This window comes from Candidatus Sysuiplasma acidicola (genome assembly GCA_019721035.1).
GTDB lineage: Archaea > Thermoplasmatota > Thermoplasmata > Sysuiplasmatales > Sysuiplasmataceae > Sysuiplasma > Sysuiplasma acidicola.
In genome coordinates, this window is the sequence record JAHEAA010000004.1 from 57,672 (window position 1) to 114,054 (window position 56,383).

The 56,383-nt window shown below is 52.3% G+C and carries 64 protein-coding genes, 1 tRNA gene and 1 riboswitch (2 of these 66 only partly in view); of the genes, 23 read left to right on the plus strand and 42 right to left on the minus strand.

Features of this window, described 5'->3' with window-relative positions:
• The 6 genes from KIS30_02755 to KIS30_02780 form a co-directional block, all read right to left on the minus strand.
• Positions 1-693: the 5' portion of an elongation factor EF-2 gene (locus KIS30_02755; protein MBX8645663.1), read on the minus strand. The gene continues 2,355 nt to the left of window position 1, outside the view; 693 of the gene's 3,048 nt are visible here — the first part of the coding sequence; its start codon is at positions 691-693; its stop codon lies beyond the left edge, outside the window.
• Between the two features lie 131 nt (positions 694-824).
• Positions 825-1,475, minus strand: a complete 651-nt coding sequence (locus KIS30_02760; GenBank protein ID MBX8645664.1) for a 30S ribosomal protein S7 — start codon at positions 1,473-1,475, stop codon at positions 825-827.
• A gap of 4 nt (positions 1,476-1,479) precedes the next feature.
• Positions 1,480-1,908 carry a 30S ribosomal protein S12 gene (locus tag KIS30_02765; GenBank protein MBX8645665.1) on the minus strand — a complete coding sequence of 143 codons (429 nt, stop codon included), beginning with the start codon at positions 1,906-1,908 and terminating at the stop codon, positions 1,480-1,482.
• A gap of 366 nt (positions 1,909-2,274) precedes the next feature.
• A complete protein-coding gene (locus KIS30_02770) occupies positions 2,275-3,510 on the minus strand; it encodes an MFS transporter (protein MBX8645666.1) in 1,236 nt (411 codons plus the stop codon).
• A gap of 69 nt (positions 3,511-3,579) precedes the next feature.
• Positions 3,580-3,684, minus strand: a riboswitch (TPP riboswitch).
• 205 nt (positions 3,685-3,889) lie between these two features.
• Positions 3,890-4,252: a hypothetical protein gene (locus KIS30_02775; protein MBX8645667.1), complete on the minus strand. Its 363-nt coding sequence runs from the start codon at positions 4,250-4,252 to the stop codon at positions 3,890-3,892.
• A 56-nt stretch (positions 4,253-4,308) separates the two neighbouring features.
• Positions 4,309-4,713 (minus strand): ArsR family transcriptional regulator, encoded by a 405-nt coding sequence (locus tag KIS30_02780; protein ID MBX8645668.1) that lies wholly within the window; start codon positions 4,711-4,713, stop codon positions 4,309-4,311.
• 362 nt (positions 4,714-5,075) lie between these two features.
• Here KIS30_02780 and KIS30_02785 point away from each other — a divergent pair, with 362 nt between their 5' ends.
• Positions 5,076-6,257 (plus strand): S53 family peptidase, encoded by a 1,182-nt coding sequence (locus KIS30_02785; protein MBX8645669.1) that lies wholly within the window; start codon positions 5,076-5,078, stop codon positions 6,255-6,257.
• Positions 6,258-6,373: 116 nt separating this feature from the next.
• On the opposite strand, the gene KIS30_02790 is transcribed toward KIS30_02785, so the two are convergent.
• A tRNA-Leu gene (locus KIS30_02790) sits at positions 6,374-6,472 on the minus strand.
• Positions 6,473-6,597: 125 nt separating this feature from the next.
• Here KIS30_02790 and KIS30_02795 point away from each other — a divergent pair.
• The gene (locus tag KIS30_02795; protein ID MBX8645670.1) at positions 6,598-8,109 is read left to right on the plus strand and encodes an aldehyde dehydrogenase family protein; all 1,512 of its coding nucleotides are present in this window, start codon (positions 6,598-6,600) and stop codon (positions 8,107-8,109) included.
• Positions 8,110-8,111: 2 nt separating this feature from the next.
• Here the strand turns inward: KIS30_02795 and KIS30_02800 are convergent, their stop codons facing one another.
• The 3 genes from KIS30_02800 to KIS30_02810 are packed head-to-tail and all read right to left on the minus strand — an operon-like array spanning position 8,112 to position 9,391.
• On the minus strand, positions 8,112-8,684 hold the full coding sequence (locus tag KIS30_02800; GenBank protein ID MBX8645671.1) for a DUF99 family protein: 573 nt from the start codon (positions 8,682-8,684) through the stop codon (positions 8,112-8,114).
• 7 nt (positions 8,685-8,691) lie between these two features.
• Positions 8,692-9,060: a peptidyl-tRNA hydrolase Pth2 gene (gene pth2, locus KIS30_02805; protein MBX8645672.1), complete on the minus strand. Its 369-nt coding sequence runs from the start codon at positions 9,058-9,060 to the stop codon at positions 8,692-8,694.
• Complete coding sequence (locus KIS30_02810) at positions 9,047-9,391, minus strand: hypothetical protein (GenBank protein MBX8645673.1); 345 nt, start codon at positions 9,389-9,391, stop codon at positions 9,047-9,049. The genes pth2 and KIS30_02810 overlap by 14 nt, the downstream gene beginning before the upstream one ends.
• Before the next feature lie 51 nt (positions 9,392-9,442).
• Between KIS30_02810 and tgtA the strand changes: the two genes are divergently transcribed.
• Positions 9,443-11,356 carry a tRNA guanosine(15) transglycosylase TgtA gene (gene tgtA, locus KIS30_02815; GenBank protein MBX8645674.1) on the plus strand — a complete coding sequence of 638 codons (1,914 nt, stop codon included), beginning with the start codon at positions 9,443-9,445 and terminating at the stop codon, positions 11,354-11,356.
• Here the strand turns inward: tgtA and KIS30_02820 are convergent.
• From KIS30_02820 to KIS30_02830, 3 genes are read right to left on the minus strand one after another with little or no spacing between them, the layout of a single operon-like run.
• Entirely contained in the window at positions 11,331-11,561 is a 231-nt protein-coding gene (locus tag KIS30_02820; GenBank protein ID MBX8645675.1) for a hypothetical protein, read from the minus strand. The two genes, tgtA and KIS30_02820, sit on opposite strands and share 26 nt — an antisense overlap.
• A gap of 18 nt (positions 11,562-11,579) precedes the next feature.
• On the minus strand, positions 11,580-11,861 hold the full coding sequence (locus tag KIS30_02825; GenBank protein ID MBX8645676.1) for a hypothetical protein: 282 nt from the start codon (positions 11,859-11,861) through the stop codon (positions 11,580-11,582).
• The gene (locus tag KIS30_02830; protein MBX8645677.1) at positions 11,854-12,483 is read right to left on the minus strand and encodes a hypothetical protein; all 630 of its coding nucleotides are present in this window, start codon (positions 12,481-12,483) and stop codon (positions 11,854-11,856) included. Before KIS30_02830 ends, KIS30_02825 begins: the two co-directional genes overlap by 8 nt.
• A 116-nt stretch (positions 12,484-12,599) precedes the next feature.
• Here KIS30_02830 and KIS30_02835 point away from each other — a divergent pair, with 116 nt between their 5' ends.
• Positions 12,600-13,046, plus strand: coding sequence for a hypothetical protein (locus KIS30_02835; protein ID MBX8645678.1), 447 nt, complete (start codon positions 12,600-12,602; stop codon positions 13,044-13,046).
• A 250-nt stretch (positions 13,047-13,296) separates the two neighbouring features.
• On the opposite strand, the gene KIS30_02840 is transcribed toward KIS30_02835, so the two are convergent.
• Positions 13,297-13,623 (minus strand): hypothetical protein, encoded by a 327-nt coding sequence (locus tag KIS30_02840; protein ID MBX8645679.1) that lies wholly within the window; start codon positions 13,621-13,623, stop codon positions 13,297-13,299.
• Between the two features lie 32 nt (positions 13,624-13,655).
• On the opposite strand from KIS30_02840, the gene KIS30_02845 reads away from it, so the two are divergent.
• Complete coding sequence (locus KIS30_02845) at positions 13,656-14,129, plus strand: redoxin domain-containing protein (protein MBX8645680.1); 474 nt, start codon at positions 13,656-13,658, stop codon at positions 14,127-14,129.
• A gap of 44 nt (positions 14,130-14,173) precedes the next feature.
• On the opposite strand, the gene KIS30_02850 is transcribed toward KIS30_02845, so the two are convergent.
• Complete coding sequence (locus KIS30_02850; protein ID MBX8645681.1) at positions 14,174-14,776, minus strand: RlmE family RNA methyltransferase; 603 nt, start codon at positions 14,774-14,776, stop codon at positions 14,174-14,176.
• A gap of 132 nt (positions 14,777-14,908) precedes the next feature.
• On the opposite strand from KIS30_02850, the gene purM reads away from it, so the two are divergent.
• The 7 genes from purM to KIS30_02885 all read left to right on the plus strand — a co-directional run bounded on the left by purM (position 14,909) and on the right by KIS30_02885 (position 23,941).
• Positions 14,909-15,937 carry a phosphoribosylformylglycinamidine cyclo-ligase gene (gene purM, locus KIS30_02855; GenBank protein ID MBX8645682.1) on the plus strand — a complete coding sequence of 343 codons (1,029 nt, stop codon included), beginning with the start codon at positions 14,909-14,911 and terminating at the stop codon, positions 15,935-15,937.
• Positions 15,915-17,546 carry an amidohydrolase gene (locus KIS30_02860; protein MBX8645683.1) on the plus strand — a complete coding sequence of 544 codons (1,632 nt, stop codon included), beginning with the start codon at positions 15,915-15,917 and terminating at the stop codon, positions 17,544-17,546. The genes purM and KIS30_02860 overlap by 23 nt, the downstream gene beginning before the upstream one ends.
• Positions 17,547-17,687: 141 nt before the next feature.
• Complete coding sequence (locus KIS30_02865) at positions 17,688-18,515, plus strand: hypothetical protein (GenBank protein MBX8645684.1); 828 nt, start codon at positions 17,688-17,690, stop codon at positions 18,513-18,515.
• A 226-nt stretch (positions 18,516-18,741) separates the two neighbouring features.
• The gene (locus KIS30_02870) at positions 18,742-19,239 is read left to right on the plus strand and encodes an acyl-CoA thioesterase (protein MBX8645685.1); all 498 of its coding nucleotides are present in this window, start codon (positions 18,742-18,744) and stop codon (positions 19,237-19,239) included.
• 34 nt (positions 19,240-19,273) lie between these two features.
• The gene (locus tag KIS30_02875; protein MBX8645686.1) at positions 19,274-20,617 is read left to right on the plus strand and encodes a hypothetical protein; all 1,344 of its coding nucleotides are present in this window, start codon (positions 19,274-19,276) and stop codon (positions 20,615-20,617) included.
• Between the two features lie 435 nt (positions 20,618-21,052).
• Positions 21,053-23,197, plus strand: a complete 2,145-nt coding sequence (locus KIS30_02880) for a thioredoxin domain-containing protein (GenBank protein MBX8645687.1) — start codon at positions 21,053-21,055, stop codon at positions 23,195-23,197.
• A gap of 210 nt (positions 23,198-23,407) precedes the next feature.
• The gene (locus tag KIS30_02885; GenBank protein MBX8645688.1) at positions 23,408-23,941 is read left to right on the plus strand and encodes a DinB family protein; all 534 of its coding nucleotides are present in this window, start codon (positions 23,408-23,410) and stop codon (positions 23,939-23,941) included.
• Between the two features lie 133 nt (positions 23,942-24,074).
• On the opposite strand, the gene KIS30_02890 is transcribed toward KIS30_02885, so the two are convergent.
• The 5 genes from KIS30_02890 to thrC all read right to left on the minus strand — a co-directional run bounded on the left by KIS30_02890 (position 24,075) and on the right by thrC (position 26,956).
• Complete coding sequence (locus KIS30_02890; GenBank protein MBX8645689.1) at positions 24,075-24,602, minus strand: DUF664 domain-containing protein; 528 nt, start codon at positions 24,600-24,602, stop codon at positions 24,075-24,077.
• A gap of 29 nt (positions 24,603-24,631) precedes the next feature.
• Positions 24,632-25,024 (minus strand): VOC family protein, encoded by a 393-nt coding sequence (locus tag KIS30_02895; GenBank protein ID MBX8645690.1) that lies wholly within the window; start codon positions 25,022-25,024, stop codon positions 24,632-24,634.
• Between the two features lie 157 nt (positions 25,025-25,181).
• On the minus strand, positions 25,182-25,325 hold the full coding sequence (locus KIS30_02900; GenBank protein ID MBX8645691.1) for a hypothetical protein: 144 nt from the start codon (positions 25,323-25,325) through the stop codon (positions 25,182-25,184).
• 64 nt (positions 25,326-25,389) lie between these two features.
• Positions 25,390-25,668 carry a MoaD/ThiS family protein gene (locus KIS30_02905; protein MBX8645692.1) on the minus strand — a complete coding sequence of 93 codons (279 nt, stop codon included), beginning with the start codon at positions 25,666-25,668 and terminating at the stop codon, positions 25,390-25,392.
• A 4-nt stretch (positions 25,669-25,672) separates the two neighbouring features.
• Positions 25,673-26,956 carry a threonine synthase gene (gene thrC / locus KIS30_02910; GenBank protein ID MBX8645693.1) on the minus strand — a complete coding sequence of 428 codons (1,284 nt, stop codon included), beginning with the start codon at positions 26,954-26,956 and terminating at the stop codon, positions 25,673-25,675.
• Between the two features lie 229 nt (positions 26,957-27,185).
• Between thrC and KIS30_02915 the strand changes: the two genes are divergently transcribed.
• Positions 27,186-27,749 carry a CBS domain-containing protein gene (locus tag KIS30_02915; protein ID MBX8645694.1) on the plus strand — a complete coding sequence of 188 codons (564 nt, stop codon included), beginning with the start codon at positions 27,186-27,188 and terminating at the stop codon, positions 27,747-27,749.
• Positions 27,750-27,809: 60 nt separating this feature from the next.
• Here KIS30_02915 and KIS30_02920 read toward each other — a convergent pair whose 3' ends face one another.
• Positions 27,810-29,063 (minus strand): Glu/Leu/Phe/Val dehydrogenase, encoded by a 1,254-nt coding sequence (locus KIS30_02920; GenBank protein MBX8645695.1) that lies wholly within the window; start codon positions 29,061-29,063, stop codon positions 27,810-27,812.
• Positions 29,064-29,305: 242 nt separating this feature from the next.
• Entirely contained in the window at positions 29,306-29,935 is a 630-nt protein-coding gene (locus tag KIS30_02925; GenBank protein MBX8645696.1) for a hypothetical protein, read from the minus strand.
• A 231-nt stretch (positions 29,936-30,166) separates the two neighbouring features.
• Between KIS30_02925 and KIS30_02930 the strand changes: the two genes are divergently transcribed.
• From KIS30_02930 to KIS30_02940, 3 genes are read left to right on the plus strand one after another with little or no spacing between them, the layout of a single operon-like run.
• On the plus strand, positions 30,167-30,943 hold the full coding sequence (locus KIS30_02930) for an RAD55 family ATPase (GenBank protein ID MBX8645697.1): 777 nt from the start codon (positions 30,167-30,169) through the stop codon (positions 30,941-30,943).
• Between the two features lie 29 nt (positions 30,944-30,972).
• A complete protein-coding gene (locus KIS30_02935) occupies positions 30,973-31,506 on the plus strand; it encodes a hypothetical protein (protein MBX8645698.1) in 534 nt (177 codons plus the stop codon).
• Positions 31,503-32,228 (plus strand): RAD55 family ATPase, encoded by a 726-nt coding sequence (locus KIS30_02940; GenBank protein ID MBX8645699.1) that lies wholly within the window; start codon positions 31,503-31,505, stop codon positions 32,226-32,228. Before KIS30_02935 ends, KIS30_02940 begins: the two co-directional genes overlap by 4 nt.
• Positions 32,229-32,231: 3 nt before the next feature.
• On the opposite strand, the gene KIS30_02945 is transcribed toward KIS30_02940, so the two are convergent.
• On the minus strand, positions 32,232-32,735 hold the full coding sequence (locus KIS30_02945) for an RDD family protein (GenBank protein MBX8645700.1): 504 nt from the start codon (positions 32,733-32,735) through the stop codon (positions 32,232-32,234).
• A gap of 219 nt (positions 32,736-32,954) precedes the next feature.
• On the opposite strand from KIS30_02945, the gene KIS30_02950 reads away from it, so the two are divergent.
• Positions 32,955-33,431 carry a GNAT family N-acetyltransferase gene (locus KIS30_02950; protein ID MBX8645701.1) on the plus strand — a complete coding sequence of 159 codons (477 nt, stop codon included), beginning with the start codon at positions 32,955-32,957 and terminating at the stop codon, positions 33,429-33,431.
• Positions 33,432-33,532: 101 nt separating this feature from the next.
• Here KIS30_02950 and KIS30_02955 read toward each other — a convergent pair whose 3' ends face one another.
• A complete protein-coding gene (locus tag KIS30_02955; protein ID MBX8645702.1) occupies positions 33,533-36,370 on the minus strand; it encodes an FtsX-like permease family protein in 2,838 nt (945 codons plus the stop codon).
• Positions 36,371-36,476: 106 nt separating this feature from the next.
• Positions 36,477-37,181, minus strand: coding sequence for an ABC transporter ATP-binding protein (locus tag KIS30_02960; protein MBX8645703.1), 705 nt, complete (start codon positions 37,179-37,181; stop codon positions 36,477-36,479).
• A gap of 320 nt (positions 37,182-37,501) precedes the next feature.
• Between KIS30_02960 and KIS30_02965 the strand changes: the two genes are divergently transcribed.
• A complete protein-coding gene (locus KIS30_02965) occupies positions 37,502-37,684 on the plus strand; it encodes a methytransferase partner Trm112 (protein ID MBX8645704.1) in 183 nt (60 codons plus the stop codon).
• A gap of 11 nt (positions 37,685-37,695) precedes the next feature.
• On the opposite strand, the gene KIS30_02970 is transcribed toward KIS30_02965, so the two are convergent.
• Positions 37,696-38,850: a pyridoxal phosphate-dependent aminotransferase gene (locus KIS30_02970; protein MBX8645705.1), complete on the minus strand. Its 1,155-nt coding sequence runs from the start codon at positions 38,848-38,850 to the stop codon at positions 37,696-37,698.
• Positions 38,851-39,185: 335 nt separating this feature from the next.
• Between KIS30_02970 and pdxS the strand changes: the two genes are divergently transcribed.
• Positions 39,186-40,094: a pyridoxal 5'-phosphate synthase lyase subunit PdxS gene (gene pdxS, locus KIS30_02975; protein MBX8645706.1), complete on the plus strand. Its 909-nt coding sequence runs from the start codon at positions 39,186-39,188 to the stop codon at positions 40,092-40,094.
• A 14-nt stretch (positions 40,095-40,108) separates the two neighbouring features.
• Here pdxS and KIS30_02980 read toward each other — a convergent pair whose 3' ends face one another.
• The gene (locus KIS30_02980) at positions 40,109-40,690 is read right to left on the minus strand and encodes a hypothetical protein (protein MBX8645707.1); all 582 of its coding nucleotides are present in this window, start codon (positions 40,688-40,690) and stop codon (positions 40,109-40,111) included.
• 623 nt (positions 40,691-41,313) lie between these two features.
• Between KIS30_02980 and KIS30_02985 the strand changes: the two genes are divergently transcribed.
• The 3 genes from KIS30_02985 to KIS30_02995 all read left to right on the plus strand — a co-directional run bounded on the left by KIS30_02985 (position 41,314) and on the right by KIS30_02995 (position 43,514).
• On the plus strand, positions 41,314-41,919 hold the full coding sequence (locus tag KIS30_02985; protein MBX8645708.1) for a hypothetical protein: 606 nt from the start codon (positions 41,314-41,316) through the stop codon (positions 41,917-41,919).
• Between the two features lie 229 nt (positions 41,920-42,148).
• Positions 42,149-43,087, plus strand: coding sequence for an SPFH/Band 7/PHB domain protein (locus KIS30_02990; GenBank protein ID MBX8645709.1), 939 nt, complete (start codon positions 42,149-42,151; stop codon positions 43,085-43,087).
• Positions 43,080-43,514, plus strand: a complete 435-nt coding sequence (locus KIS30_02995; GenBank protein ID MBX8645710.1) for a hypothetical protein — start codon at positions 43,080-43,082, stop codon at positions 43,512-43,514. The genes KIS30_02990 and KIS30_02995 overlap by 8 nt, the downstream gene beginning before the upstream one ends.
• 51 nt (positions 43,515-43,565) lie before the next feature.
• On the opposite strand, the gene KIS30_03000 is transcribed toward KIS30_02995, so the two are convergent.
• A complete protein-coding gene (locus KIS30_03000) occupies positions 43,566-44,882 on the minus strand; it encodes an ATP-dependent Clp protease proteolytic subunit (protein MBX8645711.1) in 1,317 nt (438 codons plus the stop codon).
• A gap of 133 nt (positions 44,883-45,015) precedes the next feature.
• Here KIS30_03000 and KIS30_03005 point away from each other — a divergent pair, with 133 nt between their 5' ends.
• Positions 45,016-45,729, plus strand: coding sequence for a winged helix-turn-helix transcriptional regulator (locus tag KIS30_03005; protein MBX8645712.1), 714 nt, complete (start codon positions 45,016-45,018; stop codon positions 45,727-45,729).
• 41 nt (positions 45,730-45,770) lie between these two features.
• On the opposite strand, the gene KIS30_03010 is transcribed toward KIS30_03005, so the two are convergent.
• The 14 genes from KIS30_03010 to KIS30_03075 all read right to left on the minus strand — a co-directional run.
• A complete protein-coding gene (locus KIS30_03010; GenBank protein ID MBX8645713.1) occupies positions 45,771-48,455 on the minus strand; it encodes a phosphoenolpyruvate carboxylase in 2,685 nt (894 codons plus the stop codon).
• Between the two features lie 86 nt (positions 48,456-48,541).
• The gene (locus KIS30_03015) at positions 48,542-48,826 is read right to left on the minus strand and encodes a hypothetical protein (GenBank protein ID MBX8645714.1); all 285 of its coding nucleotides are present in this window, start codon (positions 48,824-48,826) and stop codon (positions 48,542-48,544) included.
• The gene (locus KIS30_03020; protein ID MBX8645715.1) at positions 48,826-49,161 is read right to left on the minus strand and encodes a DsrE family protein; all 336 of its coding nucleotides are present in this window, start codon (positions 49,159-49,161) and stop codon (positions 48,826-48,828) included. The genes KIS30_03015 and KIS30_03020 overlap by 1 nt, the downstream gene beginning before the upstream one ends.
• The gene (locus KIS30_03025; GenBank protein MBX8645716.1) at positions 49,158-49,502 is read right to left on the minus strand and encodes a DsrE family protein; all 345 of its coding nucleotides are present in this window, start codon (positions 49,500-49,502) and stop codon (positions 49,158-49,160) included. Before KIS30_03025 ends, KIS30_03020 begins: the two co-directional genes overlap by 4 nt.
• 4 nt (positions 49,503-49,506) lie before the next feature.
• Positions 49,507-49,704 carry a hypothetical protein gene (locus KIS30_03030; GenBank protein MBX8645717.1) on the minus strand — a complete coding sequence of 66 codons (198 nt, stop codon included), beginning with the start codon at positions 49,702-49,704 and terminating at the stop codon, positions 49,507-49,509.
• Complete coding sequence (locus tag KIS30_03035; GenBank protein ID MBX8645718.1) at positions 49,705-50,793, minus strand: ATP-binding protein; 1,089 nt, start codon at positions 50,791-50,793, stop codon at positions 49,705-49,707.
• 6 nt (positions 50,794-50,799) lie between these two features.
• Positions 50,800-51,924, minus strand: coding sequence for a lipoate--protein ligase family protein (locus KIS30_03040; GenBank protein MBX8645719.1), 1,125 nt, complete (start codon positions 51,922-51,924; stop codon positions 50,800-50,802).
• A gap of 8 nt (positions 51,925-51,932) precedes the next feature.
• Positions 51,933-52,316, minus strand: a complete 384-nt coding sequence (locus tag KIS30_03045; GenBank protein ID MBX8645720.1) for a DsrE family protein — start codon at positions 52,314-52,316, stop codon at positions 51,933-51,935.
• A gap of 4 nt (positions 52,317-52,320) precedes the next feature.
• Positions 52,321-52,770 (minus strand): glycine cleavage system protein H, encoded by a 450-nt coding sequence (locus KIS30_03050; protein MBX8645721.1) that lies wholly within the window; start codon positions 52,768-52,770, stop codon positions 52,321-52,323.
• An 18-nt stretch (positions 52,771-52,788) separates the two neighbouring features.
• The gene (locus tag KIS30_03055; protein MBX8645722.1) at positions 52,789-53,700 is read right to left on the minus strand and encodes a CoB--CoM heterodisulfide reductase iron-sulfur subunit B family protein; all 912 of its coding nucleotides are present in this window, start codon (positions 53,698-53,700) and stop codon (positions 52,789-52,791) included.
• Positions 53,687-54,388 (minus strand): 4Fe-4S dicluster domain-containing protein, encoded by a 702-nt coding sequence (locus tag KIS30_03060; protein MBX8645723.1) that lies wholly within the window; start codon positions 54,386-54,388, stop codon positions 53,687-53,689. Before KIS30_03060 ends, KIS30_03055 begins: the two co-directional genes overlap by 14 nt.
• Positions 54,375-55,085 (minus strand): hypothetical protein, encoded by a 711-nt coding sequence (locus tag KIS30_03065; GenBank protein MBX8645724.1) that lies wholly within the window; start codon positions 55,083-55,085, stop codon positions 54,375-54,377. The genes KIS30_03060 and KIS30_03065 overlap by 14 nt, the downstream gene beginning before the upstream one ends.
• Positions 55,078-56,184 (minus strand): FAD-dependent oxidoreductase, encoded by a 1,107-nt coding sequence (locus KIS30_03070; GenBank protein MBX8645725.1) that lies wholly within the window; start codon positions 56,182-56,184, stop codon positions 55,078-55,080. Before KIS30_03070 ends, KIS30_03065 begins: the two co-directional genes overlap by 8 nt.
• An 8-nt stretch (positions 56,185-56,192) precedes the next feature.
• Positions 56,193-56,383 carry the 3' end of a heterodisulfide reductase subunit B gene (locus tag KIS30_03075; protein ID MBX8645726.1) on the minus strand. 1,075 nt of this gene lie beyond the right edge of the window, so only the last 191 of its 1,266 coding nucleotides appear in the window; the start codon falls outside the window, past its right edge; its stop codon occupies positions 56,193-56,195.

Sequence of the window (56,383 nt, forward strand, 5' to 3'; positions counted from 1 at the left end):
AGGATCTGACGGCTCCAGCGAGAAGCGGTAACCGTACCTGAGCATTGAAAGTGCAATGGCCCTGAGTGCTTTCCTCTGCGCTTCCCCGTGCCCGTCACCGTCCAACATATCGAGCATCGCCGACGACAGCGCGAAAAGCGTGCCCGTTTCCAGTTTCGGGAATATCCCCGCCTGGCTGCCTTTTCCGAACAGCACGTTTACGAGTTCATCTCCGGTATCATCCAGGACATCGGTTATAATCGCAGATGCCGTCTCCTTCAGCGCGTCAGGAGCTGTGCTCTTTCCAGTGAGTCTGGTGAATTCGTCGGCGCCGACGACGGACGTTTCCACATCGACTGCAGACGGCACTATGAGTTTGTCCCCGATGACAAGTTCCGAAGATCGGAGTTCATGAACAACTCCCTTTCTGTATGCGATGAATTTGTGTTCAGGCGTGACTGTCACTGGTCTGCCAGACTGCGGCCTGACCCTGATCAGCGGTTCGTCGTTCCTGATCTTCCAGACGTGCGTGATTCTCCTCTTTTCCAGTTTCATTTCGTTTGTGTTAAGCGATATTGTGTACTCGTCGCCGTCTGATAAGTATACCGTCTGGTCCGCGTCCGAGAAAACGGGCTGCCCGGTCGCATACTTCGAGTACAGCGCCATTGCCTCAATCCATGTTCCGTTCGTGAACACCATTGCGTCGCCAGTCATGCACTTTCCGTGATCGATGTGCGCCGCTGTTCCGATGTTTCGTATGAATCTCGGATCCTTCATTATAGCCTGAGCTTTGGCAATATTGTCTTCCTTTCTTCCCAAATCAATCGCCCTTTCCTGAAACAGGGTTAACGTGCCGACATGGCAACTCTTTCAATTTCATCTCTCTTGGAAACGGCCGAGCTCGTCATATCGCCGTTGGCCGCCAGAATAATCTCATCTGCAAGACACTGAGCGATGGGTTTTGTCGAGCCGTGAGAGGCGGCAACAGCGCCAAGGCAGATGTACCTGAGTGACAGGTCAAGCCTCCTTGAAGAGGATACGTCTACAGCCTTTGGAACTGAAATGCCTCCGAACTGGAGTCTTGTTATTTCCTCCCTCGGTGCGGCATGTTCAATGGCATTGACGAGAAGCTGTACCGGATTCTTTCCGGTCTTCGAATGCATGATCGTGAACGCCTGCTCTATGACCTTCAATGACTTGCTCTTTTTGCCTGTGTATCTTTCAGTTCTCATCATCTGATTCGCGAGTCGTTCGACGATGTTAAGGCGGCTCTTGGCAAAATTCTTGTTTGCGTGTTTGCCGGCCGTGTGAGGTACATATATCGGTGTCAGGTTGATGTATTTCGCAAGTCCGCGATCAGAAACAGCGACCTCTGCCAGACTGTACTTTCCGAAAAGAGGGGCGTCGTAGAGGAGGACGTGTTCCTGCTCCTTTTCCTCCGCCTCATCCACAGGCTGCTCTTCAGCAGCATCATTTTCAATATCTTCTTCAGGCATAGCTTCACCTGACCGGCTTTTCTTTTCTTCCTCTGACCATTTCATTCAACGACACGTTGTTCACCTTGATTACTTTGTATCTGACGCCGGGAATATCACCATATGACCTGCCCATCCTGCCGCCTATTCCCTCCACCAGCACCTCATCATGCTCGTCTATGAAATTTATGGCGCCGTCACCGACCGCAAAAGCAGTGACCTGCCTGCCGTTCTTTATCAGCTGCACCTTGACACATTTGCGGATCGCTGAATTGGGCTGTTTTGCCTCTATGCCGACCTTTTCAAGCACGATGCCGCGTGCCTGAGGAGCGCCCTCCAGCGGATCTGACTTCTCCTTGAGCTTGAGAATCCTCTTCTTGTAGGCTCTCTCACTCCACCTGAATTTCTTCCTGTTATTCTTGAGCTTCCTTGCTGTGTTCATTCCTCTGGCCATTATATCTCCTCAGATCAAACGTGACGCTAGCGCCCTGTCCTGAATTGCATTTGGGACAATGGCATGCCTGCAGCTTAGTTTGGATTAATAGCAAAATGACTCTCAATATATACGTTTCTACGATCGGTTCAGCTTAAATCCGGCACCGATTCACTGTTTTCGGGGTGTGGTCGTCCTCTCTCACACTTTCATCAGTTTCCAGAGCCGCCTGGCTGCCTTTTCCGGATTGGCCGAGCGGAAGACAGCCCTGATACCCGCCGTGATTCTCCGTTTTTGTGTTCGAATACAACGGCGGAAACACCGTTTGGGCATTCAGAAGGGCCGCGCACCGGGGCGATAAAGTCGTTACTCAGTACTGCTGCAGTTTCAGGCATTGTCAGTCACCTTGAAATCCGGGCTGATATTGCTCGTTTCGACACCACGCATATACCAGTAAACCGCGGCTGCAAGACCGGCTCCCCACAGTATCACGTTTATGAGCACGAATTCGAAAAGTCCGGCACTGCTCAGAAGGATGATGCTCGCTATATACGCTATAATCGGGAACATCCTGACAAGGCCGATGCCGGTGCCGCGCATGGCAGTGGGGAACAGCTCCGGCTCCAGTGTCGTCCGTGCGGCCCATGCAAACTCGCTGAATGCCATGTTGAGGAAAAGAAGCGGCAGAAATACATACTCGTTTGAAAGGCTGCTGAAGGCAATCAGTATCGCAACAATCGTGACAAATCCGCCACCGAATGAAAGGAGCGTGTACTGTTTCCTTCCCCTGGATACTAGCGGTGCGGCTATGAAACCGCTGATGGAAGCGCCGGCGAGCGCAACGAAAATTATCAGGGCTGTCTGGGATGGAAATTCGTCCGGGCCGAGAACGAAAGCCATCAGGCCGAATGTCAGGAACTGGGAAACGCCGAGTACGCTGAGAAGTATGTAGCTCTTCCAGAGCGGCGGAAGGCTCACAGCCTCTCCCTCGGAACCTATGTTCAGATGACTCTTCTCTTCCCTTGCTTCCCCGTCCCTGCCCCTGGAATGCAGCCACCTGAACGATTCAGGCATTGTCAATCTCGTGAACACAAGAAGTGCTATGATTGCAAGCGACGATGCCATGAGATATATCCGTTCTATAAATATGGAGCCGGAAACGGAGAATAGGAAAAAGGCTGCCGCGAACGCGCTGCCTATGTTGTTGAAGTTTGGAATGAGCGTCAGCAGTCTTCCCCGCTGTCTTACCGGCACGTCTTCGGCAATCAGCGCGAGCGACGGTGCCTCCTCGCCTCCCACGCCGAACGAAGATACTACCACGCCTGCAAGCAGCAGCGGGAACGTCGTTGCTACGGAAATGAACACGATGCCGAGGCTGTACATTGCCATCGTCAGCATGAATATTTTTCTTCTGCCGACGACATCCGACAACATACCCATTATCACATTTCCGGCAAGCAGTCCTACGGGTCCCGCGGAGAGGACAAGCATCCTTACAAGCGGGTCATTACCGTTGACGAACGGCCAGGACAGAGAAAGCGGGGCCATCGATGCCACAATGCCCCATATGAAGAAACCGCCCGAGGATGAAATCAGGAGCGAGCGCTGCCTGGAAGTCAGCATGGAGACAGCCCCCTGGAAACTCTGGAAAAAGCAGAATGCGTTCTCTCTTCAGGCTCCCTTACAGAACGTTGTGCAGACACTTTCTTTCCCTCCGCCAGCATTACCTGGATCAGGTTCAAAGGGTCGACCGCAAAGGTCCTCTCAGCCTCTTCAGAAGCTCCCCTTCGTCAGTGTACCCCAGCATCAGCTTCTATTTCAACTTTGTTTCAGGTCACAACGGATACAGAAAAATAGTATAATCAATGCCTCATGGTCACCGCGCGAATAGAGATGGATTTTTGATGTGGTTAAACGGGTTTTGCGCGGTTAAATGCATCGCTCACATGCCTCTTTTCCGTCTGCTCAATGGATGGGGCTGTGTTCCGGAATATAATCGTGTTTAACTGTAGCGCCGTCCGGCATATTCGGCAAGTTCGTTCACTCTCTTCTGTATATCATCCCTTATCCTTCGTATTTCAGCCATCGATTTTCCCTTCGGATCTTCAAGCTCCCAGTCGATTAGCTTTTTGTTCATTTCTGCAAGCATCGGCTTCGGACAGGCCCGGTCGACCGAACATCCCATTGTGACCACGATATCGGCATCGTTGATCATCTGCAGGGTGAGCATGGCAGGAACGTGGGACGATATGTCAATGCCGGCCTCAGACATGGCATTAACCACCAATGGGTTTGCATGAGATGATGGCTGCGTCCCAGCACTTGAGGCATTCAGGCCGAGCCTTTTCGCAAACGCTTCCGCCATGAGGCTTCGACCCGCATTTTCTACGCATACGAAGAGTACTTTAGTTGCCAGATGAATCACCCGCTTCCAACGGAGATTGTTTTGCTGCGCACATTCGTCCGCTCGTGACTACTTCCCCTTTCCGCAGTGCCTGAAGGTTTTGTTTCACTGCCTATTGATGATGCAAGGAGAAGCACATCATTCACCCTCTCCCCGGTGATGCCGAAGAAGGTCCACTTGCCTTTCGGCCTGCGGTAAATGGCACCTGCCCTTTCCAATAACTTCAAGTGGTGCGTTATGGTCGGCTGTTTCAGGTGCAGCGCTGAGGCAATTTCGCACGTGCAGATTTCTCCGTATGCTGTCATCAACCTGATTATCTGCAGCCTGACAGGCTCAGATAATGCCCCGAATATTCCTGCGAGTCTTGAAAGCTCCTCGCCGTCACTACGCACAGTAATTGTTCTTGGAAAACAGGTTTCCATGCACGATAAATGTAAGATATCAAATTTAAGCATATCTATTTAGATAGCATCAGAAGGGAAGTAAGTCACACTATTGATGTGTCATTTTCAATTCAACATATCGTGTATGTGCTGGAGTGAAAGGGAATTAATACTCTTGTTAAATAGATTAATATGAATGTAGGTCGTCTTATCCAGATATTAGTCGTTTCCAGATATGCCGGTTGATTTGAACTCGGGAGCAATATCCGGTATAAGTGGCGGTACAGATCAACAGGCGTTGCTGATTAAATAGTCCTTCAAACATTTACTGTCGGGGAAAAGTGATGAAGCAAAAATTAAGCTCGGCGCTGATAGTGATAATTTTTGTGATTGTGGCCGCAATGCCTGCTCTTGCAGTGCAGCAGAACACGGCAGCGGCAGGAACGCCATTTATGCACACCTTCATAACAAGTGTGCGGGCAGGAAACGGGAAGGGTCCAAGCGGAGGTTCCAGCTCCTCGGGACCTACTTCATATCCCGCATACACACCCGGCCAGATATTCCACGCTTATAACTACAGTGCGAATTACAATGGGACTGGGGAGACAATTGCAATCATAGATGCATATGGGAGTCCGTCAATTCAGAATGATGTGAAAGTTTTCGACTCCCAGTTCAATCTTCCACCGATTAAACTCACTGTACTTTCTCCCTTTGGCAAGGTGGGAAGAAACGCAGGATGGGCGCTCGAAACATCGCTTGATGTGGAGTGGTCCCATGCAATGGCACCGAATGCCAGTATTTTGCTGATAGAGGCACCCTCAGCCTCAACAACCTATCTCATAACCGACTCCATCAACTACATTGTGAATAACACGCATGCGAATGTCGTTTCCATGTCCTGGGGGGCAGCAGAGAGCGGACTCACTGCTTCTGAACTGTCACAGTATTCATCCACCTTTGCTTATGCGGCAAGTCACGGAGTCATAATGGTCGCCGCCTCAGGAGACAGCGGGGCCAATGACAGCACGTCTTCCCCAACTGTGAATTATCCTGCTTCCGATCCAAGCGTTGTGGGGGCAGGCGGAACCACTCTGCAACTCGCCAATATTACTTCCACAAGCGCCAATTATTCCTACGAATATGCCTGGAATTCCTCAGGAGGAGGCATAAGCACCTACTTCCCTGAGCCAAAGTACCAGTCAGGTGCCGGCATCACCGCTTCCGGAAGAGCCGTTCCGGATGTTTCATACGACGCAAACCCGAACACAGGTTTCTGGATTTACGACAGCACAACCTACGAAGGACTGAAGGGCTGGATACAGGTGGGAGGGACAAGTGCATCATCACCGCAGTGGGCCGCAATCTTCACGGAAGTGCAGCAATACAAGGGTTCTACAACTTTCAACGGGACAAATGTACTCTCGTCTCTCTATTCTGTTTACAGCAGCAGTACAGAGTATGCAAGTGCATTCCATGACATTACTATTGGATACAACGGGTATTACTATGCCGGGACAGGATACGACGAAGTCACAGGAATAGGCTCACCCAACGTGAGTGCACTTATAGAATATTTGTGAGTGGTTTTGCTGCCAAACATTTTAAAAACCTCTTCCCGCCGTTTTTGATCGGCTCATATGGGTGTTGATTTTGCCCTTCCAGTATCAGTGGCCACGCATCCATTCAATCTATTGCATGCGGGAGGAGGGATTTGAACCCACGGACCCCTGCGGGACAGAATTTCCCAAGTTCATTCTTAAGTCCTGCGCTGTTGGCCAAGCTTAGCTACTCCCGCTTTGTGCGTGAGATAAGCAGAGTGGAATAATTTGATTTCCACGTCATGAGAATTTGCGGTGGTGGACAGCAAAGCGTTAATCTATTACCTGCTGACTCAAAGCCTGGCAGTCAGGTTGTGTTACAATGGTCAAGGAATACGGAATCTTCTTGAATGGTGACTGGACAGAAAGCTCAGGAAATGAATTTTTCGAAACACTGAATCCTGCGACGGGTGAAGTGCTTGCCCGCTTTGCAAAGGGCACACCGAAGGATGTGGACAACGCCGTGCGTTCGGCCGAAAGGGGTTTCAGACTGTGGAAAGAGGTCCCTGCACCGATGAGGGGCGAAATACTGTTTGAAGCGGCGCTGAATATAGCCAGGCATAAAGAGGAACTCAGCCGCCTCGTAACGGCGGAAATGGGCAAGGTGCTCAGCGAAGGCAGAGGAGAAGTCCAGGAGGCCATCGACTTTTTCAAATACATAGCAGGAGAGGGAAGAAGAATGTTCGGCGAAACCACGCCGTCCGAACTTCCTGACAAGTTCAACATGACGGTGCGCCTTCCCAAGGGTCCTGTGGGACTAATAACGCCGTGGAACTTTCCCGTCTCCATACCGTCATGGAAGATGGGCGCTGCACTGATTTCAGGCTGCTCAATTGTACTTAAGCCGGCAACGGACACGCCTCTGTGCGCCGCCAGATTCATAGAACTCGTCAATGAGGCAGGCATGCCGCCGGGCGTCATAAATCTGGTCGCTGGAAGCGGAGCGGAAGCCGGAAATGCGCTCATTCGTCACGAAGGCATCAGGGCACTGTCCTTTACGGGGGGCGTGAATACTGGCAGGGAAGTGTACACAGAGGGTGCACGCAGACTCATACAGGTGCATCTGGAGCTCGGAGGCAAGAATCCGGTCATAGTCATGGATGACGCCAATCTTGATATTGTTCTGGACGGCGTTCTCTTCGGAGCGTTCGGAACATCCGGTCAGAGATGCACTGCGACAAGCAGACTGATACTACACCAGGCAGTCTACGACGAGCTTATGGGAAGGCTTGTTGACAGGGTGGAAAAGCTGAAGATCGGTAATCCTGCCGAAGATCTTACAGACATGGGCCCAGTTATCAACAGAAAGGCAAAGGAGAGCATAATGGGATATATCGACGTCGGCAAAAAGGAGGGCGGAAAGATCGCCACCGGCGGCAATGCACTCGAAGGCGGAATATATTCCAGGGGAAATTACATACAGCCCACTATTATAGAAACGAGACACGGCACAAGGGTCAGCACCGAGGAAATATTCGGTCCTGTGCTTTCCGTCATTAAAGTCTCATCCTTTGGCGAAGCGGTCGAAGTTGCAAACGGTGTCCAGTACGGCCTGAGTTCATCTATATACACCAGGAACGTGAATCTTGCGTTCAGGGCAATACAACAGCTCGACGCCGGCATCACGTACGTGAATGCGCCGACCATAGGTGCGGAGATACATCTGCCCTTCGGCGGAGTCAAGAACACGGGAACCGGAGGGAGGGAAGCTGGATCGGTCGCGATCGAGGAGTTCACCGAACTCAAGAGTGTTTTCATCGACTACAGCGACATGCTGCAGAAGGCACAGATCGACACGGAGCACAGGTTGAAGGAAAAGCTCCACTCGAAATGAGTTCAGGGCTTTCCCCTGGATTCTCCCATGGTCAACGCGCCGGCAAATATGTGTGCCAGCCTGAGAGGTTCAGGATAGTTGCCTCTCACGATGGCAGCGTCCAGCAGTTGCACTGCCTGCTCAATGTCGATGCCGGCACAGCTTACGCTCAGTTTCCACTTTTCAGTCTCCACTCTGACGGTTTCGTGCATCCTGATGAGCTCGCACCTCTCTTTCCAGTCCTGAAAATATTTACGGAGTGCGCTATCCATTGATTCGAAATCTGGATGTCTTCTTGTTACGGTGAGAACGGGAAGAGCGGTCGCATCATGTATGTAATCCAGGTCAAAGATGTTGAAGCCGCCGCATGCAATGCCGTCAAGCAATATTGCCCTCATCTGCTCCTTCAGCCTGGATCTGTTCACGGCGTCGCTTATTGCTGCTGAAGCATCTCTTCCATCCACAGTGCAGCTTGTTACGATGGCCCCTTCGACATAGGATGGCAGTCTGGCCACGATACCCACGAGCGGCACCGTTCCCTGCCTGAATTCGAATCTTCCGTCATCAAACGCGACAATCCTTGTCTGTCCTTTCATATAGCGCTCACAGGAGCTGCAGACTCCCAGTAACAGGATCTATCTCGCCGTTCTCAGCGGGCCCTATTCCCAGGCATGTCACGGTGCCCGGCGGAACTTCAGTCAGGCCGGCATCTGCAACCAGACTTGTAACGAGCCCCCTCCCCCTGGCATTTTCCCTGACCATGTGAAGTTCACTCAGCGACTTTATCCTGACGACGACTTTTCTCTGTCCCTCTTTCAGCCATGCATCGAAGGTCTTCCTGTTCCCCTCCCTGCACTGCAGCGCGCATCCGACTGCCGCATGTGCCACCTGCACCGCCATCTTTCCGGGAGAAAGTTTCAGGTCGGATCTGACCACTACTACCAGCTTATACTGAAATTTATCTTCCTGCATTTTTTCCTTCCCCTCCTGCACGCTTTCTGTAACTGAGCTTCCTCCCTCGTCCGGACGCCGCAATGACGAGGAATACGGCTGCAATGGCAACAAGCACTGCTATGAAAACGGTGAAGTTCAGCGGCTTACCGTAGATGCCGGACAGAAACGTGAGCAGGAATAGGAGAATGATGGAAATTGCGACGCTAATTCCAACCGAGGCGGCAATGAGCTCTGTTATGTCGTTCCTCCACTTGCTCCCTCTCTCTGCGAAAGCAAGCACTGCCGACAGGCCCGGCAGAAAGAACATCAGCGCAACGGCTGCAACCAGTTCCGGAATTGAAGCAGGCATCTGCCTTGAAATGTAATTTAGTTATAATAACAGGTGCTGACTCCCGTCTGGATGCCAGCGGATTTCGAACTGATTGAAAGAGACGGCATGGGCAGGATTTGCACATTGCGCACGCCACACGGCACTGTGGAGACTCCAACCGTGCTGCCCGTGATCAATCCGAACAGGAACCTGATCACGGCGCGGGAAATGAGGGATGACTTCGGTGCGCAGATGGTGATTACCAATTCCTATATTATCGCCAGGGAACCGGAGCTGCGAGAAACGGCACTCTCTTCTGGCGTGCATGGCCTTCTCCACTTCGACGGACCGGTGATGACTGACAGCGGCACATTTCAGGGTCACGTGTACGGTGATCTGGGCATTGATGCCGATGAGATTATGGAGCTGCAGCGCGCATTCGGAAGCGACGTTTCCACTGTCCTCGACGTCTTTTCCGAACCTGAATTTTCAAGGGAGAGGGCGGCAGAAGCTGTGAAGATCACGACAGAGCGTGCCTCGAGGTCCATCATGCTTGACGGCGGGAAGAGCATTATAGCATGCACAGTGCAGGGCTCCCTTTACGCCGATTTGCGGGAGCATGCGGCGAAAGAGCTCTCTGCACTTGGCGCAGGCTACGCGGCCGTGGGAGGCATAGTGCCGCTGATGGAAAGGGGCATGTACACAGATCTGGTAAATGTTGTGATAGCCTCAAAGAAGGGATTGCATCCGTCGCTCCCCGTACACCTGTTCGGCGCAGGGCATCCGCTGATTTTTCCGATTGCAGCGCTCATGGGATGCGACATATTCGATTCCGCTTCGTACGCGAAATATGCCCAGGACGATAGAATGATTTTTCCCGATCGCACCGTCCATCTGTCGGAGCTGGAGTACAATCCCTGCGTCTGTCCGGTATGCAGCACACATACGCTGAAGGAGATAAAGTCCGCCGAAGGCCCGGGGCGTGTGGACATGCTCGCACGACACAATCTGCACATCATTTTTTCCGAAATCAGGCTCGTGAAGCAGGCGATTCGCGAGCAGCGGCTCTGGGAGCTGGCGGAGAACAGGGCGCGTTCGAACCCGTCGCTGTTCGATTCGTATCTTTCCCTGCTTGACCAGTATGCTTTCCTGGAGCGATACGAACCGCTTTCCAGGGAATCGGGCATGTCTGCTGTCGACAGTGTATCGCTCTCAAGGCCCTCCGTGGTAAGGTTTGCATCGAGGCTGAATGAATTGAGGGCCGGAGATGGGAGGAGGCTGCTCCTGCTCAAAGGAACGAAACCATATTTCTCACATCTCGATTTCTCGTTGAAGTCGGAGGATGAGGACATCGTCGTGGAGACGCCGTTCGGCCTGATGCCGATCACGCTGACCGAAACATACCCGTTTGCGCAATCCTCCTTTTCCGTAGGCTCATCACCAGAGCAGCACATGCTGGAGTACATGAGCAGATTTCAGTACAGCCATTTCAGGAGTGCGGAAGGAAAGTGGAGGCGAAGGGGCAACACTGTTCCGGATTCCGCATACTTCGAGCTGATAAGGAAGGTGTGCGAGTATCAGTTCGGAACAAGACGTTCCGATGCGCTGCTCTCGGGAAAAATAGAGTTCGTTCGCTCATCCAACACGGGAAAACTGCGCTCTGTCATCAGGAACGGCAAACAGATACTCTTCTTCAGAACCGGCGACGGCCTGTTTTCACTGAAAATCGAAGGTGCGAAGATCATTCACTCCCGCACGCAGGCTCCAGGGATGAGGGTCATATGCATGGAGGATGCAGCCGGTTTTGTCTCTGCTGGAAAGAGCCTCTTCTGCAAGTTTGTGAAGGAAGCGGATGCCGATATCCGGCCGGGCGACGAATGTATCGTGGTGGATGAGAAGGACAGGCTTCTCGCATGCGGCAGGACGATGATGAACAGGGAGGAAATGCTTTCATTCAGACGCGGCGTCGCGGTGGATGTCAGGGATTATCCTTCCTCAGCATAGCGGCAACTGCGACCTCCAGCCCGGCTATGAAATCATCCGCAGTCCGCAGCAGACTCATCAGCGATGCCGAAGAGGCTCGTGCGACGATTGTTCCGCCACTGGCAGAGGACGACAGAAAATCACCGTTATCTATCTCAACCGCTTTCTGCACGTCCTCGGCGATTTCACCAAGTGTGAGGCTCATTTCAATGCTGTATGCCTGCAAATGCACCGTCTCCGCATTTCACAATTTAAGACCGAAAGTCACTGTGAACTCCTCGACCTTTCTGAATTCCTTCAGGAAATACCGTCCCTTGTCAGTAATGCTGTACACCGATTTATCTCCCTCGTCTCTCCTGTTCACAAACCCCACGTTTTCCATCTGGCCAAGATATTTCAGTAACCTGTCGTACGAAAGATTGGCCCTGTACAGGATGTGCGTCGGCCTGGCATCCCCTTCATCGGCTATCGCACTGAGTATATCGGCAAGGATTCTCGGTTTGGATCTGTAGCTGCTTTCACTCAATACTCTTTCTCTCCTTGTGCTCAGTGCCGTAGTGTTTCGGCCCTATTGCCATATACAGCAGACCAAACGCGAGAAGCTGGAATATGCTGTAATACAGGTATCCGGCGGTCTCAATTCTTGGTGAAAACACCAGCAATGCGCTGACGAGGTGCAGAATGAAGAGGAGAGAGAAGCTCGAGAGGACCAGCGCTGTGCCCGCCGTCGGTCTTCTGCTGTAGCTATTCCACACGCTGAACACGATTACCCCAAGCAGTATCGCTATCAGGATCTGGAATGTGAAGGGGATGAAGAGGAGAGCAATGATCGGCAGCAGATTCTCCGCCTTGGGCTTAATGAGGTATGCGAGCATGATGAGCGTGTAGGCGAATACCTCTACCATTGTTACGGTGTAGTAGAAAAGAAAGGTTATGCCCGCTCCGGCAGTATGGCGCAGGCCCGCGATTGCACCCACCGTCTCCAGTGCGAAAACAAGTGTGACAAGGGCGAAACCGGCCGCGAGAATCAGCAGATTCAGATTCTGAGCGATCCTGTATCCCCTGTACGCCCTGTACGAAACAAGAAGAGCAACAAGCAGTGTAATCGCAGATGCAACCGCCTCAAAGACATGATAGACTTCAACCATAACACAATCTGCCCGGCATCAGTGGTGCATCTGGTCAAACTTCTTAACGATTCGTACGTATGATCCATTCCTTTACAATATAACTGTGGCGGCAAATCAGCCGTGCGGTGATATGAATGGCCAATAAACTGACAGGTGGAATGTCCAAGAGGGCGAAGTATCTCGCTGTGTCTCTGGCAGCGCTCATCGCCGTAGGCGGGTTCGCTGCCGTCAGCATGGCAAATGCTTCCAGCCAGCTCAGTGCCAGCGGCAGCGCCGGAACGCAAAACATGTACAACGGAGAGTACCTGGAAGTCGTTGCCTGGACCTGGTCGGGCGGTCACAGGGTGCCGGTTGCAGATGCAAACGTCACTGTGTACACCATTTCGCACAGTGTTGCCGCAAACGGGACGATCACGATAACCCTCACGCCCTTCGAGACAAACACGACAAATGCTCATGGTGCAGCGTACTTCAATCTTCCAGACGGCAAGTATGCCATAGCAGTGCACTTTGACGGCGCACGGGGGTTCGCTCTTCTGGATCTGCGCTTTTACAGGACCGTCTTTGTAGAACTCAAGTGATGCTCGCGGGCGCACAAACCATTTAACGGGATTTGGTCAACGGTACAGTATCCTGTAATCCATATCCCGTATTGTTTTATCCGCTATTTCCTGTATGTCAACGTTGAGCACGGACTTCAGCAGATATCTGACTCTTGCCTTTTCGTCAACTGTCAGTTTATCACTGCATTAACGTCTGTTACACAGTATAAAAAACACGCTGCCTGATTATCCTGCAATGCAAGCCGACGGCCATGGCGCAGGACAACGCCTATCTTCTGACTGGTCTTCCCCTGTTCCTCTGGTCCCTGTCCCTGAAATCGCCATGATCTGCTTCGATTCTCTCCCTCTCGGTGTTGAGTGTGCCAAGCCAGTACATTCTGGCATTTTCCTTGTTCATCAGCGCACCCTTCTGCACAAGTGCCATCTTCATCTTCTGTCTGAATTGAAGCGCCTTTGCTTCGTTCTTGCCGGATGGAGTGTCACCCTCCCAGAGCTTTTCAAACTGTGCTTCCTTCTCGGTCGGCAAATGCTGCACCTTCGACTCGATGACGCGCTCAACCTCTTTAAAGTTTGCATTTCTCCGGGCCGAATCCAAAAACTTATTTCCTTTCTTTCCTACTCCGTATCATGACAGAATTGAAAGTGGGAGAAAAAGTCCCTGATTTCACGCTACCCAGCGGAATAGGTAAGAAAGTGTCCCTGAACGAGCTCGTTCAGCGAGGTACGACCGTCATCGCCTTCTATCCCGGCGATTTCAGTTCCGTATGCACGAACGAGTGGTGCAGCTTCCGCGACGGCCTGAAGGAGTTCGAGTCGCTGAAGGCAAAAGTCGTCGGAATAAGCGGAGACAGTCATTTTGTCCACGAGGCCTTCAAGAAGGCGAATTCGCTGAACTTCGATCTGCTCAGCGACTACGATCATGAAGTGTCGAAGAGATACGGCGTATACTATGAAGAGTTCCTCGGTCTCAGGGGAGTATCAAAGCGATCGGTTTTCATAGTCGACAGCAAAGGTATTCTCAGATTCAAGTGGGTAACCGAGGATGCCTCGAAGCTGCCCGATTTGGCACAGATAAAGACGGAACTGGCACGTGTGAACTGAGGCAGCATCGCATTAGCGCCCTCCTTCAGGTCCGGAGGTCTTCCTTAACCTCTGAAACCCATCGCAATCACATATGTTTCAGAGCTCTGTTTCCTGCTGGCAACAGGCTTGGACAGGCGCACCTCTTTGAATGATGCCGTCACGGCCGCTACGACTTCCTTCTCTGACCTGCCTTCAAACAGCTTGGCTACAAAATTACCGTTCCGTGCCAGCACGAGTCTGGCGACGCCGAGCGCAGCCATGACGAGCGCCACGGAACGTTCATGGTCCAGATCGTAATTTCCGCTGATGTTAGGCGCCATATCTGAGAGCACAACGTCCACTCTTCCACCGGCCGCTCCGAGTATTTTTTCTGCGGCGGAGGGAGCGGTCACGTCGGCACGAAGTGCTGTTACACCATCCAGCTCCTTCAACGGCGCTATGTCAACACCTACTACTGTGCCGTTCTCGCCGGCTATCTCCTTCTCCACCTGAAGCCAACCGCCTGGCGCCGCGCCCAGATCAACGCATTTCATGCCTTCGAACATGAAACTGAACTTGTCCTGAAGCTGCATCAGTTTGAATGCCGCCCTGCTCCTGTAATGCTCTCTTTTTGCCTTGAGATAATAGTAATCACGCTTCCTCTCCTTCATCCATCTTCTGCCCAGGCAATCACTCTCCCTCAGCTCTTTCACAAAGAGTGGATAACCAATCCATAAAACTATCTGGCAATCAGTCCTGTTTCATGAAGCAGCCGAACGCTGCGAAGATTTTATTCACCCGTGCTGCATGATGCACTCATGAGCATATCCCGCGGCGCGTACGCCATGTCCGGTGTCGATATAGATCTCAAGAGCAGTTTCATATCATCCCTGGTGCACGAACTGAAATACCGTAGAAGGGTGAACGGTCCGGCCATCGAGACCGGTCACTTCACCGCTGCCGTAACATTCGGAAAGCACCTGCTGACGCTGTCGACCGACGGTGTCGGATCGAAACTGCTGATAGCGCGGAAGATGAACAGGTGGGACACCGTCGGAATCGATTGTGTGGCCATGAATGTGAACGACACGATATGCATAGGCGCGGAACCGATTGCTCTAGTGGATTACGTTGCAACACCGACCATTGAATCAGACATAGCCGCGGATCTCGGACGCGGTCTTAACCGTGGAGCGAAAGCTGCAAACGTCACAGTTGTCGGCGGAGAAGTCGCGGTCCTCAGCAGCATGCTGAATGAACTCGATCTCTCTGCCAGCTGTCTTGGTGTTGTCGAACGCAGTAAAATAATAACGGGCAGGGGCATCAGAGCAGGCGATGAAATAATCGGTCTTGCGAGCAGCGGTCTGCATTCCAACGGCTTTACGCTGGTGAGGATGATTCTCAGTGAGAAGAACATATCACTTGATGAAAAATTCGGGGCTGGCAAATCCCTCGGCAATGTGCTACTCACTCCGACGACGATATATGTGCGGCCGGTGCTCAAATGCGTTTTGCGCGGAGGCATCACCGGTATGGCCAACATCACCGGCGGCGGCATGAGGAATATACTCCGCCTCAGCGAAAAGGTTCATTTCATTATAACCGATTTGCCAAAGCCGCAGCGTATCTTCTCATTCCTTTCGGAAAACGGCGGCATACCTGATAGCGAGATGTTTCAGACGTTCAATATGGGCATCGGGTTCGTCATTGTTGTCGGGAAAGGGCAGGGTGACGAGACAGTCAGATGCCTGAAAAGAAATCGGTTGGGCGCACGCATTATTGGTCATGTTGAGAAAGGCCGGGGTGTGACGCTCGAGGAGTACGGTGTCCATTACGATCATTACTGACGGTCCGGTCAATGCCATGATGCCCGGATCAATCACGGAATCGGCCACTTCACCGGACAGTGGTGACCTGCTGATTTACAACGCGAATCTCTTCACAGGCATGAGATATGCAGAAGCTGTGCTGATTCGAAATGGCGTTGTCGAATGTGTCGGCGACAACGAAATGGTTCTTCTTGCAGCTGGTAACGATGACCGTCTGGTGCGCATGAATGCAGGCGGCAGCCTTGTTCTTCCGGGCCTGGTTGATGCTCACATGCATCTTCTCGAGACCGGCACTGAAATGATAATGGGACAGCTGCGCAATTACGGCTCCATACAGCATATGGTAGGTGAGATGCGGAAGCGATGCGCCGAACTTCCGTTCCTCATATCCGGCGGGTGGGATGAGGAGAATTTCGCCGAGCGCAGATTACCTGACAGACATGATCTGGACGCGATCTCAAGAAACAAGCCTGTCATGCTGTTCAGATTCTGTCACCATGTCGTCTCTGTGAATTCGTTTGTAATAGAGAAGTGCGGACTGGAACATGCCGCAGATGTTCCGGGAGGCATAATCCGGCGCGACGCATCGGGTGTTCCCACAGGGGTGCTCCTTGACAGGGCAATGGAAGCTGTCCTGGATCTGAGAAGAGAACTCATCTCTTCGATTGCAGAAGATGCGGTCAGGAAGGCAACAGAATACGCGCTCTCCAGAGGGTTGACCACGCTGATGCCGCTCGATTCGGACCGCCTGGAGTTTAAAACATGCAGAGATATGGCTGCCAGAAATGAACTTGGGTGCAGACTCCGGCTGTTTCTGTCGGCACAGGATTTCGAGTCCTTCCTTGAAAGCCGGGATGCGGACATGCATGACGATATGATACGCGTGTGCGGTGTGAAACTCTTTGCTGACGGCAGCTTCGGCGGAAGAACAGCACTGCTTTCGACGCCTTATGAGGACGATCAGACCACCGGTCTCCGCCTCACCGATGAAGTTGACATGATCAGGTATATGGTGATGGCCAGGGAAAGGGGAATGATGGTTGCTGCGCACGCAATCGGAGACAGAGCAATAGAGGAGGTGCTGACTGCAGCAGAGAAAGCCGGAATGAAGGGAAGAGATCTGCGCCTTGAACACGCCGCTTTCACTCCACCCAGTGTGATTGGGAAGATTGACGCGTTTCGTCCGGTCATGGTTGTGCAGCCTCACTTCCTTGTCGGAGACTGGTGGCTTCCTGACAGGCTGGGGAAGAGATGCATTGACTGTTATCTCTTCCGGACGTTCAGAGACATGGGACTCATGCCTGTCGGATCAAGCGATTCGCCCGTAGAACCGCTTGATCCATGGAGCGGCATTCTCTCCGCGGTCGACAGGGGAAGGCATGCGGGAGTGCGCATAGCCGATATGACTGCCGGTGAAGCTCTCGACGCGGAGGCTGCTGTGCTGATGTATACCGCTTGGGCAGGCGCCGCTTCCGGCGAAACTGGCAGGCTGGGGATGCTGGAGCCGGGAAGTTTTGGAGACGCCGTCATGATGTCAGAAAAATCAATCGCGGATGCAATACGCAAACCGTCTGTCATGATGACTGCAGTTGCCGGTCGCATCCGTTTCGCATCCGGCGGGAAGTGAAGAGCGCGGCGAATTGCGCGAATCGTGTTCACTCACAGGTCCCATGAGCAGGCTCCGTCTTCCTTGGCGGAACATTGTCGCGAACACCGGTTTATGTCTCCGCGGAGGAATAATAGAAAAAGGAGTATGTGTTACGGCCGGATGATGCAATCTGTCAGTTATTCAGGACCAGACGGCATTCTCTATCTCTCCGATGCAGAACATGTTCTCGGGCAGATGGAACCTGCGAGCATAGATATGATATACGTCGATCCTCCTTTTTTCAGCAACAGGATCATCAGGCATCCTCCCCACACGCATCCGGGTGAAGCTTCATTCAATGACCAGTGGGACAGCATGGCCGCCTATGTCTCATGGCTCTCCAGTTTACTTCGCCTGAGCCGCCGGGCACTCTCAGACACCGGTTCGATATTCGTGCATCTCGACTGGCATGCCTGCCACTACATAAAAGTGGAAATGGACAGGATATTCGGTTATGAAAATTTCATAAACGAAATAATCTGGTTCTACAAGACCGGCGGAGCGGGCAGGAGGAACTTCAGCCGGAAACACGACAACATATTGTTCTACTCAAAGGGCACTAAATATCGCTTCACGCAGGGCACAGAGAGATCGTACCTCAAGTACAAGTACGGTTTCTCGAACATAGACATACAACACGATGAAAACGGATACTATACGGAAGTTTTACAGAGGGACGTGTGGGATATCCCAGCACTCCGTGGAAATCAGCCTGAGAATACTCATTATCCTACACAGAAACCCGAATCTGTCGTGGAAAGAATGTTAAAAGCTACGACCTGCGAAGACAGCACTGTGGCGGATTTTTTCTGTGGGAGCGGGACGCTGCCGGCTGTAGCGGCAAGAACCGGCCGGAGATGGATAGCTTGCGACTCGTCTCCGCAGGCATTCGATGTGTCAAGAAAGAGGCTCTCCGCTGTATACGGCAGTCACTGGATGAAGTTATGACATCCTCAAGCGAGTCCCGGACTCTCTTCAATTCCGCTCGACGTTTACTGATTTTACTGGAACGGTCACGGAACACCGGTACGGTTTTCCACTTGGGATCTTGCGCTCCTTCCACCTGCACGAATCCCGACATGTCAGGCCCTTCTGGTTCCTCCGCAGGTGAGCGTGACCACGTTGCTGCTCGTTTTTATAAAGCCGAAGCTGATCGGTGTTAATGCTGATACAGATGCAAACCAGTAGCAAGAAGATTTCGGACAGCGCATCAAGCATCTCGCGTGTGATGATGCCGACGGATGCGAACATAGCCGGAAACGTGTTCGGCGGAACAATACTGAAAATGATAGATGAAGTGTCGGGACTCGTTGCTCTCCGTCATTGCAATTCTAATGTTGTGACAGCCTCAATCGAGCACATGGATTTCCTCTATCCAGTGCACATAGGCGATTTGCTTACCCTGGATGCAAAACTGACTTACGTCGGAAAAAGTTCGATGGAGGTGATGGTCAACGTGACGGCCGAGAATCTGCTTACCGGAGACTCGCATCACGCCGGCGACTCTCTAGTAACACTGGTAGCACTGGATCGTGACGGTCATCCAAGGCCCGTCCCGAGACTTGTTCTCGTCAGCGATCAGGAACGTAAGACATTTGCCGAGGGTGAGGAGAGGCGCAAAAGGCGGACAGAACGCGCAATAAAGAGGGAGAGCGGGCAGAAAACCTCCTAGAGGTTGTTTGAACTAAGATTCAGGCGCTGACAAGATGTCTGAAGATAAGGAATTCCCGCTTGATGAAAAGGACTACAGATCGCTTCTGAATGCAGGTGGAAGAAAAGCGCTCATTGCTGCCCGACATGCATTTGCGAGGTTTGGTTTCAGGTCAAATTTCATGATGGTAGCAGACAGTCTTCTCTCTTTAGAGTACCCGCAGGGGGACAGTTTTTCGCCTGTAAGGACACTCCATCATTCAAAGCACATCAACTCCCATCTGGCCGGCATCAATACTCAGCTGCCTGTCCTTCACGCTGTGATGATGTCATCCGGACGCAGTGTATCGACCACCGCAGGACGTGCGGGCTCCTCCCTAACTTCCACACAGCTTGTCTTTGAGATGCTCAAGGCAATCGATGACGGTGGAAGGAACAGGGCCTGCAGCATCGCAATGGAGCTCGCATCGCGCGGCAAATATGAGTTGCTCGTGGACACTCTCAGAGAAGAGACAGTCAGACGATATTCCTATTCATTTACGCCTTCTATTCTGTTGAATGCCATAAGGTGCATTGTTTCTGGAAACGGTTTCACTGAAGGTGCGGCCCGCGTCGCCGCTTCCGCAGTGACAGGCGCGGGTATCTCACCGGATGCTGTGAATGCCACAAAGGCGCTGAAGTACGCCGGTGTTTCCACCGATAGAGCCGCAGAGAACGATCATTTTCCTGACGGCGACATCGACCAGAGAGTCGCGGCATCCATCAGGAGCGGCATTCCGGAGATGGCGCTTCGCGTCATTGCGGATGAACTGAACAAAGGCGTCAGTCCGCGCTGTATTCTAAACACGATCTGTCTCGAAGCGTTGCTCAACTCTGCCGGGTCGGAGAAAAAATCCACTTACGAGTTCATCGTTCAAAACTCTTCATCCATCATTGAGTCCATCGTTTTCTCAGGCGTGGTAAAGTCTGCGGATATAATCGAAATGATGACCATCGCGTCTCACCTGTCTCAGATTTACACCGCCCGCGATACCGCCTCTCCTGTCACCGAAAACAGCCGCCAGTGGAGTGTTGATGAAGCTGTGTCTATGTTTGAGAACGGAGATCCTTCCGCGCTCATCGGCATTCTTTACAGCAAGGGCGGGGATTCAGAGTTCACACGTATTTCCACATATGTTGCGGAGCTTGTTGTTACGTGCGATCAGACCGGACTGTACTCCGAGTCCCTGTGTCATTGTTCATCCTCAATGCTATGCGGATCGCTGCTGGATTCAAGCGCAAGTCGTGCCGCCTCTCTTCGTGAATGCGTGTCATATCTCTCTGCTTTGAGGAAACGCGGAGCCGAATGCAACAACACCGTCAGTTCCACCGTGCATGACGAGGTTGAGTCATCAACGTGAATTTTACACGGCACATCATGCTGCGTGTTGCATCAACATATGATTCGGGTGCGCTGTAAAAGTCAATTCCACGAGTCGGATGGTTCGATCGAGCGATCAGGATCGTAATGAAGACTCAAAACGTCGTCGCGTTTCATAGCGAAATTTTATTTGCATGAATGTATATGTACCCTCTGGAGTGATGCTTTTTGCCCGCTAAGAAAAAGGCAAAGACTGCAAAAAAGGCAAAAAAGGGAAAGAAGTAGAGGCCTGAATGTTTGAAGGGCTAAACGCTCTTCCCTTCTTTTTTTCATTTCCCGATTTGCAAGACACAAAATTTTTAATTTTTTTAAAATCCATGGCACACGCACACGATTTTTTGCACCATTTGGACTGTTGAAAATCTGTTTTCCGACTACAATAATGCTATCTACGTGCGTATTCAATCTTCGATACATGCCATCCGCGGCTAAACGTCAAAACAGGCTGGAAGGGGAACACAGCACATATCTCAGTCATGCGGCCAATCAGCGTGTCGACTGGTTTCCCTGGTGCGACGAGGCATTCAGCAGGGCCAGAGAGCAGAAGAAGCCTATTCTTCTCGACATCGGCGCCTCGTGGTGCCACTGGTGTCATGTGATGGACGACGGCACATATGAGCATGAGTCAGTTGCGGAGAGGATCAATCGGCATTTTGTTGCAATAAAGGTAGACAGGGACGAACGACCGGACATCGATGCGAGATATCAGAAAGCAGTGAATGCGATGACCGGTCAGGGCGGATGGCCGCTGACTGTTTTCATGGACGACGACGGGAGACCGTTTTACGGCGGCACGTATTTTCCGCCGGAATCCTCCGGCGGGATGCCGGGATTCCTGGAAGTCCTCGATAAGGTCAGCTCATATTATTCAGAAAGCGGCAGCGACGCCAGGGAAGTCGGAAGGCGTGTTGCGGCAGCCATCATGGAGGATAAAGCGCAACCACCCGGTGACGTGAAATCGTCTGTCGTCTCTGCAGCTCTTCATCGTATGGTCGAGGAGGCAGATGCCGCAAACGGCGGTTTCGGACATGCTCCTAAATTTCCGCATACTGCCGCGATGGAGTTCCTGATGGCGCAGATGAGCAGGGGTGAAACCGAAGCTGTCCCGGTGATCCTCATGACGCTCAACAGGATGCAGTCCGGCGGTATTCACGATCAGATAGGTGGCGGTTTTCACAGGTATTCTACGGACCATGCATGGATAGTGCCGCATTTTGAGAAGATGACTTATGACAACGCTGGTCTCATCCGCAACTACCTGCATGGATATCAGATTTTTCATGACGAAGAATACAGGAAGACTGCCGACGGCATTGCGGCTTTCTTCGTCAACACGCTTTATGGAGATAACGGTTTTTTCGCGAGTCAGGATGCCGACGCTTTTCCCGGAGACGACGGCGACTTCTGGACATGGACACCAGCAGAACTCTCCGAGGCTGCAACCGGAAGGGAGAGAGAGGCTGCTGCGCTCCATTTTCACATCCGCGGTGCGGCCGAAATGCACGGGAGAAGAGACAGACATGTGCTCTACAGAGCCATGGATGCAGTTGAAGTGGCTGAAAGCATGTCGCTCGGGAAAGACGAAACACAGAAATTGATTTCCTCGGCAATGGAAAAAATGCTCGAAGCGAGAAAACGCCGACCTGTGCCCAGTGTCGACAGAACGGTGTATTCAAACTGGAATGGAATGGCTATCAGCTCGCTTTACGAATATGCGCGAACATTTCTTAACGAGGACATTGCGTCAAAATGCAGGCTTGCCGTAGACGCTGCGTTAGCATCTTCGTTCGACGAGGAGCAAGGTTTCCTGCATACGGTCGGTGGCAATCGCGCGGTGCATGGTCTGCTGGAGGATCAGGTCCACATGGGCCACGCGCTGCTGGATGCTTTTTGTTATCATGGCGTTCCTGCGTATATTTCCGCCGCGAAATCAGTTGCCGAAATCATTGTTCTCGATTATGCTCTTCCCTCCGGCGCACTGAATGATATCGACCGGAGAGTCGAGGCACAAAAAAATACCGGCCTTCACTCTTCTGATAATGTGCAGTTATTCGATTCACCCTGCGCCTCTCCAAATGCAAGTGCATCTTTATTCCTCCAGCGGATTGCATCGATTACGGGCGATTCAACGTTCGATCGTCATGCAGCGGGAATACTAATGTATTCAGTGCCGAGATGCGCTGGTTCAGGGACTTATGCGGGTGCAATGTTTCAGGCCATGGATATGCAGTTGAACGGCATACCTCAGATTGTCATAGCCGGGGATGCGTCATCTCCGGGATTCATGGAGCTCAGGCGGGCTGCCGGTGCCGCGTATCTTCCTGGAAAAGAAGTGATTTGCGTCGACACCACTTCTTCCGCCGCTCCACAATTTTCGGACACCGTCAATGCAATGATACTCAAGTCTGCTTCTTCAGGCCGGGCGATAGCATTCCTCTGCACGGGAAAGACGTGTTCCGCTCCTGCGGACAACGCCACCGAGCTTCTCAGGCGTATTCATGATGCTCAATCGTCGAGGATACCTCCGTTTTCAAACGGTGGAGTGAAGCCGCATCAATGATTTAGCACGCTATCCTGCACACAACGCCGCGTGAATCCATTCTGAGTCACGATTCCTGCAGGGAATGTGTGGGAATGGAATCGAACGCTCTTCCGGCAATAGGCTGTTTCTGTCAGCTTGCTCAGGCAGATTTGAGTTGGAGAATGGCAAAGTGAAAAGGCTGAACTCATACGGAGCATTGCTCATGAATTCGAAATAGGCAGTGGTGACATGTCTGAGGTAGAGTGGATAAGGAAGTGGTACGATTACAACGCATTCGTCCGACAGAGATATCTGGAAACGCTGTCGAAGCTCCCGCCGGAGGAGTTGACGCGGGATCGGGGAGCATCGTTTCCGACATTGCTCGACATCTTCGCTCATTCACTGGGAGGCACCGAAACATGGATTGTCAGAATGTCGGCGCTGAACAGCAAACCGTTCAAACCATTCGACGGCCCGGACGACCTTTCTCTGGACGACATCCGTCAATATGATAAGTCAGTTCAGGAACAGGTCATACGTTTCTTCTCGAGGCTCACTGATAGAGACCTCGACCGGACATATCTGGTTCCGAAACTTCCACCGTGGTGGGACGAAGATTTCACGACGTCGATTCGTTCAACTCTCCTGCATGTTATTGAGCATGAGTTGCAGCATCGCGGAGAGCTGAACGCTCTGTTGTGGCAAATCAATGTGGAACCGCCTATCACGAACTGGCGCGACTTTGGGCAAATGCATACAGACCCGTCGAGCGCGAAAGAGTAAACCGGCAGGTTGGAGCACAGATCGGACTGCAGATGAATCCGATTAACGTTATCAGGGTGTCTGTAAAGCAAATTGATGTGATGCCAGGATCTTGCCTGAACCAAGCAAACCTTGCTGTCACTAGTGAAGCGGTTCACTCTGCAAGATTACTGCTGAACCAGGCGCGTGTCGGAGCATCAACGTCCATTTGCCAGAAGAGGGCATTCATTTCGCCGCGATGCTGCAGTTCTTCTTCGACCATGTGCCAGATGATGGTTCTCAGGTTGACCTTCATTTCGAACGGTTTTCCATTCCCTGCAACACCGCGGATAACATAACTCTCGTTCAATTTCTCCGCTGTTAATGACTCTGCGAGCTGCCTGCTGACTTCAGCGATGCGGCTGATATGCTTTCGGATTTGCGACTCCGAAATGCGTCCTTTGATCTCGGTGTGCGTTTCCTGGTGATTCTGCGGCACGCTTTCGAACCACCAGATGTTGTTGTCAATAATGTGAAGAAAGATGTCCTGGATGGACGGAAACGATGCGCCCCTGTCTTTCAATCGATCGGATTCTGGCAGCAGGAAAAGCGTATCCATGTATCCGGTCCGTGTCTCCACCAGCCATTCTATCCAGGCCCGGGCCAGTGTCACTTCATCGATTTTCTTTACTTCGGAAGACATAATTCACCTCATTGCAGCGAGTCGGACAGTTACTTTGGGAAATGCGATATTTCCCACAGGTTCCCCTCCGGATCTTCAAAGAATGCGAATCTCTGGCCGTTGCTCCTGGATGCAGGCGGCTGCAGGAACCGCACGCCTTTCTTACGTAATTCCTCGTACGCGCGATCTGTGTCCTCAAGGAACACTGCAAAGTAGTTTCGCTGGATGAGGTTTTCCCCCGGTCTTACGCGATCCACTGGAATCTCCCCTGCAAGTCCTTCCGCGGAAATCAACGCAACACCAGGGCCGCCTTTGCCGAAAGTGAGATACGCGAACTCGTCCGAAAGCTCCTGCTGTTTCAATCCGATAATATCTCTGTAAAATTCGGCACACTTCCTGACATCTCTGACTGTCAGAGCATAAGCGTTGAAATGATCAATCACGGAATCCCCCCATGATGCGGCGGGTAATCGGCGGCCTGTCGCACCTGATTTCGAAATTGCAACCGGCTATAATATCATATCTGGACGGCCGGCGGCACTCAGGGCGGCTGATTTAAAATCCACGCGTCCGGCTCATGCGTTCTTCACGATTCGTTTTTCAGTCATTGAGGGTGGCTTCGCAGAGCTTCCCTCTGTCCCAGCGCAGTCCCCTTCCCTCGGCGCAGTCTCTGCAGAGAATCACAAAGCCGCCGGGACTCATGAGATCGCTGAACTTCTTTAAGTCAATCAGCTCAACTGGCATCTGGCACTCTGCGCATTGCATTCAGATCGTATCGCATTAGGCTGGACAGGCTAATTAACTTTGCTTATCCGCCTGACACCGCGGGCACAACATCCACCGTCGAATCACGCCTGACTGCGGTCTTCTCCCCTGCCAGAAATCTGATGTCCTTTCCGTCGACGTATACGTTGATGTAGCGTCTCAGCACGTTTCCATCCTGGTATATTCTTCTCCTGAATTCATCGCCGAAAATACCGCCGAGCTTTTCAAACAGCTTGTCAACTGATCCTTCAAAATCCAGCTCCAGCTCCCTGTTTCCTCTGGTAATGGACTGCATCGATGACGAGAAATTTACTGTTACCATTCAATCACACCGTTCCCGCATTGTAGCCGAAAATCGGCAGTACGTTTTCAATCTCCGCCTTAACCTCGTATGTGCTTCCGACGACGCCGCCTGTGAGGTGGGACGGCGTTTTGAGCCCGTTGCCCGTAATGAGGCACACGACCCTTTCATTTCCGCTTATGGTTCCGTCTTCAACCTTCCTTCTGAGGGAAGCGATGACAGTGCCGCCTGCAGGTTCGGTGAATATGCCCTCCTTCCTTGCGAGGAGCATCTGTCCTTCGATAATCTCGCTGTCCGATGGGGCGTCAGCAAAACCTCCGGTCTCTCTTATTATCGACAGTGCCTCCAGACCGGAAGCCGGATTGCCGATAGCCAGTGATTCGGCGACTGTATCGGGGTCGCGGACTGGTCTTATTATGTCGTCACCCCTCGCGTATGCATCGGCAACGGTGGAGCAACCCGAAGGCTGCGCTCCGGAAATTATGCAGTTCCCCTCGCTGATGCCGTATCGCCTGAACTCGTTGAGCCCTTTGTTCACTGCAGTCAGCAGTGCTCCGGATCCGATTGGCACTATCATCCTGTCCGGTTCTTCCCAGCCGAGCTGTTCGACGACCTCCATCGCCAGCGTCTTTGATCCTTCGACATAATACGGTCTGAGGTTGATGTTGACGAAGCCAATATTCAGCCTGTCTGTGATGAGATTTGAAATCCGGTTGGCGTCGTCGTATGTTCCTTCGACCGAAATCACTTTTGCGCCGTATGCCAGCGCAGACAGAATCTTGGTGCGATCCGTATCCGCCGGTATGATGACATAACAGGGAATGCGGTATCTTGCCGCGGCCGCCGCGGTAGCTCCTGCCAGATTGCCGGTCGATGCGCAGCCCACTCCGTCCAGTCCGAATTCGAGTATTTTGGGTATGGACACGGCTACCGGCCTGTCCTTGAATGAATAGGTGGGGTTGACGGTGTCATCCTTGATGAACAGTTCCCTAATACCTATCTCTTCCGCAAGATTTTTGCAATTCCTCAGTGGAGTGAGCCCGGGGTTAAGCCCGGCTCTCCCTGCCGCGGGATTAACGGGAAGAAGTGGCCAGTACCTCCAGATACTGGGCGGTCCTGCGCTTATGTTCTTTCTGCTCAGGGCAGCCTCCACTCTGTTCTCGTCATATCGTACCTCGAGCGGCGCAAAACATTCATCGCATGCATTTGACATTGAGAGGGGAAAGGATTTTCCGCATTCCTTGCAGAAGAGTCCCTTCGCAAGGTTGTCTGTTTTACCGTTCTCATTTGACTCGTGCGCTATCATCATTGCTTCTCATGTTGAACTTTAATAAAACCAATGTTGATACAAAAATTCGTAATAGAATATGTGTGATGCACGATTGTATGCATGCTGCGTGTCTGAAACGTGCCGTTCCGGAGTGCAATCATGGGAGTGACGAGAAATTCCCTGCATTCATCTTCTCCTTCTTCATGCACGCCGGCTGCGTCGGTGTATTCCAATATGAATTAATATGTGAATATCATTAGCAGCGGCGATGGCTTTTCCTGCAGTCACCGACATAAAGAAGATGCGAAAACAGCTAGATATGACGCAGAACGAACTGGCCAAAGCCTCGCAGGTGAGCCAGTCGACGATCGCAAAGCTGGAGAGAAACACTATCTCCGCTAGCTACGAGATAGTGACGAGGGTGTTTTCGGCTCTGGAAAATGAGGGAAAAGTGCGAAAGATAAAGAAAACAGCCAGGGATGTTCTCCATGCTTCGATAGTTACCGTAGCCAACCAGGCAACACTGGCAGAAGTCGGCGACATGATGAAAAAGCGCGGTTATTCACAGATGCCCGTAATGAACGGCGAGAGTGTGGTCGGAAGCATCTCCGAAGAGGCTATACTGGGCAAACTGAGACAGGGGTTGAGCATCGATGAACTGTCGGAAATAAAGGTGGAGGAAGTCATGAACGAGGCATACCCCGTCATTCCCGAAGAGACACCGGTCGAAACGGTTGCGACACTTCTGTATCACAGTTCCGCCGTGCTGGTGCAGCGGCGCGGAAAGATATGCGGGATCATAACCAAATCGGATCTGCTGAAGCTCATTTAGAGAAAAAGAGGTTAAAGTGTTTGTATTCTGCTGCTTCTGAAACCGAAGCCCGGTGCTCGTTCAGGGCCAGAGACCCCTCGCCATATGCGCGTCGACGACCTTCTTTACGGCGTATACATACGCGGCCGTCCTCATGTCAATGTTCTCCTTCTTCGAGATCGGGAGAATTCCCTCGTAAGCGCTTGTCATGACTCTCTCCAGTTTCTGGTTCACTTCCTCCAGAGACCAGAAGAAGCTCTGTATGTCCTGCACCCATTCGAAGTAGCTCACGGTTACTCCTCCTGCGTTTGCGAGAACGTCAGGCATGAGCAATACGCCGTTCTTGAAAAGTATCTCATCCGCTCTCGGCGTAGTCGGCCCGTTTGCTTCTTCCACAATCATCTTTGCCTTGATGGATGAGGCGTTCTTTTCTGTAATCTGGTTCTCAAGTGCCGCAGGTACAAGCATGTCAACGTCCAGCGTCAGCAGTTCCTCGTTGGAAATGCTCTTTGTTCCCGGGAAGTTGATGACTGAACCTGTCTTAGCCTTGTGCGCATCTAGCTTCTGTATGTCAAGTCCGTCCTTGCTGTAGATGCCACCCTTGCTGTCGCTCACCGCAACCACCTTTGAGCCAAGACCGCTGTTGAAGAGTCTCGCGCCTATTGCTCCCGCGTTTCCGTAGCCCTGGACAGCAACGGTTGCTTTCTTTGTGTCTATGCCTGCCGTCTTCGCTGCCGCCTTTGCAACATACATCGCGCCCCTTGCGGTGGCTTCACCACGCCCCTCGGAGCCGCCGACGCTCAGTGGTTTCCCGGTAACAACGCCCGGAACGGAATATCCCTTTATCATGCTGAATGTGTCCATCATCCATGCCATAGTCTGGGAATCGGTGTAGACATCCGGAGCAGGTATGTCCTTCTCAGGCCCGATTATAATGCTTATCTCGGACGTGTATCTCCTAGTGAGCCTTTCGAGCTCGTTTTGGCTCAGCTTCTTCGGATCGACGATTATTCCGCCCTTGGCGCCGCCAAACGGCAGATTCACAACGGCGGTTTTCCACGTCATCCATGCCGCAAGTGCCCTGACCTCGTTGAGCGTCACGTTCGGGTGATACCTTACCCCTCCCTTGCAGGGGCCGCGTGAATAGTTGTACTGCACACGGTATCCGGTAAAGACCCTCACCGTGTCATTATCCATCCTTACAGGGAAATTGACCGTGAGTTCCCTCTTTGGATGTGTCAGTATTTCCACCATGCCTGCATCCAGGTTCAGTATCTTTGCCGCTTTCTTTATCTGCGCTACTGCAATCTCAAACTGATCCAGTTGTTCAGCCATTTAATTACTTCCCGTTATTTCTGCACCACTTTGAAGTCCGACGGGTGCATTTAGCCATCAAAAGCATTGCTGTGATATTTTAAGCCTATCGATGTTACTTTTGAACAGTGTCATCCATGTTTTGCCCGCGGCAGTGACGGATATCCTGATACCGTTCTGCTTTTTCGAACGGAGAACGGTAAGTCCTGGCAGAATAGTAGCGCCGATGGGATGACCGTATTGAGTGAGCCTGAGAACCATCATTACCGAGTCATCGCACTCCAGTCCCTTTTAAGTATTTCCAGCAGGCCCGGTGTGATGATGACTTTCTCTTCCACCATCGGATAACCATAAGGCAGTTGAGTGCTGTGTACATCATCCCATTTAATCTCCACTTCTTCCGTTATTTCCAGTTCATCCAGCGAAGCACCGAGCAACAGCGCACGCGCAACAAAGACCGCGCTGTCTATGGTCATCTGTTTTTTTCCGAGATTTCTCGTTATATTTCTCTTCGGGTTGAATCTGCTTGTTATGTACTTCCTTGTTCTTCCTGATGGCCTGTCATGACCAAGTATCCCGCCGACGATGACATAGCTGTGTGTGAACAGTTCTGCTCGGGTCAGTTCCCTGTCAGCCTGATGGTCCAGTATTATGCATCCGCGGCCTCCCGTGTACTCAACGGCGTCGCTGCCCACGGTTTTTCCCAGGGCTGCAATACTCGTCTTCATGACAGGGTTCTGAACATTCGTGTATGTGAGGTTTGGCCATATCTCTTTACAGTGTGCATACTCGGCCATGAGCCAGTCTGAATATTCTGTCTCGCAGTTCTCAATCAGCATTTCAGGATACTTTCTAACTGCTCTTCGGGTGTTTCCGGAAGTCCTCCCCCGCATTACTGAGACAGCCTTCCGACTACCAGATGCGGCAGGCACAATGTCACCAGCTGCTGCGCGAGACGATATGCATAATCGGCAGGACTCGGAGTGAATGCGACGATAAAAAGGTGATTGTCAATATTGCCCGACGCACGATCCAAAAACGCGTGGAAGATGACGATTATCAACTGCTGTCACTTCTGTAAAAAAGGTTATTAATCGTATTGCGTGGTTGCTCTGCAGATCCTTATGAAGGCGGCACAGGAGGAGTCAAAAGCGGCTTCCCCGGACAGCATAGGCAGGGAAAAATGTTTCACGGGAATCGAAGGACTGGACAGTATACTAGGAGGCGGCATTCCGCGAAACAACACTATTCTGCTTACCGGTAACTGCGGAACAGGTAAGACTTCCCTGTCCCTGGAATTTCTTCTTCACGGTGCCGTGAGCGGTGAAAACGGGCTCTATCTATCTGTTACCGAACCTTTCGAAAAACTCATTGCCAATATGATACCATATGACTTTTTCCGACGTGATCTGATTAAAAGCGGGAAGATGACATTCATAGATATCTCTGCGATATACAGCAGACTCGGCTTCAAGCGGGACAAAATGTCGCTGGAAGACGTGGACCTGCTTGTCGTCGCACTCGGGGACCTGACAAGGGAAACGAAGGCAAGACGGCTCGTCATAGACTCGATCACATCGATAGCCTACCAGCTGGATACACAGGAGAAGCTGAGGAATCTGATGCTCGGTCTCAGCAAGATGTTATCCGGGCTGGGAACCACATCGCTTGTGATATCTGAAATGACAGCCGCAGATTCCAGCTATTCGAAATACGGAGTGGAGGAGGCCGTTGCAGACGGCGTCATACTGATGGGAAACATGGAAAGGAACGGAGACATGCTCAGAACACTCCAGGTAATAAAGATGAGAGGAACATCACATTCCAGGGCGAAATATGTGCTTGATCTCTCGACGGCAGGCACGCTGCTTGTGCCGCTTCTGAAGGGGGGATCGGCATAATAGATGTGTCCGTCCAGGTGGCAGGGGAGATGAAGAAACTGGAGCCCAGCACATCGACTTCCCTGGAAATAGGTACCGAAGTTTATTTCGACGCCATAAAGGGCATGCTGAATCAGCATAACAAGAATGTTCAGATCATCTATGTAGCCTCGACAGTTCCTGCGGATGCGATAATCAGCGCCATGAAGATGATAGGTGTCGACACGAGTCACGTCAGATTCATAGACTGCATCTCAAGCATGATGACGGGCCAGCGAGGGAGTCCCGAAAACGTGATACTGATTGAGAGCCCGACAATGCTGGAGAACATCATGCTCAAGATAGAATTTGTCCGGAGGAAATCGGCCGGAAAGACTGTGCTTGTAATCGTGGACTCCATCAACACCCTGCACATACACAACGACTGGAAGATCATGGGTGAATTCCTGCATATAATGGTCAACGGCCTGCGCTCCAGGGGCGCAATGGTACTCATGCTCAGCATAAACGAGCAACAGACGCAGGAAGTGAGCACACTGCTCGGACTCGTGAGCGACAAGACAATCAGGTTCGGAGGAGAATGATGCCTGTCACTTCAGGAATAAGACACCTCGATGCAGCCCTCGGGGGAGGATTCGCGGACGGGACGTTGTGCGCAATAGTGGGTGACACCGGCTCGGGACTCGGAGTGCTTGCCAAACAGTTTGCCTCGGTAGGCGACGAGAAAAGTTACTATTTTTCCACAATAGACAGCAGGGATGAAGTCCTTTCCACAATAACACGCTTCGGCTGGCGGACGGATCTGGAGATTGTCGATATAGGTGACAAGTACTACGATTCCGTACTCCTCAAAAGGCTGGAAGTCACGCGGTACAGGCAGGAAGGCATAAAGGTCATGGACGTCTTTGAAAGCCCTACGGAGGGCGAAAGGCCTTTTAACTTTCTCACATTCCTGACGCATGAGATTTTCAAGATAAAACCTCCCTTCAGAATCACGATAGACTCGCTGGATTTCTTCCTCGACAACTACGGCGTCGAGGATGTTCTCGGTGCACTCAGGACGCTGAAGGCATACAACAAGCGAAGCAGGGGCACTTTGCTGGTAACGATGACAAAAAACGTATTTGATACACGCACCCAGAATTCGATATATGCCTTATGTGACACGATGCTTGAACTCGACAGAGAACGCGTAGGCAAAAAATTCGAAAACAGTCTTATCGTAAGCAAGGTGAAGAGTTTTCCGGAAAGGACAAAGATACTGCAGTATTCAATAACTGCAGACGGTTTCACTCTTTTCGAATGAGCATCATTCGTAGCTTCTCACGTGCCTGAGTCTCACTTTAATCAGCGAGCTGGCAGGATGGGTGGAAACCACCGTGGTGCCGAATACCCTGTCTGTGAATCTCTGTCTCGGATCCCCATAGGTGAAGAGCCCGAGAATGACATCCAGCGGCAGCAGTATGTACCAGAAAAGTTTGGCAATATTGCGGAAGACCGCTTCATGCAGATTCAACTCTCCTTTCTGTGAAGATACGCGCAATGCCATGATTTTCTTGCCTAGCGTGTATCCATAGAAGTACTCTGAAGAGGTTGAATAAATGAACCAGCAGATGCCGGACGCTATACCAACAAAAAGCTCAAAGTAGAGTTTCCCGAAGCCAAAAGTCATGCCGACTGCCCAGACTGGAACAAAAACAGTCAATGTATCGATAAGTCCCGCAGCCGCTCTCTTGATCCAGTGCGAGCGCAAAATGCTGTTCCTGAAAAGCATTTCAATGGCTATTGGCATTCCACATCCCTGCATCTTCAACGATTATCGCAGATATAATGCTATCGGAAGTGTCTGACGATTGTCTGCTGTCATGGCACTCAACCGATCTCCGGTGTAACGCACTCTGCATGCCGTCGGATGCGTGCAAACCCTGCTGGTGAGATCGGCTTACTGTATTGCGCAAAATTGAGAAACACCGGGCGCCAATCTTCGGAGTGCCGAAGCTGTTATGTAGACAACCGCTATATTCACAAGTTCATGGTCACACTGCTGCCGTTGAGTCCCGCCGAGTTCGATGACTATCTGAATGACAGCATCAGAAATTACGCCGCCGAGAAAGTCAGGGCCGGCACATGGACTGAGGCCGGTGCAGATGTGCTTTCTAAAGAAGCGTTCGACCAGCTTCTGCCGCAGGGTCTTGACACCGAACATCAGCATCTCTATTCCATCGTCGACGAAGCCAGCCGGAACAAGGTAGGCATGGTCTGGATCGGTGTCAAAGACAGGAGTCCCGTGCCAGGTGCCTGGATTTGGGACATCATTATCTACGAACAATACAGGCGCAGGGGATACGCGACCGAAACACTGCAAGCTCTTGACCGCCTCCTGCAAACGATGAATATCGACAGTCTGTCGCTTCATGTCTTTGGCCACAACGCAGGTGCATTGAGTCTGTATGAGAAGAACGGTTTCCGGCCGACTGACATCACGATGACAAAAAAAATTGGCCGATGACATCCGTGGACTGCTGCAGCGGACGCTTTTCTTTCTGACCGCCATTCTCCAAGCCTGTGAGGCTCTGCAGCCCGCCGGCATTCAGCGCATGACAAACTGCATCATTCGATATATCGTATGGCGGTCGACGGTTCTATCCTGGACACAGCACGTACTGAGCTGACGACTGCCACTACGGTAAGAAGGAGGGAAATCATCACGAGCAGAATGATGCTTGAAGGTGAATATGCAAAGGCCAGTACATCGCTGAGTCTGGCTGCTATTACTTCTCCGTTTACGAGACTCATCACCACGCCTATCACCGAACCCGAGAATGCGATGAAAACAAACTCAAGAAGAAATGATGCAGACATCATGCGCCTGGTGAATCCTATCGCCCTGAGGAGACCAATCTGCTGTCTTCTCTCGACTACAGAGCGCATTGCTATGATGCCCAGGCCCGCGGTCCCCGCTACGAGTCCCATGGCTATGAATATCTCGGTCATTTCCACGATGCCCTGTATGTCCATTGTGAGCTGCTGCGTAATGAGATTCAGATTGATCACGACAGGATCATAAGATATGAGCGCCCTCCTCAGGTTAATGGATGCGACCGTAGGTGACACACCGGGTGCGAGTCTTATGAAGAGTACCGGGAATGCCTGTTTCAGCAGGCCGAGCGAAGACATGTCCGGGAGCCGGACAAAAACACCCTGGAAACCGAATTCGTCGAGTATGCCTGCAACAATGACGCTTCTGGCGCTGTGATTTGCGCCGTAAATTGTCAGCTCACTTCCCAGGGCTGCTTTTACCGGTGCCGGTGTGCCTGTCCCGAAATTGCCTTTTGTAATGCCGGCCAGCGTCATGTCGATGATGGCAAGCGAACTGTTGTTTCTGACCGCACTCCAAACGGCGCCTGGTGAAGGGAAACGCGGCAGGTAGCTGTAAAACTGATACCTGTTATGCGAGGCAAAACCGCCGTTCTCACTGCCCGAAGGGATTCCCACAAGCGGATATATGAACGGTGCGGAGCCGTTCAATGTGAACGCCGTGCCTGTGTCATATATCAGGTCTGCCGCTGAGATGTATCCGGCGAGCGTGGAATTTCCAGTGACGGCAGAAGTCAGGTTTCCTCCGTTTCCGCTGTAGACCACAAAGTTGTAGCCGCCGCTCTGTTTTGCGACTGTCTGCACTGCCGCCTGGTTAATCATGCTACCGAGCACCGAAACTGAAACTATGCCGAAAATGACAAATGAAAATAATGCGAGGGACGCCGCAGTCCTGATCTTCTTCTGCGTGGGAAATGCAAGCGCCTGACGTATCGTCGGAACGATGCTTCCGCCGCTGTGTTTTCCCGGTCTTATGACTTTTAGCATCAGCGGTTCGAGCGAGAAGAAGACGAGTATTCCTCCAGTGACAAGGAAAAGGCCCGACTCTACATAGATGTAGTATGAATAGGTGAAATTGTGCGGAAACAGATTCCATGACTGCGGCAAGCCCCAAATGAGTATGAGCGCCGCTCCGGCTGCGCCCGTAAGATAACCGGCGCCCGTGGCCGATATGACGAGCCATACGGCAGAGATGGAAACAAGCGAAAGCCCCAGCATCGCTACTTCAAGCAGTTTCAGCTGGAAACCCATGTAGATTAGCGTGACGGAAGTCAGCGCGAATACAAGAGGAACGGCGACTCTTGACACGCCTTTCACCTTACTTCCGGCGGCAGTGTTTCTACGGATGGTTTCTATCACGCTGAATCTGCTTATCCTGTAACTCGCAATGAGTATGATGACTAGCGTGGCAACCGCTCCCGCTGAAAATCCGGTAACAACGTCCGGCACAGTGACAGTGAATGAGGAAAGCAGTATGCCAGTCTCCCGCACCGGTGCGGCAAATGTGCTGCCGAACAATTCGACAAAACCCAGCGTCATCAGGAAACCGATGCCGACACCGAGGGCAGAGCCTGCGAAGCAGGACAGAAGCGTATAGACGAATCCCTCTGAAACAAATCCTCCGGTAATCTGCCTTCTGGTTGCACCAAGCGCCCTGAGCGTACCGAGATCCCTCATTCTCTCCTCGGCAAGCATGTAGAATATGACCGCCACAAGAATCAGGCCGGTGGCCACTGCGAAGAGGCTCAGCGCCAGGTAGAGATCTGAGATGTCGCTCACCTCGGAATGAACCAGATTCAGCTGCTGCAGCAGGACAGGATATGCGGCGAGTCCCGTACCAAGCTTTCCGTTGACTGTCGAAAGCGTGCTGTTCAGCAGTTTCATCACTGCATCCGACTGCTGCGCTCCTTCCAGCACGCTGCCCGTGTTGGCAACCGCAATGAGGCTGATGCTGCCTGCGGAGCCCGTAACCACGGACGAATCGCCGAGTCTCATGAAAATATTGAATCCGGAATCGAAGTATCCTCTGAAGTTGTCCTTCACGATGGCGTATATTGTGCCGGTGTAACTCCTGCCGTTTCCTGCGTACACTGTAAGTTTATCGCCCTGCGAGGCGTCCAGTTGCTTTGCGGCAAGCTGATCGACGAGCATCTCTCCGTGCGGGAGCCGGTTCACCGTGCTGCCGTTCACAGAAATGAAATTTCCGAGTATGCTGTTTGCCCACCAGGGTGCCGCGCAAAAACCAAGTTCATAGTACGGCACACGTGTGGTATTATCGTAGGCGCTTACGGTCAGATAGGTCATAGGCACGAGGCCCGCGACAAGCCGGCTGCCCGAAACAGTGCTGTTGATATCATTGTATGCGCCGTAACTGAAGGGGCTGCCATAAAGCGAGTTGCCGTAGTTTGTTACGGTCTCGTCGACATGGCCATAGCTGAGCGTGACCATGTTGCTGCTCAGCGTCAGCATGCTGCTCCTCATCACCAGCGCGCCGCTAATCATTGCCGATCCTATCATCAGGCCTGCTATTATCAGCACTGCTCTCTTTCTGTTTCCGAATGCATTACGCATGAAGAGCCTGAAGATGAATCTGTTCCGGATGATGATTCCAACCGACAGTGCAGCCAGCAGCAGAAATGCAATCGCCAGGTAAAGTGTGATGTCAATTGCCGTCGGCTCAACTCCCGCTGTCTGTTATTCTGCCGTCGGAAAGCCGTATCCTGATGTTCGTGCGCGAGGCTACCTCGGCATTGTGCGTCACGACGACAACGGTCGAATGCTGCTCACGGTTCAGCCTGCTGAAGAGTTCCAGCACAGCCGAGCCGGCCTCGCTGTCGAGATTGCCGGTGGGCTCGTCGGCCCACAGGACTGCAGGCATGTTGACCAGTGATCTTGCGATGGCGACACGCTGCTGTTCACCGCCAGAAAGCTGGTCAGGTTTGAAACCGGTTCTGTTCTCCAGTCCAACAAATTCGAGGACTTCAATTGCCCTCCTTCTTGCCTCGGAAGCACGAACGCCCGTAATCAGCGCCGGCAGCTCCACGTTCTCTACAACGTTAAAGACTGGCAGAAGTGCATAATTCTGAAACACGAAACCCATGCTTGACGCCCTGAACCTGCTTATTTCTCTGTCTGTCATACCGGTGATGTTCCTTCCCGCTATGATGACTTCCCCCTCTGTAACGCGGTCAAGACCGGAGAGACAATTGAGCAGCGTCGATTTACCCGAACCGGACGGGCCGGTAACTGCGACAAAGTCTCCCCGCCTTATGCTGACGGTCACATTCTTCAGCGCGGCAAATCTCTCTTTTCCCACTGTGTAATATTTGCTTATGTTCTGTGCCCGGACAGCGTATCCGTCATCTGCTGCATGCCCCTGCATATCAATTACTTGGACCGGTGACCAATTAATTAACAATGCTGCCTCCGCCCCCGCATTCGGGGCGCAGGATGCCACTCGGCTCGCCCGTCACTCATCACAAATCAGCGTTGGGTTTCTCGTCACTGTGGCAGCAGGACTATTGACCATCCCCTTAACAATGTTGTGCTCGCATTGCTATCCCGGGCGGAGGAGCTTTTTATCAACTTTGTGCGTAAAACAGCACGCTTCCGCTCAATACGGGCGTCAACCGAAGTTTGTGCAGCGTGACAGGGGAACCGGCGCTCGGAAAGCTTTTTAGAACAGTATGCGCATCTTAATGCGTGAAGAGCAAACTCATGGAGATACTGGCGTGTCCTGTCTGCAGGCATCATCCACTGGAACTTGAAGTGGATAAAAAGGAAGCCGAGGAAATAATTTCAGGCACTATCAAATGCGCAAAGTGCGGAAACGCATACCCCATCCAGGACTCCATACCAAATATGCTGCCGCCAGAACTCAGATAGGCGTCCTGCGCTCATCCCAGTCTGACGAGTGCCTTCTCGATCGCATCCAGTCCTTTTTCCAGCTGCTCCATGCCTGTCGCATATGATATTCTGAAGTGATGCTCCCCGAATTTGCCGAATGACGATCCGGGCGTGACGCCGACATGCGCCTGATCAAGCAGGTAATCTCCCATCCTGTCAGAATCCATATCAAATTCGTATTTAGGGAAAGCGTAGAATGCTCCCTTTGGTTCCACCATGCTCAGGCCATTGATTTCCCCGATGCGCCGTACCACGAAATCCCGTCTTCTACGGAATTCCGCGACCATCTCTTCCACTGGTTCCCTGGGCCCCTTCAGCGCCGCGACGCCCGCCTTCTGCACGAATGATGTGGCACATGTTATCGAATGTGTCTGGATCTTCTGTATGTCGCCTATCAGGCTCTTGTCTGCATGGAGATAACCAAGTCTCCATCCGGTCATCGAATAAGTTTTCGAAAAACCGTTCACCGTTATGACTCTCTCTTTCATGCCGTCGAGCGATGCCGGAGAGTGGTTCACAGCATCGTAAATGATCTTCTCATAGATTTCATCACTGATGATAAGCAGATCATGGTCAACGGCAAGTTCGCATATTCCGGCCACATCCTCTTTCCTCATTACAGCCCCTGTTGGATTGCAGGGAGAGTTCAGTATTATCATTCTCGTACTGTCATTAATCTTCTCGGCGACCAGCTCGGGAGTAAGCCTGAACGATGTTTCCTCGTCCGCTCTTACAGGGACAGGAATGTCCTCTGCGATGCGCACCATCGGCTCGTATGAAACCCACGCCGGGTCCGGCATTATGACTTCCGATCCTCTGTCAACAAGCGCGAGAACGGCCATGAAAATGGCCTGCTTTGTCGGTGTCACGACGATTTCCGACGCATGTGCATCTATCCTGTTTTCAGAACGGAGTTTTTCCGCTATTGCCTCTCTCAGTTCGGGTATGCCGGAGGAAGGCGTGTATTTCGTGAAACCGGCCTTCAGCGCGGAGATGCACTCATCGACTATGTGCTGCGGAGTCGGAAAATCGGGCTCCCCTATGGAAAACGAAATAACATCAATGCCCTTCGATTTCAGTTCCTTGACTTTGTCAGCGACTTTCACCGTGCCTGATTCCACAACTGAGCTCATTCTCGCGCTCATGTGTGAAGGGATATCACGTTCCCTTAAAACACTTTACTGACTGCGGGCAGCAGGGGCAATATACGGCTGCAAGCTGAGGGCGCAGGCAAGTCGGAACAGAAGTATTTCCACCCGAGCGAAGCGAGAGCGGACATGCTGACAGGCAACAATATTGTTTGTTGCGATTTTCGAAAGCAATTTCACACGCTCCTACATTACTCTACGCTGAAAATTTCACGCCCCCCAATCCCTCAGTGGGAAAGCACTCGAATAATCGACTGCCACCTGATTCCTTTGGCATACATAGATAAGGAAGATCCTGTTTTTATTATCAAGCGACCAGGGAGGTCGACGTTATGCCTCTGAATATAGACATATCTTCACTAAGACACGGAACGGAACTGATTAAGAGAGGATTCGCCAGCATGCAGAAAGGCGGCGTCATAATGGACGTGACGAATGCCGAACAGGCTGCGATAGCTGAGGAAGCCGGATCAGTGGCAGTCATGGCGCTGGAGAGGGTTCCCGCCGATATAAGGGCCGCCGGAGGCGTGGCGAGAATGGCCGATCCGCTCAAAGTGCTCGAAATCATTGATGCCGTCACCATACCGGTAATGGCAAAATGCAGAATAGGTCATGCGGCAGAAGCACTGGTTCTGCAGTCACTGGGCGTGGATATGATTGACGAGAGTGAGGTGCTGACGCCCGCAGATCCATTTTATCATGTGGACAAGAGGGCGTTTACAGTTCCTTTCGTCTGCGGCGCGAGAGACCTGGGTGAGGCGCTGAGAAGAATCGGCGAAGGTGCCGCGATGATCAGAACTAAAGGCGAACCGGGAACCGGAAACGTGGTTGAGGCCGTAAGGCATCAGCGTGTTGTCATGTCTAAAATACGATCTCTCAAGGGTCTTTCCGACGAAGAGCTCAACGGCGTGGCGCGGGAAATAAACGCACCGCTGGAACTCGTGAAGGAAACAGCAGTGCTTCAACGCCTGCCCGTCGTCAACTTCGCTGCCGGCGGAATAGCCTCCCCGGCCGACGCTGCACTGATGATGCAGCTTGGCAGCGACGGAATATTCGTGGGAAGCGGCATATTCAAGGCGAAGAATCCGAAGATGATGGCAAAGGCAATTGTGGAAGCGACGCTGCACTTTGACGATCCTTCCATTGTCGCAGAAGTTTCAAAGGGTCTAGGCGAATCGATGCCCGGCGTGGAAATATCCAAGCTTGCCCAGGAACAGCGCATGCAGGAAAGAGGCTACTGAAGCCGAGGCAGTGTTTATCTCCTCAATCTCAGGTGGAGCGGTACCAGCATCGGCACGTTCCTTCTGTAATCATCATACGTTGCTCCGTACCTGTGCTTCATGAACGGCTCCTGAATTGCTTTCAGATAGAGTAAATAGGCTACGGCAAGTGAAGGCGTTATGATGAAGATGGCCACGGCGGACTGCAGGAGCACTCCCAGCCCGGCCAGTATTATCAGATATCCAAGTCCCTTCGGATTCCTGCTAATGGAGTACGGTCCGTTTACAATCAGCCTTTCACCGCTCCTGTGCTGTGTGTATGAGAGGGCCCAGAATATCCAGGATGCGCCAATCATGAAAAGCAGCGAGAATATTATGAAATTCCAGGGAAATATGTCGAAGTATGTCCAGGTGAACGCCTGTGAGAGCACGGGCGTTGAGTAATCGACTGCGGCAAGATATCCAAATGGTATCATCACCGTCACCAGGTATGCGAGCACAGACTTCTCAACAGAAGCGATGAGGGAGGATTTCTGCTGGCTCCTCCCGTCATTCCATCTGGCCGCGCTGCTGCGCCTGTCCAGACCCCTGTCTGTTCTATCGGCTCCCCTGAACAATCGTCATCCCATCCGTCAGACACTATGTATGCGGCGTTATAAAAAGCTAATCGATTTGCTCAATTGGAGGGTCAATGCAAGCGTGTCCATGAGCATAACCAGTGAACTGATACACATGCCTCAGCCCTGATTACATTGCCAGATATGCTTTGCGGGATATGACCCGATGAGGAAGATCGCCTGTCATCAAAATGTAATGCGATACTATCGCCTTGGCTGTGGCTGCTTCTGAACGGCACGGCACGGTCAGGAAGTCGAACGGCCATCTCTTGTCCGTACAGACGGCGGTACTGCGAGTGTTCTGTGATTTTAGGCATAGTTCAGCTATCAAGATTCGCTTCGCGGAGATGTTAGATTCAGGAAAAACTGGAAAGCAGCTTGTTGAACTCCTTCTCAGGATGATCGTGTGGGGGGCGCCAGGACTGTGATTAGAATACAGTAATTTATTGGCACACCCGGTGTCATCAACGGTTTATAATGCTCTATTCAGGGTTACGATGTGGAGGGTTTACCGCGAATTCAAATCAGTCGACATCTGTTTCTAATGAGGCATTTCAATCAGCCGTGACTTCAACGGCAGCTAAGGAATGCAACACAGCTGAACTGTCAATCGAGGTATGCTGATGGAGGAAGTCAACAGCTCAGCATACGGCGCGGAAACTGTCAACCTTCATTTCAAACTGCGTGATACTCCATTGGGCCGGCTATTGATTCCCTTCTCACTTTTCTTTTCTGTGTGCTTTATCGCCGAGCTTGCTGACTGGTATCTCACAAGATTGGGTTTTACATACAGCTATGGGCTGTTCGGTTTTAACAACAACCAACCTGTCATTCGAGCTCTTGCTGCTAACTTCATTGCGGCTACCTACGTGGGCCAGATGGTTCTCTCCCTGTCACTCTTCATCATATTCTATCTGATCGCGAACTTAATGCCACCTGCAAAGTCCCGGATAATTTTGGTTGTTTCCATCTTAACAGGCTCATTCGCAGGGAATTTTGTTGGTTATATGATTATCTTCAATGACCTCTATTATCTTCCTTTTCTGTCCCATGGGAATTTGACGATAGGCGAGGCTCAGCCATCCATTCTAGGTGCATTACTGTATGCGAGCGTCGCAGGAGACTGGTTGCGCATGGCTCTGGTTGCACTCGGTGGATTTTTTATGGGCGGCTTGCAACGATTGACCGAAGAGTCAGAAATTAATGAGCCCTCAAAAGTTCGACGATAGTTCAATCGGGAGATCACTGCCTCATACATCCTGGATCACTGTTCAAAAGTCACACCCTATCATCAATTGAGTGTTCAGACGTACTGCTTGTCAGTGTCCGATTGCGCAGGAAACTGTATCCTCACAAGATTGCCTTCAAATCTTCCCTTATGGCATTAACACCTGCACGCGGTGTTGATTGAGGGAAAAGATGTTAAGTATGTTCGTATCTAAGGTATTGAGGAATAAAATGTGGTCCATACTTGCGACGGAAGGATTCAAGTACATTGATCTGCAGGCCTCGTCATCTCTTGGAGCCTTTGCAGGCGGTATCGTGATACTGTTCATAGTGCTCATCTTCCTTTCCGCAATGATTAAGATCGTTAAGGAATACGAGCGTATCGTCAATTTCAGACTCGGCAAGGCACAGGCAGAGAAAGGACCCGGTATAGTGTTTATAATTCCAGGCATCGACAAGCCGGTTCGTGTTGACCTGAGGGAGCGGTTCCTCCAGATTCCACATCAGACATGCATTACCAAGGACAACGCACCGGTAGACATCGATTTCATCATCTATTTCAAGGTCATCAGCGCCGCGGATTCTGTCATACAGGTTAACAATTTCGAAGGGGCGGCGATGGGCATCGCCACAACAACACTCAGGGCTGTTATCGGAGACATCAACCTGGATGAAGTTCTTTCAAAGAGAGAAGAAATCAACGCAGTGCTGCGAACAAAACTGGATGAAGTTACGACAAGATGGGGCGTCAAAGTCACCAATGTGGAGATAAGGGAAATACTGCCTCCGAAGAATGTGTCAGATGCAATGATACTGCAGATGTCTGCGGAAAGGAGCAGGCGTGCGGTCGTCACGGAAGCCGAAGGAAAGAAGTCCGCAACGATAACCGTAGCAGAGGGCGACAGGCAGAGCGCCATACTCAGGGCGGAAGGGGAGAAGCAGTCCGCCATACTGAAGGCAGAGGGGTATGCGCAGGCGCTGAGTACAGTCTTTTCGGCCGCGAAGACAATCGATTCGAAGACGCTGACGCTGCAGTACCTCGACACGCTCAAGGCGCTGGGAAGCAGCGCTGCCACCAAATTCGTCCTGCCTGCTGAGTTCACTCAGCTGCTTGCACCCATAAAGGCGATGATCAGCAGTGCGGAGACGGAGGCAGGCAAGAGTGAGTGAGTCGGCTCCACGCAACGACAACAGCCTGATCGATCGGCTGTTCCTGTTCGGCATAAGGCCCTTTCTGATAGTCATCGGCATATTCGCCATCGGCCTGTATATGCTCGCGTACGGCATTTCGGGCATGGATGCCGGCTATATCTTTACCGGCGTGATTCTCCTGCTTCTGAGCGCCGGCCTCGCATATGGTTTCAAGACGACCGGGACAAAGAGGATCACGAAGGCATATTTCACAAAAGACATCAAGGTGGGTCGCATCGGAAAAGCAAAAAAATCTTTCGGCGGGACGACGCGCGGTGTCGTGGATCTGGACAATGAGTACTGGACAGCCGTTTCAGACGATAACATAGCAGAAGGGGACGACGTCACGGTGCTGTCAGTCGAGCCGGACAGGGTAACGCTGCGCGTAGAGAAGAAGAAAAGCTGAATGCATGCTTCCTCCCACCCTCCGCGATGCACACAGACACCGCACTTGAAATCAATGATCCTTTCCAGTCTGCGGCGGCGCTTCTTCAACTCTCAGCTTTCCGTCGCCGTAATCGAGGACCTTCACATTCGTGCCCTTGGATATGAATTTGTCAGAAGTGCATGTCCATTCTTCCGAAAGGACGTTGCAAATTCCTCCGCTTCCCGGCATAACATCTGTGACGGCCCATCCCAGGGCTCCGATTGTTCTGTGCGGTCCTACGAGCTTCGGACCATCCATCATCGCCTTCCTTATTCTTGAAATGTAAACCGCACCGATTATGAGCAATGCTCCGACGACACCCATGCCGATGTAGTTTCCCGTTCCGAACGGCGTGGGAGAATAGCCCAGGGAGTTTCCGGCAAGCAACCAGCTGCCCACCAGGCCGAGCAATATTCCGGACATTGCAAAGATCCCGTGTCCCGCCTTCAGCTCTAGGAATATCAGCACCGCGGCCGCAATCAGTATGAGTATTGCCACGACCGGCGCACCTATCACCTCGGCTCCCAGCAGGCCGAGCGCAATCATTATTCCGCCGAAGAATGTGAGGAACAGTGTCCTGTGTGTCATGTCTATGAATATGGCCACGATCCCCACGAGGAAGAATATGCCGTCGAGCGTCGGATTGCTAACGACGCTCAGAAACTGATCGAACACAGGCTCCTGAAATACATTGATCGTCGCATTCTGAAGACCCGCGAGTCCGAGAAACTCACTGAACGACTGCGCTTCACCGGATATCAGCCCGATCGCATAAGCCGTGCTTGCATTGTAGGCGACATTGTTTTCGGCCATATTTTCCGCGGCACTCACATTGTAATGATTTCTGGACGCAAGCGCTCCTATGAACTGCACTGAAAAGTTCTTCACATGCTGCTCTTCCAGTGCAGTTCCGCCTATAATGTAAGGCGTAGATGGTCCTATCACTGAGCCGTCTCCCATGTATGTCCTGTTCGTCGCGAGAGCAATGTAGCTGCCTGCAGAAGCTGCCGCCCCGTCCGGCGGCACATACGTATATACGGAAAGACCCCTGGACTGCACGCTCTGAATGGCACTGACTATGGACAGCATATTCTCGAGAAGCCCTCCGGGCGTGTTCATCACGATGACCATGTCTTCATGATTCGATATGGCTGCGGAAGCCGCTGTCTGCACATAGCTTGCAGCCCCCTGGTCAACGGCAATGTTGAAGTTGACAACAATGACACTCCTGTGTGCCGTCGCAGAAGCCGTGTCCGCACGGGCAGCCGATTGTGCTGCCGCTGGATGTGGCAGGAATATGAGCATAAAGACTGCAACAACAGCCAGTATGCGCAGAACGGCACGCATGGCAGTCAATACGGTTGACCCGCAATTAAATTTATTGGCTGCGGGCGTCGCCAGCGGCGATTCGAGGCTTCTCAGGCGTGATAAGCGTCGGATAAGTAATATAAAGGCTCCGTGAAGTTGAAATCAGGATAACTTGGCGCAACACAGTTTTCAGAGGTCAATCAGGGGCGCGGAGAATGGAACATCCGGGTTTCCGCGCTCATATGTGTCTGTCCCGCCAGCAAAAGTCAAGGCGCTCACTGGGAACCGCAGAAAGATACTGCAGTTACTCTACAGTTTCCCGGCCTCCAGCGTCTCCAGGATTTCCAGGGAGGTGAAACTCACACCGAATACAGTCAAATGGCATCTGAATGCGCTGAAGAAGTGGGAGTTCATAAACGAGGAGAGGGTGGACAACAGATCAGTATTTTTCCCGTGCAATTTTCTGGATCAGTCAGAGCTTCAGATTCTGACCATCCTCAATGACGAATCATCCAGCCTGATTTTCAGGAACGTGTTCTATCACCCCGGAACAACCCAGAAAGAAATCAGGGAGATGCTCGAGCTGACGCAGAACACAGCTGGTTATTTCCTCAGAAAACTCACTCATATGGGCGCAGTCGAGGAGAAGCAGGACGGAAAGTTCAAACACTATTATCCGTCAAGAGAGATAATGAAGAGACTCGAGGAGAGGCGGAAAAAATCGGGCGATTATGCTCACTCTCTGGTGCAGAGACTCGCCTCCGACGGCGTCGAGGTCACCGAACTCAAGATACTCAGCGACTCATTTTCGTTCACGTTCAGGCACAGGAAGGGAGAAGAAACCATAGTTTTCGATTCGAATCCGTTCAGGAATGTAATAGCCTGATGCTCCCCTCATTGTTCCGAAGCCATGTGCAGTGCGTCCGTTCAGCCCGTATTCCTCATCCCGTACGCTATCCCCTTTATGCTCATCAGCATTATTCTCTCAAGTTTCATGTCCTGCTCTCGGCTTCGCAGGCGTGAAATTACCTCTGCCTGCACGGCGTTGATGACATCCACGTACGGGTTGCGCAGCGCAATGCTTTCTCTTAGCGTTCTGTTATCCTCAAGCAGTGCTTTGCCTCTCAGCTCGGAAACCGTTTTTACCGTCCTGTCATATTCTTTCTCAAATGTGTCAAAAAGAGATCGGTTGCCCGGCGATGCGAGCTCCGCGTAACGCGACCCGACATAGAAATCCGTTTTCGCCAGCGTCATTTCAAGCATGTCTATGAGCGATTTGAAGAAGTTCCACTGCGCCGCCATTTCACGGCGCGTGTGCTTCCCTGCCGCACTCCTTGTCCGGAGCCCCGTGCCGGCGCCGTACCATCCGGAAATCAGGTGCCTGTTCTGTGTCCAGGAGAAGACCCACGGTATGGCTCTCAGATCACGGAACGACAGATGCCCTCTGGTGGCCGGTCTGGTGCCTATGTTCAGCGAAGGAATGTATTTCAGCGGCGTAGCTTCGGAGAGATATCCTGGCAGTCTGCTGTCCGTCAGCATTCTCCTGTATGTCTCATGCGATTTCTCCGAAATCAGCTCCATCTCCTCAACCCATGTGTCTCTGGTCCTCAGCGTGTGTGATTTGAGTCTCAGAATCGCGCTTATCGCCTGCTCATATTCCCTTATGGTGATTTCCCTGTCGAAATACCTGCTCCAGAGTACCTCCCCCTGCTCCGTGAATTTGAGACTGCATCCGGCCGACTCCTGCGGCTGCGAAAGTATCGCAAGATGCGTCGGCCCGCCGCCTCTGCTTATTGAACCACCCCGTCCGTGAAAAAACTTGAGCCTGACGCCGAAACGGGAAGCCGCTTCCAGCAGGTCCGTCTGAGAGCAGTATATGAGCCATCTGGAGGTCATGTAGCCAGCATCCTTGTTGCTGTCAGAATAGCCGAGCATAATCTCCTGCTCCATGCCCCTCCTTGACAGAAATTCACTATACAGTCTGTTACCGAACAGTCTTGTCATGACATCGGCAGACTTTCTGAGGTCTGCATATGTCTCGAACAGCGGGACGACCGGCAGTTCCGACGTTCCGTCAGTGCCGAGTCCTGCGGCCTTCTGCAGGAAGAGCGCCTCGAGAAGCTGGATGTCAGAATGCGTATTGCTGACAATGTAACTGCCCATTGAGCCTTTTCCGAATCTCTTCTGTGCCTCTCCGGCGGCCTTCAGCATGGCCAGTATTCTGGTTTCCCTGTGTCCTTCCCTGCCGGCGATGACAGGCTTAACAGGTGAGGCAAGCAACTCCTCGAGGCGCTTTCTCTTTTCATCATCTGTCATGTCATTATATCCCGCAGTTTCCTCTGACGACGGGGCAAGAGCGGCTACCGCATCTGACTGTTCTGAGGAATGAACACGTATGTCCGGGGATGCGAGATGGATCGAAAAGGTTTCCACAGTTCTTATGAGATCCTCCAGTGCACCTCCGGCAATTGTGTCATTGCCCCCCTCGAGCAGACTCTGCTGCATGACCCTCAGATCAGAGAGAAGTTCTTCGCCGCAGGTATAGCGTCTGGGCGCGTGCGCTTCAGTTTCTGCGAGTCTCGCTATGATGAAACTGCACAGAGCCCTGTACGGCTCATTTTCGTTTACCCTGGAAATCTCTTTCCACACCTCCGGAAAATCGGTCTTGCAGGTTTCGAGTCGGTGCATGAGCGCGCCGCTCATGATGGCATATTTCTCAGACACCGAAAGTCTGGATATGAGCCTGTTGAGGGCAGCGGTGTATTTTGAAAAGAGCAGTCGCTGCTGCATGCGCAGCGCATCGAGCATAGTGCCTGCATCCGTAATCGGATTGCCGTCTGCGTCCGAGCCAATCCACGAGCCGTACCGTATGAACGCCGGAAACCTGTAGTTTCGTCCGGGAAATGCCCGCCTGAATGAAAAATCGAGTCTCCTGTAGAATTCCGGTATTGTTTCAATGATGTTTATGTCAAAGAAATACAGGCCGTATTTCAACTCGTCTTCCATTTCAGGTCTCCTGCCGCGCAGCTCGTCAGTAAGCCACAGTTCAGCAATCTCCTCCCTTAGGGATGCGTATGCTGCCGTTTTTTCTAGGTCTGTCGAAGCGTCGTGAAGCTCCAGCAGCGCCTCCTCGACTCGTTTCACTTTTTCAAGTATCGTTTTCCTTCGTGCCTCGGTAGGATGGGGTGTGAGCACAAATGCAAGCGCTATCGAGTTGAACATCTCCTCGACCCCGCCTGCTGACAGGCCGTTCCTGGCGAGCGTCAGCATCATCTCTTCAGCCGAATCGGTAACGGCACCGCGTCTCATGCCCGCCTTCAGCTTTCTTATCCTGAGGACGTCCTCCGCCACGTTCACGATCTGAAAATAGGCTGTGAATGCACGCACAAGCAGCAGGAGTCCGTCGTCGTCCTGTGCTCTGACCAGCCTTGAAAGCTCACGCGAAGCAAGCGTTTTTCCCCGGCGAAGCGACACGGAGAGCCTTCTCGCACTCTCGACGAGTTCCAGTGCATCTCTTCCCTCAATTTCGCCGATTGTGTTTCCCAGCGTCTCCGCGAGGAAGCCGACGTCGCTACGCAAATCCCCGCCCGCAGGCACAACGCGCTTTTCCATAACTCCGCGAATGATGATTTTACGGCTGTTTTAAAGACTTTGCTATTTTTTATCAGTTGTTCCCGGAATCCCGGTCGGGGAAGGCATCAGAAGGAGATGAAACAGTCTGCATGCGCCATGAGGCCTGAAAGGCCGTTTCTTCCGATTCGTTCTGCGTCACGCCGCAGCGGCAGCTGTTCCGTGGAATCCTCGACACATAGCGTGAACACCGCTCCGAGCCGATGGAGGTCATCCGTCAGTCTCTTCATGCAGAATATGGCGGCGCCTTCCAGGACGATGGTTGTCTCAGCCCTTGCGCAGAGGCTCGCTATCAGGCCGGGAATATCGGAATCGTGCGCAATCCTGCGATGTATGTGTATGAGCACCTTCATCAGAACACCAGCACCTTCGACGAAAGCATGATCGATGAGAGTTCATCGGACTCAATCAGTCTGTAATTTTCCGGAAGTGGCACTTCGGGGATCAGCCGCCTGAACGAACCGGCGTGAACACGGATACGGATGGAGTCGGTGCCTTCCATTCTCTTCAGCGTCTCTCTCCCGAATTTTCCACCAGTCTGTTCCAGCAGTATGAATGCGCCGTCGTCTATAAGGATGAAATCAACTTCATGATTCAATGCCGCAATCATGAATGAGACGCGCACCGCCTCCGTCAGATGTGCCGTCGACAGCGGCGGTCTCGTGAGCAACACTGTTACCTTCATCATTCCTCCGCCGTGTAGCTGAATATTGCGTCCGCCGTCTCAATCTCTTCGACAAGATCCTCGAGCCCGCCCATTTTTGCTTTCTCTATGAGCGTGCTCACACCCCTCATTGCAGAGCATGTCGAACAGCAGATTATGTTCACACCGCCGAGTCCGGCAAAACCTGCAACCACCTCGGCCGCCCCTTTGCGGCTCAGCGGCATCGACGCGTTGTAGGTGCCGTCGCCAAGCAGGAAAACCGAGACCGTGTGCCCTTCCCCTGAAAGCGCGGCAGCCTTTTCCAGCACATATTCGGCCTCCCTGTGCTGAACCGGAGACGAGAAGAGAATGAAGAGGCAGCGCACGATGCTACTCCTCCACAGCGGACCAGCCGGACATCGTGCACACATATCTGCTGCCCTCTATTTCCACGATGCCGCCCTTGTCCACCTCTCCCTCAAAGAAAAGGCTGTTCAGCAGTTCCAGGTGTTCGGACGGAATGCCTTCCGTCCGTCCTCCTGTGAAGAACGGATCGCCTATCCTCGCAATGACCCTCACCCTGATCATTCACATCTTCCTCTGTCTCTCTGCCTGCGCATTCTGCAGCATGGCAAATCGCATCCTTCTGATTGTTTTGAACAGTTCGGTGTTGCTGTAAAGCTCTATTTCTCCTCTGTCGGAGAGTCCGCTGACGGCCGGGTCGAGCGGAATCGTCCCTATATATGGAACGTCAAGCTCCGACGCTGCCTTCTCCCCTCCTTCCCTTCCGAAGACATTGACTCTGGATCCGTCAGGAAGGCGGAGGAATGCCATGTTTTCAATCACGCCAGTGACTGGCACATGCATCTCCCTGGCCATAATTACTGCCCTCGCGACAACGGACCGTGCCACCTCCATCGGACTCGTGACGAAAAGGACGCCGTCAGGCGTGAGCGACTGGAAAACAGTCATCGGCGCATCGGATGTTCCAGGCGGAAGGTCTACTATCAGGTAGTGGAGCTTTCCCCAGGCCGTTTCGGAGAACAGCCCCCTTATTGCGCTGTTTATGAGCGGCCCCCTCCAGACAAGCGGTGTCTTGAACCTGTCCATGATCAGGTCCACTGTCATGATCTTTACGCCTGTCTGCGAACTGAGCGGCACTATTTTTCCGTCCTTGCCAAGTTCAGGCAGGCTGTTCAGACCGAACATTCTGGAAATACACGGTCCGGTGATATCGGCGTCTAGTATGCCTGTCCTGAATCCAAGCATGGAGAGGTGTGTGGCCAGAACGGCAGTCACGAAGCTCTTGCCCACGCCGCCCTTTCCCGATGCGACTGCGATTATGTTCGAAATGTCTCCGCGCGGAAGCGCGTCTATGCCTGTTCTCTCGTGCGTCCCGCTATCGACGATCGGGAGTTCAACGCTTCGCCGGGTCGCCGCGCCGGTGTCCGCTGTTTCGGAAAATTCGACGACAGCTCTGTATCCCTCCCCGGCAAGAACGGCCTCGATGTCCGACTTTATGACGTTGCTCAGCGGATACGCGTGCGGCACGGACACTCTCACCTTCACTTCCGTCCCCTCTACGTCGACGGCAGAGAGCATTCCCTTTTCGCTCAGGGAATATTTCTCTTCGGGGTGCGGAACTGTTGAGAGCAGTTCAATCGGTTCCCGAGTCAACGGCTCTCATCCCCCGCCGCTGTTTGTGATTGAAGGATGTCTTGCGGCCTCGGTTATGGCGTTTGCAAAATCATCAGGCATGGCGCCGAGGATCCTGACGCCGTCCTCTGTCATAACGGATGCAACCTTTTCAGATATGGTTTTCGCGTTCAGAGGCAGGCCCTCCAGAGCTCTTTCGAGCCTGTCGAGCTTCCAGGTTACCGGCACTGTGAAAAAATCGCCCGAAAGCACGATGCTCCCAATCGTTCCGCGGTCCACCAGCAGCGTGACACGGATCAGTTTCTGCGCCTTGTAGTCGTACTTGCAGAGAAACACTCCTTCCCTGATCTTCACTATGCGGCGATCGGCGAAAAGTTCACTCCTGCTGCTGTCCCTTGAGAACACCCATTCACTTCCCTTCCTCTCCTCCACAAGCACGGAGAGACGGTACGCTTCATCCTCCGTAACGGACGAACTGTTTATCTGTCCACCGTACAGCCTTCCGAACTCGCCGGTGAGCGCCGCATCGATTTCCTCCCTGCTCACCTGTCTTCCCAGCAGCGCTCTGACGGACGTCAGGTGCTCTTCCATCGTCCGAGCCATCTTGTCCCTGAATTTTTCATCAGGCACTCTCAGTATGCCTGACATCATCTCCAGATTCAGATCCAGCAGTATGTCTCCGGTGAGGACTCTCGCGCTGTCGATATCCACTGCCCCGTTTGCGCTGATCTTGCGTCCGTCCACCGCAAGGTCATTCAATCCGGATCTGACTGTATGTATCCCTATCCGCTGAAGTGCTGAGGAGACGGGTTCGAGCATCCTTCCGTAGTACTCCTGTATAGTTCCTCCCGTTGTGGGCGAACCGAGACTGCTGATCAGGAAGTAATCCTCTTCCCACGGTCCGTCCGCTATCGCGCCTCCTCCGATCACACGGCGTACCACCGGTATGGAATTCCTCGTGCAGTAGTCCATGTCAATCTCCTGCAGCGCCTCCTGGTGGAAGCCGACGTTTGCGAACGGTTTCTCTGCATGACACAGGACCAGCGTGTCTCCGCGCTTTCCTTCGCTCACCGACCCGGCGAGGACGACGAACATGTTAGTCATCACGTAACCGTCAACCGGACCGAGGTTGATAACGTCCAGTCCGGTCATTTTTCCCCTCAGAAACTCAGAACGGTGTCGGAATCCAGCGACAGGTCCACGAGCGTGGAAGAGCCGACAACCTTCACGCCGCTTATGACATCCTTCGGATCTATGTCGCAAAGGCTCCTCAGGCTCTCCTCGCAGGCGTAGAACTTCACGCCGCCTTCCAGTGCCATGTTGATGAACTGCATCAGCGTTCCGCCCTTCTTCAGCTTTACCTGCTCCGCAAAACCGGACTTAAGCAGCTTTGGCGCATGCATCAGAAAATACATTGATGTATCGACTTCCATCGCCGCCGACAGCGCTGCCGTGTAGAATGGTGCGTACGTTTTCTCCGGATCTTCGGGTCCGGTCGTCATGACAATCAGTAATTTTTTTCCCTCGACATCCGCCACTTGCATCACCTCACTGCTGGCATCTTATGCATTTTATGTTGTCCCTGCTGATGAACTCCCTGTACCGCGACATCGCGCTCTCCCCCGTGAGCAGCGCCGCCTTCTCCTCCGGACTGGACACTTTCACACGCACAATCCAGCCCCTGCCGTACGGATCGTTGTTGATCAGCTCCGGGTGCGAAACAAGCTCCTCGTTCGGTTTCACAACTACGCCAGTCAGCGGCGCAAGCACCGCTCCGGCCCATTTACCGCTTTCGATTGTAGCGAGCGGTTTCCCCCTTGGTCTGGCTGTCCCCTCGCCCTTGACTCTGATGACGACAATCTTGCCCGCCCTCGTCTGCGCCGGGTCAGTCAGCCCTATCACGGCCTCATCGCCCTCAAACCTCACCCACGACATCTGATTTCCTTCCAGGAAATAGAAAAGATCGTCAGGCAGCTCGCATCCGTTAATCATTGCCATGTTCGAAACCTCCTGAATCTAGAACCCTTTCGAGTGCAAAATCTTTCCTGCATCGGAGAAATTGTCCGCGAGCCGCGCGTCCCGCCTGCTGTGACCGAACGCCAGCGCCATCAGCTGCGTGAAGTACACGACCGGCCTTACAATCTCTCTGCCGTACTGTTTTTCGATCATAGGTATGTTCGCCTCTATGTTCATCTGCCCGAGCGGGCACATCGTCACGACGAAGTCAGCATTCAGTCTTGCAGCCTCGTTAAGTATCGACGCACTGAATCCGACGGAGACCTCGCGATCCGCAATTGCATGTCCCCCGCCGCAGCAGACAGTCTTCAGCGGATAATCGACCGTTTCCGCTCCAATCGCCTCCATGAGATCATCCATGAAGTGCGGATGCTCCGGATTGTCCCTTTCGCCGGAACCGGCGCCGGTGTAAATCTTCGGCCTCGTGTAGAGGCAGCCGTAATAGCAGGCGACCCTGAGTCCTTTCAGCGGTTTCCTGACTCTTTTCCTCACCGCATCGAGTCCCGCCTGCTGGTAGATGACCTCTATTATGTGTTTTACCTCCACATCTCCCTCGTATGAAGGTGCCCCCGCCTTGTTCAGATACTCGTTCATTCTGTTCTTTGTGGCCGCGTCCTCGGTTATTGCCTTGTTCGCTCTTCCAAGCGAGAAGACGCATCCGTTGCAGGGCGCCACAACCGCCTTCGAGCCCATCTCCTTCGCGAGTGCGAGATTCCTCCCGGGCAGGAAGACGGACAGGTCATAGCTCACTGTCTTCACTTCCGTTGCGCCGCAGCAGTTGTAGTCCACAATCTCGTCCATCACTATGCCCAGGTCCCTGCTCACCAGCTCGGAACTCTTCCTGTAGGCCTTCCCGAGACCGTCCAGCGAACAGCCCGGATAAAATGCCAGCCCGCCTTCATCGTAACTCATAACCATCTTTCTCCAGTATCTCTTCTGCAACTTTCCTTACTTTCTTCCATCCCTTCGTTCTGTGTCTGAACGGACCTGTTCTCAGTCTCCCGGTCCTGAGCATATTCATGCCCATCTTCATCATGTACGATGCGTCGAACTCCTTCATTTCCTCGTCCCTGATGTAATTCCTCAGCAGCATGATCTCGTCTAGTATGCCCGTTTTGAGCACATTGCCGACATACTCGTCATCCCATCTGCTTGCGGGCGTCTCCTGCATCCAGCCCTTCTTTCTCATGTAGCCGTCGATGGCATGAATGACCTCCTCCACTCTCACGTCCTTCGGGCACCGTTCGACGCACTTGTTGCAAGCCAGGCATCGCCAGATGACATCCTTGTACTTCTTCAGCTCTTCCTCGTCGCCTATCTTTGCGAGATAGATGAAATATCTGGGGTTGAATTCCCGCAGACCGAAATCGGTATGCATGCAGCAGCCCGATGTGCACGTTCCGCACTGCCAGCATCTGTTTATCGTTCTGCCTTCCGGCGTCGAAGCTATTTCGTCCACCATGGCAGGCTGATACTGTGACAGAATCCTCTGCTGTATGAATATGTTCCACTGGCCCGAAACATCCCTCCCTTCTAGCTCTGCGCTGTCCTTCTGCAGGATCTTCTGCTTCTCAATGAGATGTTTCTCATGGATTGGCACGGTGTATCCTCCTGATGCCGAGTATCATTGTGGAAATGACGCCGTGGTTGGGGAAGAGCGCTTCCATGCCGCCCGCATTCATCGAATTGTCCTTTGCACCAATCACGTCCTGCGAATAGTACAGCGCACTCATCAGATCTATGGGTATGAAATCCTTGAATCTGTAACCGTGCACGGCAAGGGATGCGGCAATGCTCTTCATCACCTTCTGGACCTGTTCAAAACTGATGGGCCTTTTTTCGGCGGCAATAGCTTCTCTCAGCGCGCCGGTGCCGTTTGACGGATTCCACACCCATCTGGTCGCGAGCCCGTACCTGGCGGGATATGAAAAGTGTATCATCTCATATGCCAGGTCCATGAGCACTTCGGGCGGACCTCCTTTGAGCGACATGAAAAGCGATATGCAGCGCTCCGGATCAGTGTCAGAGGATGATAGCGAATCTATGGCACTGTCTATCTCCTCAGCTGTGTTGCCTGAGAGAATGGAATCGCAGTGTCTCCTCGCCGTAAAGCACAGTCTGATGAAATCCCTCCTTCCCTGTTCGGTCCTCTCCCGCTCTGAGACGTATTCCCGGATGACGGCCGACTTGAGTCTTAGCCTTTCAATATAGGCGGACAGCTCCACTTCCCAGTTCTGGCCGATAGTTGCATCCGCAATTTCCCGCAGACGGTAACTGTTCAGCATAAGCTCAGGCATTTACCTTCATCGACCTGTCGCTTGTTCTCTTTGATTTCGATTCTTTTGTTCCGGCGCGCTTCCTGACGTAGTTGAAAGCCTTCATGGCGGCTGCCGACCCTTCGGTTATTGCATCGGGTATGGCCTTCGGGCCCGTCGCAGTTCCTGCGACAAACACATTCTCCACCGTCGTGTGGACAGGCAGGCTGTCGGCCTCGAGCGGCTTGACGAATCCGTGCTCCTCCATTTCCAGGCCAAGGAGTTTTGCCATCTCGACCGTTCCCTGGCTTGCCTCCATGCCTGTGGTCAGGACGAGCATGTCGAACGGCACCTCGCTCGGCCGCTGTAGTATAGTGTCCTCGGCCATTGCGATCAGGTTTCCTTCATCCCCCTTGCTGATAGCACCTATTCTTCCGCGTATGAATTTGACGTTCAGATCCTCCATCGCCTTCCAGTACAGCTGATCTTCCCAGAAGCCGTATGTCCTTATGTCCATGTAATAGATGTAGGTGTCAATCTCCGGATGTTTTTTCTTCACTTCCATCGCCTGTTTGATGGACACCGCGCAACCCAGCCTGCAGCAGTAGAACTTCCCAACCTGCCTGTCGCGCGAACCAACGCACAGAAGCCAGCCTATGCGCTCAGGCATTTTGCCGTTCGACGGTCGGACGAGATTGTCATCGGACAGCATCTTTTCAAAATCCTTGAAATCTATTACGTCCGGATAGATGCCATAGCCGTACTCGTACTTCTTGTGAGGGTCCCAGTGCTCGAAACCTGTTGCGAGAATCACGGCATCGAACACTTCCTCTTCCTTTCCGCCGTCCCCGGAAGTGAATGCAACCTTTGCCTGTCCATCGACATTGTTGATGCCCGAAACGATTGTATTGAGTTTCGTTGTGACCGTAGACGATTCAACCTGTTTAATCAGCGGGTCCAGCACCTCTTCCACCGGCTTGAGATCCGGCGCGATGAGGCTGTAGTGGAGTCGCTTTGGTGTACCGCCCAGGACAGACTCTTTTTCGACGAGAACAACCTCCGCACCCGCCCCGATAAGATCAATCGAAGCGCTCAGACCCGCTGGTCCCCCTCCTATCACGAGTATGCGTGGTGATGCCAGTGAATCACCTAACCTGCCTTGGTCTTCAATCCTTCAGGCAGCACCTGTCCCTTGTTTACGGCGAAATATTTTTCCATCTCTCTGTGCGGTGTATACAACTGCTCCACTTCTCCCCCGTTTTTAATCTGTTCCAGATACTTCATGAAATCATCCTTGTATGTTTTGTAGTCTATACCCATTTTTTCCATCAACTTCTCAG

Coding starts and splice junctions, on each gene's coding strand:
- KIS30_02760 (MBX8645664.1), bottom strand. CDS start 1,475: ATGCCTGAAGAAGATATTGAAAATGATGCTGCTGAAGAGCAGCCTGTG.
- KIS30_02765 (MBX8645665.1), bottom strand. CDS start 1,908: ATGGCCAGAGGAATGAACACAGCAAGGAAGCTCAAGAATAACAGGAAG.
- KIS30_02770 (MBX8645666.1), bottom strand. CDS start 3,510: ATGCTGACTTCCAGGCAGCGCTCGCTCCTGATTTCATCCTCGGGCGGT.
- KIS30_02775 (MBX8645667.1), bottom strand. CDS start 4,252: ATGGCGGAAGCGTTTGCGAAAAGGCTCGGCCTGAATGCCTCAAGTGCT.
- KIS30_02780 (MBX8645668.1), bottom strand. CDS start 4,713: ATGGAAACCTGTTTTCCAAGAACAATTACTGTGCGTAGTGACGGCGAG.
- KIS30_02785 (MBX8645669.1), top strand. CDS start 5,076: ATGCCTGCTCTTGCAGTGCAGCAGAACACGGCAGCGGCAGGAACGCCA.
- KIS30_02795 (MBX8645670.1), top strand. CDS start 6,598: ATGGTCAAGGAATACGGAATCTTCTTGAATGGTGACTGGACAGAAAGC.
- KIS30_02800 (MBX8645671.1), bottom strand. CDS start 8,684: ATGAAAGGACAGACAAGGATTGTCGCGTTTGATGACGGAAGATTCGAA.
- pth2 (MBX8645672.1), bottom strand. CDS start 9,060: ATGCAGGAAGATAAATTTCAGTATAAGCTGGTAGTAGTGGTCAGATCC.
- KIS30_02810 (MBX8645673.1), bottom strand. CDS start 9,391: ATGCCTGCTTCAATTCCGGAACTGGTTGCAGCCGTTGCGCTGATGTTC.
- tgtA (MBX8645674.1), top strand. CDS start 9,443: ATGCCAGCGGATTTCGAACTGATTGAAAGAGACGGCATGGGCAGGATT.
- KIS30_02830 (MBX8645677.1), bottom strand. CDS start 12,483: ATGGTTGAAGTCTATCATGTCTTTGAGGCGGTTGCATCTGCGATTACA.
- KIS30_02835 (MBX8645678.1), top strand. CDS start 12,600: ATGGCCAATAAACTGACAGGTGGAATGTCCAAGAGGGCGAAGTATCTC.
- KIS30_02845 (MBX8645680.1), top strand. CDS start 13,656: ATGACAGAATTGAAAGTGGGAGAAAAAGTCCCTGATTTCACGCTACCC.
- purM (MBX8645682.1), top strand. CDS start 14,909: ATGAGCATATCCCGCGGCGCGTACGCCATGTCCGGTGTCGATATAGAT.
- KIS30_02865 (MBX8645684.1), top strand. CDS start 17,688: ATGATGCAATCTGTCAGTTATTCAGGACCAGACGGCATTCTCTATCTC.
- KIS30_02870 (MBX8645685.1), top strand. CDS start 18,742: ATGCAAACCAGTAGCAAGAAGATTTCGGACAGCGCATCAAGCATCTCG.
- KIS30_02875 (MBX8645686.1), top strand. CDS start 19,274: ATGTCTGAAGATAAGGAATTCCCGCTTGATGAAAAGGACTACAGATCG.
- KIS30_02880 (MBX8645687.1), top strand. CDS start 21,053: ATGCCATCCGCGGCTAAACGTCAAAACAGGCTGGAAGGGGAACACAGC.
- KIS30_02885 (MBX8645688.1), top strand. CDS start 23,408: ATGTCTGAGGTAGAGTGGATAAGGAAGTGGTACGATTACAACGCATTC.
- KIS30_02890 (MBX8645689.1), bottom strand. CDS start 24,602: ATGTCTTCCGAAGTAAAGAAAATCGATGAAGTGACACTGGCCCGGGCC.
- KIS30_02900 (MBX8645691.1), bottom strand. CDS start 25,325: ATGCCAGTTGAGCTGATTGACTTAAAGAAGTTCAGCGATCTCATGAGT.
- KIS30_02905 (MBX8645692.1), bottom strand. CDS start 25,668: ATGGTAACAGTAAATTTCTCGTCATCGATGCAGTCCATTACCAGAGGA.
- thrC (MBX8645693.1), bottom strand. CDS start 26,956: ATGATGATAGCGCACGAGTCAAATGAGAACGGTAAAACAGACAACCTT.
- KIS30_02915 (MBX8645694.1), top strand. CDS start 27,186: ATGGCTTTTCCTGCAGTCACCGACATAAAGAAGATGCGAAAACAGCTA.
- KIS30_02920 (MBX8645695.1), bottom strand. CDS start 29,063: ATGGCTGAACAACTGGATCAGTTTGAGATTGCAGTAGCGCAGATAAAG.
- KIS30_02925 (MBX8645696.1), bottom strand. CDS start 29,935: ATGCGGGGGAGGACTTCCGGAAACACCCGAAGAGCAGTTAGAAAGTAT.
- KIS30_02930 (MBX8645697.1), top strand. CDS start 30,167: ATGAAGGCGGCACAGGAGGAGTCAAAAGCGGCTTCCCCGGACAGCATA.
- KIS30_02935 (MBX8645698.1), top strand. CDS start 30,973: ATGAAGAAACTGGAGCCCAGCACATCGACTTCCCTGGAAATAGGTACC.
- KIS30_02940 (MBX8645699.1), top strand. CDS start 31,503: ATGATGCCTGTCACTTCAGGAATAAGACACCTCGATGCAGCCCTCGGG.
- KIS30_02950 (MBX8645701.1), top strand. CDS start 32,955: ATGGTCACACTGCTGCCGTTGAGTCCCGCCGAGTTCGATGACTATCTG.
- KIS30_02955 (MBX8645702.1), bottom strand. CDS start 36,370: ATGCGTAATGCATTCGGAAACAGAAAGAGAGCAGTGCTGATAATAGCA.
- KIS30_02960 (MBX8645703.1), bottom strand. CDS start 37,181: ATGCAGGGGCATGCAGCAGATGACGGATACGCTGTCCGGGCACAGAAC.
- KIS30_02970 (MBX8645705.1), bottom strand. CDS start 38,850: ATGAGCGCGAGAATGAGCTCAGTTGTGGAATCAGGCACGGTGAAAGTC.
- pdxS (MBX8645706.1), top strand. CDS start 39,186: ATGCCTCTGAATATAGACATATCTTCACTAAGACACGGAACGGAACTG.
- KIS30_02985 (MBX8645708.1), top strand. CDS start 41,314: ATGGAGGAAGTCAACAGCTCAGCATACGGCGCGGAAACTGTCAACCTT.
- KIS30_02990 (MBX8645709.1), top strand. CDS start 42,149: ATGTGGTCCATACTTGCGACGGAAGGATTCAAGTACATTGATCTGCAG.
- KIS30_03000 (MBX8645711.1), bottom strand. CDS start 44,882: ATGCGTGCCGTTCTGCGCATACTGGCTGTTGTTGCAGTCTTTATGCTC.
- KIS30_03010 (MBX8645713.1), bottom strand. CDS start 48,455: ATGGAAAAGCGCGTTGTGCCTGCGGGCGGGGATTTGCGTAGCGACGTC.
- KIS30_03015 (MBX8645714.1), bottom strand. CDS start 48,826: ATGAAGGTGCTCATACACATACATCGCAGGATTGCGCACGATTCCGAT.
- KIS30_03020 (MBX8645715.1), bottom strand. CDS start 49,161: ATGATGAAGGTAACAGTGTTGCTCACGAGACCGCCGCTGTCGACGGCA.
- KIS30_03030 (MBX8645717.1), bottom strand. CDS start 49,704: ATGATCAGGGTGAGGGTCATTGCGAGGATAGGCGATCCGTTCTTCACA.
- KIS30_03040 (MBX8645719.1), bottom strand. CDS start 51,924: ATGACCGGACTGGACGTTATCAACCTCGGTCCGGTTGACGGTTACGTG.
- KIS30_03045 (MBX8645720.1), bottom strand. CDS start 52,316: ATGCAAGTGGCGGATGTCGAGGGAAAAAAATTACTGATTGTCATGACG.
- KIS30_03050 (MBX8645721.1), bottom strand. CDS start 52,770: ATGGCAATGATTAACGGATGCGAGCTGCCTGACGATCTTTTCTATTTC.
- KIS30_03055 (MBX8645722.1), bottom strand. CDS start 53,700: ATGAGTTACGATGAAGGCGGGCTGGCATTTTATCCGGGCTGTTCGCTG.
- KIS30_03065 (MBX8645724.1), bottom strand. CDS start 55,085: ATGCCTGAGCTTATGCTGAACAGTTACCGTCTGCGGGAAATTGCGGAT.